The organism is Rhodopirellula sp. UH5, assembly GCF_056839225.1.
The window spans coordinates 6,887,204-6,944,874 of sequence record NZ_CM166390.1 but is presented as its reverse complement, the minus strand read 5'-3'; the positions used below and the strand labels follow the sequence as shown (position 1 = coordinate 6,944,874).

37 protein-coding genes and 1 tRNA gene (2 of these 38 running past the window's edge) are annotated in these 57,671 nt (G+C 57.0%); 22 read left to right on the top strand and 16 right to left on the bottom strand.

What is annotated here, in order from left to right:
* Positions 1-423: the 5' end (the start) of a zinc finger-like domain-containing protein gene (locus UH5x_RS24910; RefSeq protein ID WP_482634031.1), read on the bottom strand. Its footprint begins 1,440 nt before the window's first position; the window shows 423 of its 1,863 coding nt (coding positions 1-423); its start codon is at positions 421-423; its stop codon lies beyond the left edge, outside the window.
* A 162-nt stretch (positions 424-585) separates the two neighbouring features.
* Between UH5x_RS24910 and UH5x_RS24905 the strand changes: the two genes are divergently transcribed.
* Genes UH5x_RS24905 through UH5x_RS24895 form a run of 3 tightly spaced genes read left to right on the top strand, consistent with a single transcriptional unit; the run spans position 586 to position 4,615 of the window.
* Positions 586-714, top strand: coding sequence for a hypothetical protein (locus tag UH5x_RS24905; RefSeq protein WP_482634030.1), 129 nt, complete (start codon positions 586-588; stop codon positions 712-714).
* 9 nt (positions 715-723) lie between these two features.
* Complete coding sequence (locus UH5x_RS24900) at positions 724-3,246, top strand: DUF1592 domain-containing protein (protein ID WP_482634029.1); 2,523 nt, start codon at positions 724-726, stop codon at positions 3,244-3,246.
* Between the two features lie 55 nt (positions 3,247-3,301).
* The gene (locus UH5x_RS24895) at positions 3,302-4,615 is read left to right on the top strand and encodes a DUF1552 domain-containing protein (RefSeq protein WP_047815199.1); all 1,314 of its coding nucleotides are present in this window, start codon (positions 3,302-3,304) and stop codon (positions 4,613-4,615) included.
* A 91-nt stretch (positions 4,616-4,706) separates the two neighbouring features.
* On the opposite strand, the gene UH5x_RS24890 is transcribed toward UH5x_RS24895, so the two are convergent.
* Positions 4,707-6,122, bottom strand: coding sequence for a glucose-6-phosphate isomerase (locus UH5x_RS24890; RefSeq protein ID WP_482634028.1), 1,416 nt, complete (start codon positions 6,120-6,122; stop codon positions 4,707-4,709).
* A gap of 296 nt (positions 6,123-6,418) precedes the next feature.
* Here UH5x_RS24890 and UH5x_RS24885 point away from each other — a divergent pair, with 296 nt between their 5' ends.
* Complete coding sequence (locus tag UH5x_RS24885) at positions 6,419-6,808, top strand: hypothetical protein (protein WP_236696347.1); 390 nt, start codon at positions 6,419-6,421, stop codon at positions 6,806-6,808.
* Between the two features lie 234 nt (positions 6,809-7,042).
* Here UH5x_RS24885 and UH5x_RS24880 read toward each other — a convergent pair whose 3' ends face one another.
* The gene (locus tag UH5x_RS24880) at positions 7,043-9,361 is read right to left on the bottom strand and encodes a hypothetical protein (protein WP_482634027.1); all 2,319 of its coding nucleotides are present in this window, start codon (positions 9,359-9,361) and stop codon (positions 7,043-7,045) included.
* A gap of 155 nt (positions 9,362-9,516) precedes the next feature.
* Positions 9,517-10,989, bottom strand: coding sequence for a sulfatase family protein (locus tag UH5x_RS24875; protein ID WP_482634026.1), 1,473 nt, complete (start codon positions 10,987-10,989; stop codon positions 9,517-9,519).
* A gap of 113 nt (positions 10,990-11,102) precedes the next feature.
* Between UH5x_RS24875 and UH5x_RS24870 the strand changes: the two genes are divergently transcribed.
* Positions 11,103-12,641 carry a sulfatase family protein gene (locus UH5x_RS24870; RefSeq protein WP_482634025.1) on the top strand — a complete coding sequence of 513 codons (1,539 nt, stop codon included), beginning with the start codon at positions 11,103-11,105 and terminating at the stop codon, positions 12,639-12,641.
* A 27-nt stretch (positions 12,642-12,668) separates the two neighbouring features.
* Here the strand turns inward: UH5x_RS24870 and trpD are convergent, their stop codons facing one another.
* Positions 12,669-13,697 carry an anthranilate phosphoribosyltransferase gene (gene trpD, locus UH5x_RS24865; protein ID WP_482634024.1) on the bottom strand — a complete coding sequence of 343 codons (1,029 nt, stop codon included), beginning with the start codon at positions 13,695-13,697 and terminating at the stop codon, positions 12,669-12,671.
* A 354-nt stretch (positions 13,698-14,051) separates the two neighbouring features.
* On the opposite strand from trpD, the gene UH5x_RS24860 reads away from it, so the two are divergent.
* The 7 genes from UH5x_RS24860 to UH5x_RS24830 all read left to right on the top strand — a co-directional run bounded on the left by UH5x_RS24860 (position 14,052) and on the right by UH5x_RS24830 (position 24,151).
* Positions 14,052-14,996 (top strand): nucleoside hydrolase, encoded by a 945-nt coding sequence (locus UH5x_RS24860; protein ID WP_047815194.1) that lies wholly within the window; start codon positions 14,052-14,054, stop codon positions 14,994-14,996.
* Between the two features lie 14 nt (positions 14,997-15,010).
* Positions 15,011-16,072 carry an EamA family transporter gene (locus UH5x_RS24855; protein ID WP_482634023.1) on the top strand — a complete coding sequence of 354 codons (1,062 nt, stop codon included), beginning with the start codon at positions 15,011-15,013 and terminating at the stop codon, positions 16,070-16,072.
* A 180-nt stretch (positions 16,073-16,252) separates the two neighbouring features.
* Positions 16,253-17,371, top strand: coding sequence for a serine/threonine-protein kinase (locus UH5x_RS24850; RefSeq protein ID WP_047815268.1), 1,119 nt, complete (start codon positions 16,253-16,255; stop codon positions 17,369-17,371).
* A 49-nt stretch (positions 17,372-17,420) separates the two neighbouring features.
* Positions 17,421-18,221: an inositol monophosphatase family protein gene (locus UH5x_RS24845; RefSeq protein WP_047815192.1), complete on the top strand. Its 801-nt coding sequence runs from the start codon at positions 17,421-17,423 to the stop codon at positions 18,219-18,221.
* Positions 18,218-18,811: a flavin reductase family protein gene (locus UH5x_RS24840; RefSeq protein WP_047815191.1), complete on the top strand. Its 594-nt coding sequence runs from the start codon at positions 18,218-18,220 to the stop codon at positions 18,809-18,811. The genes UH5x_RS24845 and UH5x_RS24840 overlap by 4 nt, the downstream gene beginning before the upstream one ends.
* Positions 18,812-18,983: 172 nt before the next feature.
* Positions 18,984-22,598, top strand: coding sequence for a PSD1 and planctomycete cytochrome C domain-containing protein (locus UH5x_RS24835; protein ID WP_482634022.1), 3,615 nt, complete (start codon positions 18,984-18,986; stop codon positions 22,596-22,598).
* Entirely contained in the window at positions 22,595-24,151 is a 1,557-nt protein-coding gene (locus UH5x_RS24830; RefSeq protein ID WP_047815189.1) for a DUF1501 domain-containing protein, read from the top strand. The genes UH5x_RS24835 and UH5x_RS24830 overlap by 4 nt, the downstream gene beginning before the upstream one ends.
* A gap of 199 nt (positions 24,152-24,350) precedes the next feature.
* Here UH5x_RS24830 and UH5x_RS24825 read toward each other — a convergent pair whose 3' ends face one another.
* Positions 24,351-24,518: a hypothetical protein gene (locus tag UH5x_RS24825; RefSeq protein ID WP_173442681.1), complete on the bottom strand. Its 168-nt coding sequence runs from the start codon at positions 24,516-24,518 to the stop codon at positions 24,351-24,353.
* Positions 24,519-24,851: 333 nt separating this feature from the next.
* On the opposite strand from UH5x_RS24825, the gene UH5x_RS24820 reads away from it, so the two are divergent.
* A tRNA-Asp gene (locus UH5x_RS24820) sits at positions 24,852-24,925 on the top strand.
* A gap of 137 nt (positions 24,926-25,062) precedes the next feature.
* On the opposite strand, the gene UH5x_RS24815 is transcribed toward UH5x_RS24820, so the two are convergent.
* Complete coding sequence (locus UH5x_RS24815; protein ID WP_482636071.1) at positions 25,063-26,325, bottom strand: hypothetical protein; 1,263 nt, start codon at positions 26,323-26,325, stop codon at positions 25,063-25,065.
* A gap of 351 nt (positions 26,326-26,676) precedes the next feature.
* Positions 26,677-26,811, bottom strand: coding sequence for a hypothetical protein (locus UH5x_RS24810; protein WP_482634021.1), 135 nt, complete (start codon positions 26,809-26,811; stop codon positions 26,677-26,679).
* A gap of 215 nt (positions 26,812-27,026) precedes the next feature.
* On the opposite strand from UH5x_RS24810, the gene UH5x_RS24805 reads away from it, so the two are divergent.
* Positions 27,027-28,154 (top strand): baeRF3 domain-containing protein, encoded by a 1,128-nt coding sequence (locus tag UH5x_RS24805; protein ID WP_482634020.1) that lies wholly within the window; start codon positions 27,027-27,029, stop codon positions 28,152-28,154.
* A 606-nt stretch (positions 28,155-28,760) separates the two neighbouring features.
* Here UH5x_RS24805 and UH5x_RS24800 read toward each other — a convergent pair.
* Positions 28,761-29,000 (bottom strand): hypothetical protein, encoded by a 240-nt coding sequence (locus UH5x_RS24800; protein WP_482634019.1) that lies wholly within the window; start codon positions 28,998-29,000, stop codon positions 28,761-28,763.
* Positions 29,001-29,035: 35 nt separating this feature from the next.
* Between UH5x_RS24800 and UH5x_RS24795 the strand changes: the two genes are divergently transcribed.
* The 3 genes from UH5x_RS24795 to UH5x_RS24785 all read left to right on the top strand — a co-directional run bounded on the left by UH5x_RS24795 (position 29,036) and on the right by UH5x_RS24785 (position 35,041).
* Positions 29,036-32,620, top strand: a complete 3,585-nt coding sequence (locus UH5x_RS24795; protein WP_482634018.1) for a protein kinase domain-containing protein — start codon at positions 29,036-29,038, stop codon at positions 32,618-32,620.
* Positions 32,617-33,702 (top strand): EAL domain-containing protein, encoded by a 1,086-nt coding sequence (locus tag UH5x_RS24790; RefSeq protein ID WP_482634017.1) that lies wholly within the window; start codon positions 32,617-32,619, stop codon positions 33,700-33,702. The genes UH5x_RS24795 and UH5x_RS24790 overlap by 4 nt, the downstream gene beginning before the upstream one ends.
* A 181-nt stretch (positions 33,703-33,883) precedes the next feature.
* Positions 33,884-35,041 carry an AraC family transcriptional regulator gene (locus tag UH5x_RS24785; protein WP_173442680.1) on the top strand — a complete coding sequence of 386 codons (1,158 nt, stop codon included), beginning with the start codon at positions 33,884-33,886 and terminating at the stop codon, positions 35,039-35,041.
* A gap of 437 nt (positions 35,042-35,478) precedes the next feature.
* Here the strand turns inward: UH5x_RS24785 and UH5x_RS24780 are convergent, their stop codons facing one another.
* Positions 35,479-39,948, bottom strand: a complete 4,470-nt coding sequence (locus tag UH5x_RS24780; protein WP_482634016.1) for a PVC-type heme-binding CxxCH protein — start codon at positions 39,946-39,948, stop codon at positions 35,479-35,481.
* Between the two features lie 223 nt (positions 39,949-40,171).
* Positions 40,172-41,230 (bottom strand): extracellular solute-binding protein, encoded by a 1,059-nt coding sequence (locus tag UH5x_RS24775; RefSeq protein WP_047815264.1) that lies wholly within the window; start codon positions 41,228-41,230, stop codon positions 40,172-40,174.
* On the opposite strand from UH5x_RS24775, the gene UH5x_RS24770 reads away from it, so the two are divergent.
* Entirely contained in the window at positions 41,224-42,705 is a 1,482-nt protein-coding gene (locus tag UH5x_RS24770) for a hypothetical protein (protein ID WP_482634015.1), read from the top strand. The two genes, UH5x_RS24775 and UH5x_RS24770, sit on opposite strands and share 7 nt — an antisense overlap.
* A gap of 24 nt (positions 42,706-42,729) precedes the next feature.
* Here UH5x_RS24770 and UH5x_RS24765 read toward each other — a convergent pair whose 3' ends face one another.
* The 3 genes from UH5x_RS24765 to eboE form a co-directional block, all read right to left on the bottom strand.
* Positions 42,730-42,864, bottom strand: a complete 135-nt coding sequence (locus tag UH5x_RS24765) for a hypothetical protein (protein WP_482634014.1) — start codon at positions 42,862-42,864, stop codon at positions 42,730-42,732.
* A gap of 486 nt (positions 42,865-43,350) precedes the next feature.
* Positions 43,351-44,091 (bottom strand): pyridoxine 5'-phosphate synthase, encoded by a 741-nt coding sequence (locus UH5x_RS24760; protein ID WP_047815182.1) that lies wholly within the window; start codon positions 44,089-44,091, stop codon positions 43,351-43,353.
* A 252-nt stretch (positions 44,092-44,343) separates the two neighbouring features.
* Positions 44,344-45,747 carry a metabolite traffic protein EboE gene (gene eboE, locus UH5x_RS24755; RefSeq protein ID WP_482634013.1) on the bottom strand — a complete coding sequence of 468 codons (1,404 nt, stop codon included), beginning with the start codon at positions 45,745-45,747 and terminating at the stop codon, positions 44,344-44,346.
* 198 nt (positions 45,748-45,945) lie between these two features.
* On the opposite strand from eboE, the gene UH5x_RS24750 reads away from it, so the two are divergent.
* From UH5x_RS24750 to UH5x_RS24735, 4 genes are all read left to right on the top strand, one after another.
* Positions 45,946-47,220: a competence/damage-inducible protein A gene (locus UH5x_RS24750; RefSeq protein ID WP_482636070.1), complete on the top strand. Its 1,275-nt coding sequence runs from the start codon at positions 45,946-45,948 to the stop codon at positions 47,218-47,220.
* 4 nt (positions 47,221-47,224) lie between these two features.
* Positions 47,225-47,743: a hypothetical protein gene (locus UH5x_RS24745; protein WP_482634012.1), complete on the top strand. Its 519-nt coding sequence runs from the start codon at positions 47,225-47,227 to the stop codon at positions 47,741-47,743.
* Between the two features lie 364 nt (positions 47,744-48,107).
* Positions 48,108-52,022 carry a 3-keto-alpha-glucoside-1,2-lyase-like domain-containing protein gene (locus UH5x_RS24740; RefSeq protein WP_482634011.1) on the top strand — a complete coding sequence of 1,305 codons (3,915 nt, stop codon included), beginning with the start codon at positions 48,108-48,110 and terminating at the stop codon, positions 52,020-52,022.
* Positions 52,023-52,024: 2 nt separating this feature from the next.
* Entirely contained in the window at positions 52,025-53,419 is a 1,395-nt protein-coding gene (locus tag UH5x_RS24735; protein ID WP_482634010.1) for a sulfatase family protein, read from the top strand.
* Between the two features lie 1,090 nt (positions 53,420-54,509).
* On the opposite strand, the gene UH5x_RS24730 is transcribed toward UH5x_RS24735, so the two are convergent.
* Entirely contained in the window at positions 54,510-55,982 is a 1,473-nt protein-coding gene (locus UH5x_RS24730; RefSeq protein ID WP_482634009.1) for a DUF1501 domain-containing protein, read from the bottom strand.
* A gap of 6 nt (positions 55,983-55,988) precedes the next feature.
* A protein-coding gene (locus UH5x_RS24725) for a PSD1 and planctomycete cytochrome C domain-containing protein (protein WP_482636069.1) crosses the window boundary here: on the bottom strand, positions 55,989-57,671 show its 3' portion. 984 nt of this gene lie beyond the right edge of the window; the window shows 1,683 of its 2,667 coding nt (coding positions 985-2,667); the start codon falls outside the window, past its right edge — the gene reads right to left on this strand; it ends in the stop codon at positions 55,989-55,991.

Below are 57,671 nucleotides of genomic sequence, written 5' to 3'. Positions count from 1 at the left end.
GTTGTTCTCACCCTCGGAAAGACCAACGCCCGCCCAAATTCCTGCGTAGGGGCTTTCGGGGATCGCCTTGTGAATTTCCAGCAACAGTCGACTGACGGCCCCCGGACGTTCATACATGCCGGGCAGATGTTGGCGAATCATCTGAAACTGCTTCGCATCACGTTCGTTGTACCAAATCTGCATCGCCTGCAATCGCGACTCAGCGGTGAGGCTGTCCAGAGGAACCTCCACCGGCGATCGATTGCCTTCCATCTGCAGATAGAGCTTCGAATCATCGATTCGGAGCAACTCGGCATTCACGCTCGATCCCGCCGTGCTGTGCCACGTCACGGTTCCTTGAGATTGCCCCACCGAAGACCAGCCCAGCGTCATCAACGCTGAAAGAACGGCCAAACAAGCGATTTGGAACGGTTGCAAACACATATCAACTGCCTCGTCAGGAGGGCACCGGAAAGCAAGCCACGCCCATTGCCGCGGGCACCCACTTGGAATTCAAATCGTTTTGCCTGGAAACATCGGTCCGGGAACCCCGCCAGGAATCTCTATCAGGGGGACAAGCTACCCTCCCAAGCGAATTTTGCCAAATTGTGTTACCAAATTTTTCGCAAACGGACTCCCAACTCCGCTCGCCGCAGCGGCCAAGTCGCCTGTCCCAACCGCTCCGCGGCGGGACGAATGACCGTGGCTCGCACGCCCAAGAAGTCGATGGACTAAAATCCTGACATGAGCAAGCCACCTGCGACCCGTTCGGCCCCAACTGACTGCCCCTCTCGATGGTCGTCCTCGGCGTCGTGGGTGCGGCCGATTGCTGTGTTGGCGGCGATGGTGGTTGCGATCTCGACCGGGCGATCGGCGAAATCCGATGCTGCTGACCCCACTCCGGTTTCCGCCCCCAGAATCCAGACGTTCTTGCAAGCTCATTGCCGGGACTGCCACGCCGACGGAGCATCCGAAGGTGGTCTCGACCTGGACACACTCGGTCAAACAATCACGGGAGCGGCTGATTTGGCCGCCTGGGTCCGCATTCACGATCGCGTCCAATCGGGCGAAATGCCGCCGCCAGATGCCACCACACTCAACGCGTCCGACCGCTCCGATTTCACAACCGCGTTGGCTGCGCCGCTGACGCAATATCACGCCGCCGAAAAAGGCACGGTCCTACGACGACTCAATCGCCGCGAATACGAGAACACGCTCAACGATTTGTTCGGCACCGCCCTCGAACTCGAATCACTGCTGCCCGCCGACGGACGCAGCCATGAATTCGACAACGTGGGAGAAACACTGGGGATCTCGATGGTCCACCTGGAACGCTACCTCGATGCCGCTGACCTGGTGCTGGACACCGCGATTGCGAAGACAGCCGAATCGCCTGAAACGCACACCATCGACACCCACTACGCCGAAACACGCGAAGCCGAAACACATCTGGGCAAGGTGTGGAAACAACTCGACGATGGTTCGGTCGTGTTCTACCAAGACTTCGGCTACCCCGATGGCATGCTTCGCACCACCAGCATCCCAGAATCCGGACGCTACCGAATTTCGATCACCGGGTACGCTCACCAAACGGACGAGAAGATTCCGTTTTATGTTGGTGCAAAAAGCTTCGCACGCGGGAGCGAACGGCCGACGCTGGGTTACTTCGACATGCCGCCGCTCGGTCCAAACGGCGAGATGACCACCATCGAATTGACCGCGCATCTGGAATATCGCTACATGCTGAACATCATTCCGTATGGCTTGGTGGTTCGCGATTACCACATTCGCAATGAAGGCGTGGACGGGTACACCGGGCCTGGTCTAGCGATCGCGAAGGTGCGTGTCGAAGGTCCCCTGCACGAGGAATTTCCTTCGCGTGGGCATCGTTTGATCTTCGACGGCTGGCAACGCAACGAGATCATGCCCAACCCGCCATCGAAGCGAGAAAAGTCGTGGTACAAACCCGAGTTCGAACTGACCAGCGACAACATCGCCGAGTCCTTGCGAGGCACGTTGCAACGAGTTGCCTCAACCGCCATGAGGCGTCCGGTCACCGACCAGGAGTTGCTGCCGTACATCGATCTGTTCCATGTGGAGCAGGAACGCGACGCGTCCACCGAAGAAGCCTTGCGAACTGCCGTCGCGGCAATCCTTTGCTCGCCAGACTTCCTGTACTTGCGTGAACCCGCCGGCGAACTGGACGACCATGCACTTGCGACTCGGTTGTCATATCTTTTCCATCGCACCACACCGGACGCAGACTTGCTGCGAGCCGCGGAACAACACGAACTGACCCGCTCGACGGAATCATTGCTGCAGCACGCGAAACGATTGGTCGACGATCCCCGGTTCGAACGATTCGTGGTGGACTTCACCGACGCTTGGCTGAACCTGCGAGACATTGACCAAACCAGCCCCGATCAACAACTGTTCCCCGAGTACGACACGTACCTGCGTGATAGCACGCTGGAAGAAACGCGTCGATTCTTTGCGACCTTGATTCGCGAAAATTTGCCGGTGACGAATTTGGTGAAGTCCGATTTCGCCATGCTGAACCAGCGTCTGGCCGATCACTACGGAATCGCAGGAGTCGACCATGCCGAGATCCGCCGTGTGCCACTGCCAGAGGATTCCGTCCGCGGCGGATTGCTCAGCCAAGCCAGCGTGCTGAAGGTGACCGCCAACGGCACCAACACCTCGCCAGTCGTTCGCGGCGTGTGGGTGACCGAACGCTTGCTCGGCGTGCACCCCGCCCCGCCTCCGCCAGGCATTTCCGGTGTCGAACCCGATATTCGTGGGGCCGCAACACTTCGTCAGCTTCTCGATCAACACCGCAACGAAGACTCTTGTCGCGCCTGCCACGCGTTGATTGACCCGCCCGGGTTCGCACTCGAGAGTTTCAATCCCATTGGCGGCTGGCGCGAACGTTACCGCAGCCTCGGCGAAGGCGAACGAGTCGACCTGCACATCAACAACCGACGGGTACAATATCGGTTGGGGCTGCCGGTTGATTCCAGCGGAGCGTTTCCTTCGGGTGAGTCCTTCGACGGTTTTGAAGCGTTTCGAGAATGCCTGCTAAAAGATCCCGATCAGCTCGCGAGATCATTGATCACCAAGTGGTTGACGTTTGCGACCGGTCGCGAGATGGGGTTCTCGGATCGCGCCGAGATTGAATCCCTGACACGTCAATCTGCTCAGCGGGGACATCGCCTTCGCACCATGTTGGCCTTGGTCGTCGCCAGCGAAATCTTTCGAACCAAGTGACCATCGCATTCTCGCCAATCCCAACGCCGCCCACGTCATTCCCCAAGAAAACACCATGTTGATTCCGTCTCGGCCGATGTCTCGACGACGCTTGCTGCGATCCGCGGGTGGTGCTGCGTTGGCATTGCCGTTTCTGGAAGCGATGGGACCCTCGCTCGGCCAACGAGTCTTGGGCAATGATCCAGCCTCGGGTGTGGAATCGACGCCCAAACGGTTCGTCGCCATCTGCGCCTCCTTGGGTTTTCACGGCGGGCACTTGTTTCCTGATTCCACCGGCCGGGACTATGCAACCACGCCGTACTTGGAAAAGGTCCAGCAGCACCGGGAAGACTTCAGCCTGTTCTCCGGACTCTCTCACCCCGAACAAAATGGCAACAACGGGCACGCTTCAGAACTGACTTGGTTGACAGCGGCACGGCGTCCTGGATTGGCAGGTTTCCGCAACACGATCTCGCTCGATCAACTGATTGCGAATCAAATTGGGCTGAAGACACGCTTTCCGTTTTTGGCACTGACGACAGGTGGCCAATCGCTGTCGTGGACATCCAGCGGCGTCGAGATTCCCGCTCAGCATTCGCCTGCCAAACTTTTTGCAGCGATGTTCGTCGATGGCAAACCGCACGAAGTCGAGTCGGACCTCGATCGCCTTCGTCGTGGACGCAGCGTGCTCGACACGGTCGGCGCACGGGCCGATTCGCTCAAACGCGAACTCGGAATTCGCGACCAACAGAAACTGGACGAATACTTGCTCTCCGTCCGTGACCTAGAATCACGCCTGCAGCAGTCCGAGGGCTGGGTCCGGCGTCCCAAACCGGCTGTCGACGAACAACCACTGTCCGACATCAACGACAAAGCCCTCGCGATTGAGCGGCAGAAATTGATGTACCGGACGATTGCACTGGCCCTGCAGACCGATTCCACTCGAACCATCACCTTCCAATTGGCCGGTCTGAATTCGGTCCCTCAAATCCCGGGGGTCCAAAGTGACTGGCACGGGTTGTCGCATCATGGAAAAGATCCCGAGAAGATCGCCGAATTGAAGCGAATCGAAGCGGCGGAATGGGAGGCCTTTGGTGAGTTCCTCGACCAACTGAAATCCATCCAAGAAAACGGTCAACCGCTGCTCGATCACACCGCCGTGATGTTTGGATCCAACCTGGGCAACGCCAGCGCCCACGACTGGCGAAACCTTCCCATCTTGCTCGCCGGCGGCGGTTACCGACACGGTGAGTACGTGGCCCATGACGCGGCCGACAACACGCCGCTGTGCAACCTGTACGTCGACCTCGCTCAACGCATGGGCGTCGAGATCGACACCTTTGGATCCAGCACCGCGGCCGGCATCACCGGCCTGGAATCCACCCTGTAGGGGACGAGACAACGTAGTGGACGAAGCAATGAGCCCCTTGCGTGGGGAAGGACTCGTTGCCTCGTCCACTACGGTTCACCTCCTCGGGAACTCAGCGACCAAGGTTCTTGTTCATGTTGGTCTTGTACTGTTCCACACCGGGTTGCCCGTAGGGATTGATGCCCAGCAAGCGACCTTCGATCACAGTTGCGATCATCAGCATTTGGAACAACTGCCCCAGCACGTGCGTGTCGATCTGAGGCAAGATGATGTCGGTCGTGGGACGCCCATCAGCGTGCAATGCATCGTTGGTTCCCTTGATCGCCGCCGCCATGATTTCTGGCAACGTTTTTTCAGCGATGTCGTTCAGCGTGTCTTGATTGCGTTGCGAGTGACCGACAGCCAACGAATCCGTCCGCTGCGATTCCACGATCACATTGTTGAAGACTTTGTCGTTGCGACCTTGTTGGTGCTGCTGGTGACGGCTGTGCAAATCGCGCGTGTTCAGTGTTGTCAGCGGCGTGACCCCCTTGCCATCTTTGCCATTGGATTCGGCCAGCAACTGGTCGTACCACATTCCCACCGACTCCAGCGCCTTGCTCCAAACGCTCATCACGCGAATCGATTTGTCGCGGTGTTGTGACAGCAGGTGGTTCACGGCCACGTATTGCATCACCACGTTGTCAGCATAGTCCGCGGTCTTGAAGTGCTCGTTCATTGCCACAGCACCTTCGAGCAACTTCATGCAGTCCAAACCGAGGAACGCAGCAGGGACCAATCCAACGGGCGACAGGACGCTGAAGCGGCCGCCAACTCCATCGGGCACGGTGAAGATTTCATCGCAACCAATGGCGGTTGCCAAATCGTGCAGTTTGCCGCTTTCGCCGGTCACCGGAACGACCAAACGCGACAACCATTCCTCGGACTCAGCCCCCAGTTCCGATTCCAAATTGGCCAGAAACTGACGGAACGCGACGGCGGTTTCCATCGTTCCACCACTCTTGCTGATCACAATGATCGCATGCCGTTTTTCGGCGTCGCTGTCCCCGTAACCGCCTGCTTGCACGCGTTGCAGCAGCGAGTCCGAAGCGTCGTTGTCGACGTTGTTGCCCTCGAAATACATCCGAGGTTTGCTGCCTCGAGCGGCGCGGCTCATTTCGTTGTGATACGGATCGCAACAGGCTTCCATCATCGCGCGAGCGCCCATGTAGGACCCGCCAATGCCCAAAACCACGGCTGCGTCAATTTGATCATGCAGCCCGTTGGCGACCTTGAAAATCCGTCCCAGCTCCGAGGCTTCGCGTTCTTTCGAGTAGGCCTCCAACATTTCTTCCGGCAACCAAAAGAAGCGTGCATCCAGTGGCTGCTTGTCAGCGGGGATGTCGCCCGATTCGTATTGCTTTTGATCGGTTTCGACCATCTCAGTGCGAAGGGTTTCCATCTGGCCCTTCAAAGAATCGATTTGCGACTGTGTGATCCCGTAGTCGTCGTTGATCGATCCGGAAGCGTCGAAACGGAGCAAGCTCATGATGGGGTCCGTGAAGAAAAGGGGAGAGGAATCTCAATGGTTGAACAGGATGAAATGACACCGCAGTGCCCACGAGCGACGATGATACTGGATCGCCCGTCGCTGGGCAGGGTGCGAGAGATTCGCAGCCCGTCGCACGTGATCATGGCTGACGCGAAAAGAAAACGCTTGCGAGCACCCTGCGCCGAGAAGTAACATGGACAGCAGGCGGAGAAACAATCGCGAATGCGATGTGAGTCTGCCGCCACTTATCTTTTGGCAATTGCCTTTCATTTATTCTGGCGAGTCACTTCGAGATGATTCACTACACATGTGATCGATGTCGACAAGAAATTGACCCCACACAAAGCTCTCGATACACCATTGCGATCGAGGTACAAAAGTTGGAAGAGGAATGGAACGACGACGAAGCCGTGGATCACTTGGACGCTCTGCACCAAGCGATCGAGGCAGATGAAGCAGAAGATGAACTGGTCGAAATGATCGACCACGATCCTGCGTTGCCTCGCAACGAAAGCGACCCGGGGTGCTTTGCGGACGCGACCATCGAACTGCACGACGCTCCCATTTCAACCGGCGAAGTTGTCACGCAAACGTTCGACTTGTGCGAATCGTGCTACCGTCGCTACCGCAGCAACCCGCTGGGCCGCGAACGCAATCTCAAAATGCACTTCAGCAACAACTGAAACAGGTGGCGGTTTTGCTCCACTCCCAAATGGGTGCTTCGAAAAACCGCGTGAACAACAAGTGACGTAGCGGAAGGGCGCGAGCCCTCCGGTTCCTCACCGGCCGACTTGCGCAGCACCGCTAAGCAGGCAGGTGTCATCGGGTATGTGAGCCGCTTGGCGTTCGCCACGGTTCCCACGCACAACCGGGGCGAACGCCCCAACGGCTCACGGGATGAACCCAATCGTTCCTGCCTACCTGCTAAATGGGTCGTCGCTCCCGCCCGTGGCAGGCGTGGTCGACTCGGATGGCAACACGTTTGACATGCCATCAGGGATTAACTCGGTGTCGACAACCAACCCCGTTAATTCAGACAGCGAGGATGGCAGGTCGCGGTCCATGCCAAGCTCATCGACCAACTCTCGCCGCTGCTTCGCAAGCTCTTGCATGCGTTGCTCACACTGAGCCATCCGGTTTTCAAGTTTGAGCAACTCCGTTTGATAACGCTGGATCACTTCCCGTGGGAACGCACTGCTGCCGCGTTGGCGAGTCAACTGATTCGACACCCGTTCCAATTCCGCCACCAAGTGTTTTCGCAGATTCAGCAACCCTTCCAACGTGCGGTCGGTGTCGTTGAGTTCACGTCGATTTCCCAAAATGCTTTGCAGCATTTCGAGTTGCCCTTTCTCCCACTTGGCTTCGGCGACCCACCGTTCCAGGGTGCCCAAGGAGATCTCACCCCAGCGATTGGGGTCGTCCGCTGTATGCTGTTCCGTGGTCACGATTTCGCGAGATGCACCATCCGGCAGATTGACTCTCAGTCGGTGCCACGCGTCCGTTTTCTCAATCTCGATGTCCTGGTCTTCCAACGCCTGCCACTCGTACGGTGCCGGTGGCAAAGGGATCTCCAAGATCACGGTTCGATCATCTCCTGAACGGTTCAAAATGTCGTACTGCGTCTCGCGTTGATGCCGGCTCTGGATCGTGATCAGATGCAACTTCGGGTCAATCTGAATCGATTGCTGCTCGGAGGTGGTTTCGACTGGATGCGTCGTGACGCGAACGCCACCATCCATCGCATAACCCACCAATCGTTTGACAGACGGTGCCAAGTCGGGAAGCACAAACTCGCCGAGGATCGATCGCATTTGCTCGCCAGCCAAAACACTGCCGGGGCCCGACGGTAGCAGTGCGGGAGTGTTGTTTACGATCTCGAGGCACAACAGCGTTGCCGTTGGATGATAGGACTGGCGATAAACGGACACGTCGTTGACCGACACCGGATCGATCAGCGTGTCCAACAAAGCCGTCTTGCCGTTCTCCAAACCAACCGATTCAAACTGCAACTCCAAGGTGCTGCCGGCGGGGGCGTCCGTGGTTTCGTTCAACACCTGATTCAGCGAATCCCCGTAACCGGAGTCGCTTGCGAACAAATCCACCGATGCGTTGCCGCTGGCACGACCCGGCATTGCTCCAAACGCGCCACCTCCCATGCCACCTCCCATGCCACCTCCCATGTCCATTCCCATGTCCATTCCCATGTCCATTCCCATCATGTCCATGCCACCATCCATACCGATCGTCTCTTCGGGGATCCCTGGTCCTGCGAAATCGAGGTCGTCATAGGCTCGTCCCAACGATTCGCTGAACCGTGGCGCCATTGCAACTTGTCTTGATGGGCGTTGCAGTGATTCCAATCTGGCTCGCAGGACCGAGCGTAAATCCATCGTGAACAGGACAGGGCTGCCGTCGATCAAGCTCAACTCGACGCCTTCCCAATCAATCCCCGAAGTGTTTTCAACGATGCTGCGATGAATCAGCTGATCGCCTTCGATCCGGTAGCTGACTTTCCACATCGGGACCGAACGCATCAGACCAACCGTGACCTCTCGTTCCGGGCCATCCCCGAACCGAAACTCGACCGCATGGGTGGCCAATTCCGCCGGGCGGGACTCCTGCTCCAACGCCTCCCGCAATCGTGACTGAAAGCCCTGGTCCAAGGCATCAATCGAAGCGAAGTCATCCACCCACATCGAACTCAGGCCCGTTCCGGTCAACACCGTCATGACTTCACGCTCGAGTCGTTGCTCATCGACGATCTCAGTGCGTTGCTCCACTGCGACCAGCGTGCCTTCGACCTTCTTGCCCGAATGCTCCGTCGCGACGATGCGTTGGCCTTTCATCGACACCAACAGATCACCCAGCGTCCGTGTATTCGGCAGTGTCTTGGTGGGTTGCACCGGGTCCGGCGGCGACACCATTCGAATCTCACTCGCCGCCGAGGGGTCCAGAATGCGCGACACCCGAACCGCTTCGTTCAGTTCAAATTCGCCCACCTCCACACGGAAGACACCGGGACCACGGATCGTGCCGCGATACTCGAACCAGCCTTTCCCGGCGGCATGCAGCGTGACCGACCGAAGCGACAATTCGAGCTTTGGAATCTCTTGCTCGGCCGGTCTTTCGACCGATCGTTTGGGAGGTCGCTCATTCAACTCTTGAGCCGACAGCGGAAACGCAACAAGACACATCCACGAACCCAACAGGGCTCGCTTCCCAAAGAAGCCATACATGACTGATTTCCAGAAGAGTCGTAGAGAAGCCCGGACCGCGTCGGCGAGCGCCAACACACCCCACCTCGATTCTAAACCGAGGCAAGCAGCGAAACGCCAACAGCACAACGAATCAGAATCGATTTTCTTGGGACTTCTTCGTTCGGAAATCAGCGTCAGCCGTTCGACTTGGACGCCGCTTCGCGTTTCAGTTCTTGGAACCGAGCCCGCATGGCCGCCAGCCGATCGGCATGAGCGGGATCGCTGACCAAATCATTTTCCTCATGCGGGTCTTCCGCAATGTGGAACAACTGCTCGCGATCGAATTCAGGCCAGTAGAAATACTTCCAGTCTTTTTGCACCAAGGCTTCCGAGGTCGGAATGAAATTCTTGTCGCGAATCGTGGGGTGCTCGTAAAAGAACTCGTCACGCCAATCGCCTTGCTCGGCGTCGCTGGCACCATACAAAACCGACATATCGCGGCCCTGCATGGAATCGGGCACGTCCGCACCAACGGCATTCAGAATCGTCGGAGCCAAATCAACACTCAACGTGAAATCATCATTGGTCGAACCATGTTTGTCCGCTGACATCCGCGGGTCGCGAATGATCAACGGCACGCGAATGCTTTCTTGGTGGGGGTACCATTTGTCCGCCAACCCATGCTCCGCGTGGTAGTAACCGTTGTCGGTGGTGAAGATGACCAACGTGTTGTCGAGCACGCCCTGCTCTTCCAGCTCTTTCAAAATCCGGCCACAGGTCGAGTCGACTTCCGTCGCCAGTCGGTAGTAGTTCTTCATCATGATCTGATACTTCTCCGGCGTGTCGAAACGCCAGTGATAGCGATTGCGTCCCTCGTTGCCTTCATTGGCGACGAATTTCGGCAAGCGATGAAAGGACTCGTCCGTCGCATTGGCCGGCACAGGAATCTCAACGTCCTGATAGAGCTGCATGCTTTCAGGTTGCGGCAAGAACTGCTGCGGATGTCCATCCTCGGCGTGCGTCGCAAAGAAGGCCACGGTCAAACAAAAGGGCTGATCCTTGGGGCGATTGCCGAGGAACTCCAGGGCATCGTTTTCATTTCGCTGCGTGACATGAACCTTTGATCCATCGGGCATCTTGAACCAGTGCCTGCCGTAATAAGAACGGCCAAAATCGAATTTCTCACCAGGGAATTTTCCGTTGTGCCATTTGCCAACGTGCCCGACGTAGTACCCGCTGTCTCGCAAGACACCAGGATAGGTTTGTTGCCAAGGTGTTTCGAAAGGCTTGAAGCCATCGCAACCATGCGACGACATCCATTGCCCGGTGAACAAACAAGCTCGACTGACTCCACAGATCGACGTCGTCACACAGTTCTGAGTGAATCGCATTCCCTCACCCGCCAACGCATCCAGCGTCGGCGTCTGCACCACCGGATTGCCAGCGACCCCCAGCGTGTCGTGACGCCAATCATCGGCGTACAGAACGACCACGTTCATCGGGGAATCCGAGGCATTTCCGGACGCAACCGTGGCTTTCGCGGAAGCATCCGGGGCATTTTCAGCAGCGAAGGCCTGGCTTCCAACGAATAAAGCGGCAAAAACGCTCAGGCAAAACGCTGGCGAAACGAGGCGGAACCAAACCTTTCGGAACCAACTTGCAATCATGATGTTTCAAACAGGAGGGAGTTTTCTTGGTGGGTGAAGACCACAGCTGTGGTCGGCCCAGATAGAGTAGCAGCTTTTCACAACAAAACTGCACTTTTGCGGCGATAACTTCCATGCGTCTCCAGTCCACTTTGCGATTCCCATTGGCCCGCCTGTTTCTCGTTTTCCTGGGCTCGGTCCTGGGTGTTTCCTCGTCGCTGGCGGAGACAAAACCGCATCCGAACGTCCTGATTCTGTATGCCGACGACCTCGGTTACGGCGACCTGAATGTGCAGAACGCCGACTCAAAAATACCCACGCCTCATCTGGATCAATTGGCTCGCCAGGGCATGCGTTTCACCGACGGTCATTCGTCCTCGGGAATCTGCACGCCCAGCCGATACGCGTTGCTGACCGGCCGCCATCACTGGCGTGACTTCCATGGCATCGTCAATGCGTTTGGCCAATCCGTTTTTGAACCCGAACAACTGACGCTGGCCGAGATGTTTCAACAACACGGTTACCAAACCGCTGCGATTGGAAAGTGGCACCTGGGATGGGACTGGGACGCGATCAAAAAACCCGACGCCAAACCGTTTGGCAACGGCCGAAAAAAGGGCTGGGGCCCCGAAGCGTTTGATTGGTCCCAATCAATTCCGGACGGCCCCCTGGCTCACGGATTCGATTCTTACTTCGGCGACACCGTGATCAACTTCCCTCCGTACTGCTGGATCGAAGACGACAAGGTCGTGAAAGCTCCCGACACGATCATGGACACCTCGAAGTGGAAACCGATCAAAGAAGGCAACTGGGAATGCCGTCCCGGTCCCATGACATCGGACTGGGATCCGTATCAAAACATCCCGACCACCACCGAACGTGGTGTGCAGTTCATCCGCTCACAGAGTGAAACCGACCAACCGTTCTTTCTGTACTTTGCGTTCCCAGCGCCCCACGCTCCGATCATCCCCAACGACGAGTTCGATGGACGATCCGGCGCGGGCCCCTACGGCGACTACGTCTGCGAAACCGATGATGCCTGCGGCAAACTGCTTCGTGCGTTGAAAGAATCGGGCCAAAGCGAGAACACGATCGTGATTTTCTCCGCCGACAACGGGCCCGAGAAATACGCTTACGTTCGCGACGAAAAATTCGACCACTGGTCGTCGCACCCTTTCCGTGGATTGAAACGCGATCTCTACGAAGGCGGCCACCACGTCCCATTTGTCGTTCATTGGCCAGGCCTCACCGCCGCGGGAGCAACTTGCGACGCATTGGTATCACAGGTCGACGTGTTCGCGACCATGGCGGAAATGCTCGGTCATTCAATCCCGGATGGACAAGCCAAAGACTCACGCAGTTTGATACCGCTCTTGAAAGACTCCCGGCAAACTCATCGTCAATCGCTGGTACAAAACACTCGCGTTGATGAATACGCGTTGCGAGACGGCAAGTGGTTGTTGATCGATGCCAAAAGCGGCTACGTCAGTGGGCGAAACAAGGGCTGGGAATCTCGCCGCCAGATCCCCGCGGACGACAAGCAACCGCATGAACTGTACGACTTGTCGGTCGACATCGGCCAACGAGACAACGTCGCCGGTGAACATCCCGAAGTGGTCGAGCGAATGAAATCACTGCTTCAAACGATTCGCGAAGACGGCTATCCGGAATAGCATTGGCCCAGCGAGCCAACCGCCGTTTCACTCAGCGAGTTGGCGCAGCTTGTCTTGGGCCGCACCGGAATCGATCGCGTCCGCTGCCAATTGCACGCCTTCCGCGAGAGACGAGGCTCGCCCAACGAGACACAGAGCCGCGGCACAACCTGCCAGCACCGTGTCGCGTTGCGGCCCGGGACTGCCAGTGAAGAGGCTGCGAATGATCTCGGCTGATTCCGACGGGTCGGCAGCGGCCAGAGCGTTTTGATGCACGGGGGTCAAACCAAAATCAGCCGGCGTCCAAGTGTGGTTCTGCTGAGTGCCGGAGGCCACTTCGATGCACGAGGTTGCACCGTCGAGCGACACTTCGTCTTGCCCATCTTCGGCGTGCAAGACATAGCTCCGCTGCGTGTCCAGTTCCGCGAGCGCCGCTGCAATCTTGGCTTGAGTCTCAGGAGCCGCGGTTCCGAGCAATTGATGCGTCGCACCAGCGGGATTGCAAAGCGGTCCGAGCAAGTTGAACAGTGTCGGCACAGCAAGCTGGCGACGAACCGACACCACGTGCCGCATCGCCGGGTGCAACTTGGCCGCGAAACAAAAACAGATGCCGACATCGTTGAGGCGGCGCGATACCTGATCGGGTTCGGATTCAATTTTGACACCCAAGCATTCCAGCACATCCGCCGACCCCGTCTTGCTGGTCGCGCGGCGATTGCCATGTTTGGCCACCGCGACGCCACATGCGGAAGCCAAGATCGCAACCGCAGTGGAAATATTGAAGGTCCCCGATCCGCTGCCGCCGGTGCCACACGTGTCCAGCAACACGTCGTGGTCATGATCAATTCGAGTCATGTGCTTCCGCATCGCTCGGGCCGCCCCGACCAGTTCGCTGACCGCCTCGCCCTTGTCACGCAGCGCCAGCAAAAGTTGGCCGACCGCATCTTCGTTTGCCGCACCTTGCAGCATCGCATCGATCAAGGCACCGGTTTGCTCCGCCGACAAATCATTGCCACCGCGAGCGTGGTCAATGGCATCCGAAAAGGTGAGCGAAGGATCAGTCGAAAAATCAGTCATCAGCCTGGCAAAACAAGAGCATCAAAGCGTGCTTTCGCAACGCGACTTGGGAGGGAATGCCCAAGTGTAGTCTGCCGCCACGATTCGAAGCGAGCCAGCCTGATTCCAGAGAAACCGGCGTCACTCCCTGAGCCTTTGCACACGACGCTGGATTTCTTCACGATTGATTGGGCGCGTCTCCGCCGGAAACACGTGAGAACTCCGGTACCAATCTGGTGAGTGAGACTCGGCAGTGGAAAAGATTTTTCCCACGTTGCCTCATCGTACCCATTCCCACTCCGCTCCGACGCGATTTGCAGAGAGAATCCGGCCAGGGTCTCGCCCGGCCACCTGGAAGATCCTAGACTGATTGTTATGGCTAGAAAGATCATCATCGACTGCGACCCTGGAATCGACGACGCCATTGCTTTGACGATGGCTCTGTTTGATCCTCGACTCGACGTTGTCGCGATCACACCGACCGCGGGAACTGTCGACGCCGCTCAGGCGAACATCAATGCAATGGGAATCGTCACCCTGTTGGACCCTGCCCGGTACCCGCAACTGGGAACAGCGATCGCGCCCAGTGATCCACCGATGCAGGACGACAGTCATCTGAACGGGCCAGATGGTTTAGGGGGTTTCAACTTTCCTTCCGCAACTCGTCAAAACGATCATTCCAGTGACAAGTTGATGGCCGACTTGATTCGCCGGCATCCAGACGAAATCACGATCGTCTGCTTGGGACCGCTGACCAACCTGGCACGTCTTTGCAGAATGGACCCGGCCGTCCTGCCCTTGATCGACAAGGTCATCATCAGCGGGGGAGCGGTCTCGCATTGCGGCAACGCGACCGCGGTGTCCGAGATGAACTTCTTCTTTGATCCCTCCAGCGCCAAACAAGTCCTGGCTTCGGCGACGACCAAGAGTTTGGTTCCATTGGATGTGACCGACGCGGTCACCTTTGGGGTGGACTTGCTCGAAAAGCTGCCGCCCATCAGCACGCGTGCGGGAGCCTTGCTCCACAAAATCTTGCCCTACAAATTCCGTGTCTCGCACCAAAAACTGGGTCGCGAAGTCATTCCATTGCAAGACGCCACCACGTTGATCTCCGTCATCGAACCCGAGATGTTCCAGTGGGATGAGATGGCTGGCGACGTGGAAGTCAACGGCGACCTGACGCGTGGCATGACCGTGTTCGATCGCCGCTTGCGTCCAGAATGGAGTGTCAACATGGAAGTGGCTCGGCGAGCCAGCACGTCCGATGTTCGAGATGCGATCGTGCGAGGCATTCGCTACGCCGGCCAACAAACCCGCTAGGCAAACATCCACCCATGGAATGGATGCTGATGTCCTTGGTGTCCGCTGCTTTGCTCGGGGTCTATGACCTGGCAAAAAAGCTGGCGGCTCGCGACAACGCTGTGCCGATGGTTCTGTTCGCCAGCGCCTGTGTCGCCACGTCCATTTGGGGCCCGTTGTTGATCGTCCAACAATTTGCGGGCGACGCCTTTCCAATTGAGTTTCTCAATGTTCAGCCTCTGACCTGGACCGACCATGGCAAACTCCTGGCCAAAAGCGTGCTGGTCGGAGCCTCGTGGACTCTGGCATTGTTCGCGCTCAAACATTTGCCGCTGTCCATTGCCGCGCCGATCCGGTCGACCAGTCCGGTGTGGACGATTGCCATCGCAATTGGTGTTCTGGGCGAAAGGCCGACCCACCTGCAGTGGACCGGCATCGCAATCGTGGTCGCTTCGTTTTGGCTGTTCTCCACGCTGGGCAAATCCGAAGGCATCGGCTTTGCGACCAATCGCTGGGTCGGCTGCATGTTGTTGGCCACGCTGCTGGGCTCCTTCAGCTCGATTTACGACAAATACCTGCTTCAAGGAGGCCGTTACAGTCCCGCGACGGTTCAGGCCTGGTTCACGATTTACATGCTTCCTGTGATGACACCCCTGGCTCTGCATTGGTGGATCTTCCAGCGTGGGAAGGCAACACCCTCAGAAGAAATTTCTCCGACCGCCCCGGTGGGCTCAAATGCCGGCAATCTCTCGGCGGAATTGAATTCCCTAAAAAATTCTGAAAAGGAGGAGACAAAACACTCCCCCGGGGCCCCTTTCTCAAAGGGAACCATCCACACTCGGGCTGCGTCTCAATTCGAGTTCCGAACGGCGGTTTGGTGCATCAGCCCTCTGCTATTGGCGGCGGACATGGTCTATTTCACCGCGATGGCGAACCCCGAAGCCTTGGTTTCTGTCATTTCGACGCTGCGGAGATGCAGCGTCGTTGTCGCGTTAGTATTGGGCGCATCACGATTGGGTGAGGTGAATCTTCGTCGAAAAGCATTTTGTGTGGCGGGCATCCTAGTGGGTGCAGCCATGATTCTGTTGGGAAAGTAGACCCTACGATCACCATGATCGGTACATTCACCCCCCCTGTTATTTTTTAGCGTTCGACGAAACTGCAATCCTGAGTCAAGATAGACTTTGACGCTTAATGTAAAGCGTCCCAGCAACCCACCTGTCAGTTGCTGGTTTACGTTTGGTGACATGGAAGCCGCCGCGACGGTTAAGAATGGTATGCCTGCAACCACACGCTACGAACCTGTTCCGACGATCACTTATCTCGGAGAGCAATCCAGCCAATGCGATCCTAAATTGGTATCGCGTTACGATGAACTGACGCGTCGTCGTAAGATGAACTGGACCGGCCACTACAACCTTCGCCGGATGTTGGGCCGTGGCGGACAAGGCGAGGTCTACTTGACCGAGCACCGAGGCACCGACGGATTCACCGTTCCCGTTGCCATGAAGATCTTCTCGCCCGAGCGATTCCCGGACGCTCGGTCGTACGACGAAGCGATGCAACGAATCGCCTCGATCGCCGCTCGGATCGCTCTGATCCAGCACGACAATCTGCTCGACGTTCAAAACTTTTTTGAACGCGATCGCATCCGCGTGATGCTGATGGAATGGGTCGACGGATACGATCTCCGGCAACTGGTCATGCCGAAGTGCCTGGAATTGCTGCGTGATCACATCACGCCCAAGCGGTGGAAATACATCAACGATGTGATCATCACCGAAGGCCCCGAGCAATCTCGTTTCAAACCCGGCGTCGCCGTCGCCATCGTTCGCGAATGCTTGGCTGCTTTGGCGGCGCTGCACCGCGACGGCATCGTTCACGGGGATGTCAAACCCGCCAACATCATGCTGAAACGCAGTGGGCACGCGAAACTGATCGACATGGGATCGTCAATCGATTATCGCAACCCACCCAAGGATCGCGAATGCACGCCGTTGTATGCTGCTCCGGAAGTGCTCGACAACCTCGATGCAACGCCCCGCAGCGACTTGGCCAGCGTCGGCTACGTGTTGGTGGAACTGTTGTCCGGGTTCAACCCTTTCAACAACACCAAAAACCTGGGCGAATTGCTGCAAGCCAAACGCGAACTGCCAATGAATCTGGAACGGATTCTGCCCGAGGAAGTTCTGCGGAACGCGTTGTTGATGAATTTTTTACGCGGACTGATTGCCCCCGATCCAACCCTGCGATTCATTAGCGCTGAAGCAGCAGAACACGTGGAACAGGGTGCAGCGGCATTCCATCGCCAGCTCATCATTGGCAATATGTCGACAGAATACGACAATGACATTCGTTTGTGGTTGGAAGAGCTTCGCCGGTTGGAAAACGACTGACGGCTTCCGACCTTTCGGACCGCCTCCAACCAACCCCAAGACAGACTTCATGGACAATGCCCATTTGAGGCTGGCCGTTGACGCGGCGCGCGCCGGAGCCGCTGAATTGATGTCACGACGCATTGATCGCGTCGTGAGCGAGAAAGCTCCCAAAGACCTTGTCACCGACGCTGATCTCGCATCGCAAAAAGCGATCCGCGAAATGCTGACCCAGGCCTACCCGGAATACGCATTTGTTGGCGAAGAAGAGGGTGAAAACGATCCGCCCGCCAACGTCCGTGCTGGGGATCCAGACGCTCCCCCGTGCTGGGTCGTGGACCCGCTGGATGGAACGATCAACTTCGTTCATCGACTGCAGAGCTTTGCGGTTTCCATCGGACTGTACGCCGCTGGCAAAATGCGACTGGGTGTGATCTACGATCCCACGCGAGATGAAATGTTCACCGCAATCGATGGACAAGGCGCCCATTGCAACGGGCAAAAAATGTCCGCCAGCGGATGCACGGCGATGGACGAAAGCCTGGTTGCCTGCAGCTTTCGAGCGGGCGTGACGGCGGATTCCCCCGAGGTCACTCGGTTCGTGAAGGTGCTCGAAAAGTGTCGTTCGTTGCGACGCTTGGGTTCGTGCGCCCTCAACATGTGCTACGTCGCTGATGGACGACTCGATGGGTACTGGGCCACCAACGTCGCGGCCTGGGATTCCGCTGCCGGAACCGTCATCGCTCGTGAATCAGGTGCCGTCTTGGAAGGCTATGGCGGCGCGGAATTTGATGATTGGAACCCCAAGTTCTGCGTGTCGGCCACACCGGAACTGCAGTCGCTTCTGACCCAACAATTGAGCGACACATGATCATCGACCCCAATGATGTTTCCATCAGCTCGGTCTATGAATCCATGGTCGCGCTGATCACACCTCGGCCGATTGCCTGGGTTTCGACTCTTTCACCCGACGGTGTCGCGAACCTTGCTCCGTACAGTTTCTTTGGCGGTGTGGGTGCCAACCCGCCGACGGTGATGTTCTGTCCGGTCAATCGATTGGACGGAACCGCCAAGGACACGCTCGCCAATGTTCGCGCGAACGGCCAGTTCGTGGTGAACGTGGTCACGGAGGAATTTGCGGAATCCATGAAAGAAACGGCGGCGGACGTGCGGCCCGATGAAGACGAATTCGTCTTGACCGGTCTGCAAAAGGCACCTTCAGTCAAAGTCGATGTGCCTCGCGTGGCCGATGTTGTCGCCGCGATGGAATGTGAAATGTTGACCTCCATGCAATTGGGGCCCGGGCGGGGAGGTGCCAACTTGGTTGTCGGTCGCATCGTTTCTTTCTACGTCGCAGATTCCGTGACTGGCACGAATGGATTGCCAGATCCTGAAAGAATTTTCACGATCGGTCGAATGGGTGGTCCGAGATACACACGGACTCGGGACCGCTTCGAATGAAGCCCTTGGAGGTCCACGAGGGCGTTTCCTTGCGTGCTGCCCGACTCGTCGAGGTGAATCATCACGAAAACCATTCCATCATGCTCCAAGTCTATTGGTTTGGAGCATGGTGGCGTTGGTAGTAAGATAGATCATCCCGCCCACCCAACCTTCCTCCTGCCTGGGTTCCTCGATGATCTGGAACGTCTTCGCGTCCTGTCGCACCTTTGGATGGATCGCTGCCACGCTGTTCCTCGCAAGCTCCGTGTTGGCCGACGAACCAACCCAACCCGCCAAGATCGATTTCGGCCGCGACATTCGTCCAATTCTCTCGGACAATTGCTTCGCCTGCCATGGACCGGACGAGCACGACCGAAAAGCCGGGGTGCGATTGGATTCGGCCGAAGGAATCGCGGATATCATCGATCAAGATGACTGGCAGGAAAGCTTGCTGATCGAGCGGGTCTCAACCGACGATTCCGACATGATCATGCCGCCAACGGATTTCCACAAACCGTTGTCGCCCGAGCAAATCAAACTGCTCAAGCAATGGGTCTCCGAAGGAGCCGTTTACGCCTCGCACTGGGCGTTCACGCCACCTCGCCGTCACGAACTGCCCTCGAACATCGACCAAGACGACGAAGCAGCTGGCAGAGATCGAATTGACCAATGGATCGATGTCGAACTGCAATCCATGGGACTGTCCTCGGCAGGAACCGCCGATCGCAGGACCCTTGCCCGCCGCGCTTCGCTCGACCTGACCGGATTGCCTCCGACCCTGGAACGAGTCGAGGCTTTTGTCGCTGATCCATCCCCGGAAGCCTACGAAAATTACATCGAGGAACTGCTCGCTTCGCCTGACTACGGCGAACACATGGCTCGGTTTTGGTTGGACCTGGTCCGTTATGGCGACACCCACGGCTTGCACCTGGACAACTACCGCGAAATGTGGCCGTATCGCGACTGGGTGATCGATGCCTTCAATCAAAACCTGTCGTTTGATCAATTCATCACACGGCAACTCGCGGGCGATTTGTTGCCCGAAACCGACGAAGCGGAATCACTGAGCAACAAGATCGCCAGCGGTTTCAATCGGCTGAATGTGACGACCAACGAAGGTGGTTCCATCTACGACGAAGTCTTCGCTCGCAACGTCATCGATCGCACCGATTCGTTCGGCACGATTTTCCTTGGATTGACCACTGGATGCTCCGTCTGTCACGACCACAAATTCGACCCGATCTCCCAAAAAGATTACTTCGCGCTGTCGGCATTCTTCAATTCGCTGGACGGGCGAGCGATGGACGGCAACAAGAAAGATCATGCCCCTGTGATCCGTGTTCCCTCCGAAGAACAATCGGCTGAACTGTCGCAAATCGCATCCGACATCGCCGACCTGGATCGAGAAATGGCAGGTCCACTCCTGGAAGTGGATGCCGCTCAACTTCAATGGCAACAATCGCTGGCATCGACCGAAGAATCGGTTCACGCGAATCTGATGCCCGCGGAAGTCACCACGAAGAACAAAGGCAAATTCAAACAGAACGAGGATGGCACCGTCGAATGGGACGGCACGCCGCCGGCCAAAGAAGTGATGCAAATTGTCTCGCCTCTGCCAGCGGGCACATGGCAAATGCTGCAATTGCACGCGATCACTGATGAAGAACATCCACGCGTTGGCACGGCGTCCAACCAGAACGCAGTGCTCAGCGAGATCAAAATTGAAACTCGCCCCGACGATCAATCAGACTGGGTCGAAATCCCAATCCGTTCGGCAACCGCCACGCGAGCGCAAGACAGCGACAGTTTCACAGTGGACAAAGCGATCGACGGAAAGATCGATGCCACCACCGGTTGGGCTGTCGGCGGTCACGAAGCGACGGGCGACCGGACGGCTTGGTTCGTGATCCCCGCTACCGAAGTCCCCGTCTCAGAAAACGAGAGCGGCCAAATCCGAGTTTCGCTGCACTACGAGTCCGTGCACGTTTCTCACATGCTTCGCAAGGTTGCTCTCTCACTGCATTCTTCCGCGAACCAAGTGCCAGCGGACCAGCGAATCGTCTTGGGTGAATCGCATTTGATCGGCCCGCTTCCCATCGAGAACGTTGGCAAGGGCCTGAACGAAACTTTCGCAGGCGAGGACCAAAACAAATTGGATCCCACCCAAGCAATCACGCTCGAAGACAGCGAACATCAATGGCAACCTCGTGCGGACATCGTTTCGATTCTTGCCAACGAATTGCCCACCCTGGATGACTCACCGAGCGTGTCGGTGGTTCATCAACTCATCCGTTCGCCATCGGATCAATCGGTTGAGTTGATGCTGGGCACGGACGAGGGCAGCGTCCTGTTCCTCAACGGCAAAGAAATCGCCAAACAAAAACTCGGCAAACGCAAAGACAACGAGTTCCAACCTCTGAGCAACCGTCACACCCTGGCGTTGAAAAAGGGTGACAATCACTTGTTCATCCGACACGTCAACCGCAGCGGGCCTGCGACATTGACGTTTGCAATCGACTCGCCCAGCGTGCAGTTTGCCGAACCGTTGACGGAACGATTGGCCTCTCTACCCGCCCCAACTGACAACGAAGAGTCGCCGAGTTTGGATTGGCGAGCCGCGCGAGCGTTCTACCGCGAAGTGGTTTGTGATCACCCCCGCTGGATCGCGCTCAATGACATGCGTGACGGCATGCGGGCGATGCAAGACAAGATCAAAGGCCAAATCCCCACGACGTTGGTTTGGAAAGAAACGGCCACCCCGCGTGACGCGTTCATCTTGGAACGTGGGCTGTATGATTCTCCCGGTGAAAAGGTGGAGCGAGCTGTGCCTGGCTTCCTGCCTGAATTCCCCGAAGGTGCTCCCAACGACCGTTTGGGACTATCCCAGTGGTTGCTTCGCGAGGACCATCCGCTGACCGCGCGCGTTGCCGTCAATCGATTTTGGCAACAACTGTTTGGGCATGGTTTGGTCAAAAGCAGTGAAGACTTCGGTAGCCAAGGGCACCTGCCTTCGCACCCTGAATTGCTAGATGAATTGGCAATCGATTTTCGCGAGAGCGGATGGGACGTGAAGGAGATGATGAAGCGATTGGTGATGACCGAGACTTATCGCCGTGACGCGACAGCGACCAGCCAAATGCTGGCGGTGGACCCCAGCAATCGCTACTTCGCACGTGGCCCGAGATTTCGACTGGATGCGGAAACGCTCCGCGATCAAATGCTTTCTGTTTCCGGGTTGCTGGTCACCACGCGAGGTGGACCGAGCGTCAAACCACCTCAGCCCGCTGGGCTTTGGGAAGCGGTGGGTTACACAGACAGTGACACGGCCAACTTTGTGCCCGACGAAGGCGAAAAAACGGTTCGCCGGAGCGTCTACACGTTTTGGAAACGGACCAGCGCCCCGGCCGTGATGTCGACCTTCGACGCCCCCAGTCGCGAATCCTGCACCGCGCGTCGCGAACGAACCAACACGCCCATGCAAGCCTTGCTGTTGCTCAATGAAACGCAAGCGGTGGCGGCAGCTCGAGCCATGGCGGACGAGATCACCGCCTCGCCGACTCCCGATCCATCGGACTGGGAAGCGATCTCACGCAAGCGACTTCAGTCGGCTTTCCAACGCGTGACCCTCCGGCCGATCGAAACCAACGAACTGCGGTCGCTCGAACGCTTGTTGGCGGATTTAACCGAACACTATTCGGTCCAACTCGAGGAAGCCCGGCTGTTGGTCGGAGCCCCCGATCCTGAATTGGCCGCATGGACCGTCGTGATGAACACCCTTTTGAACCTGGACGAGGTGGTTTGCAAATGAGTCGCTCTGAATTTCCCTGCGAAGACTGGAACTCGCTGACGCAATCACCATTGATGTCGTCCGTCCTGCAGCAACGCATGCAACACCTGACCCGCCGGTCGTTGTTTTCAAGCGCCGCGGCGGGACTCGGTGCCGCCGCCCTGGCCTCGATGCCAGGGATGGCTCGCGCCGTCGACAGCCAACCAGTTTCGCTGGACGCGCCTCCCGCCGGCCCCTCAGGCACCGGCGTCCCCGGGCAACCTGGATTGCCACACCACGAACCGGCCGCCAAACGAGCCATCTACTTGTTCATGTCGGGTGCCCCCAGCCAAATGGACATGTGGGATCACAAACCACAGATGGCCGATTGGTTTGACAAAGACTTGCCCGAATCCATTCGGCAGGGACAACGCTTGACGACGATGACGAGCGGCCAGTCCCGCTTTCCGATCGCACCGAGCATTTATCAATTCAGCCCGCACGGTGCCAACGGCACGATGGCCAGCGAACTGATCCCGCACATGGCCAAGAAGGTCGACGAGATCGCCCTGGTCAAATCGATGTACACCGAGGCGATCAATCACGATCCCGCGATCACTTACATCTGCACCGGCAATCAGTTGCCCGGCAAAGCGTCCTTGGGATCGTGGCTGAGCTACGGGCTGGGGACCGAAAACGAAGACCTGCCTGCGTTCCTGGTGATGACCGCGTCATGGACCGGGCGCAAACAAGCCCAAGCGCTTTACAACCGCCTCTGGGGAAGCGGGTACCTGCCCAGCAAGTACCAAGGCGTCGCACTGCGAAGTGCAGGTGATCCCGTGCTCTATCTTTCCAACCCCGCCGGCATCGATCCCGGTGTCAGACGTCGGATGCTCGACACACTGGAAGAACTCAATCGCAACACGCTCGACCGCTGGCATGATCCTGAAACCGAAGCCCGGATCGCACAGTACGAAATGGCGTTCAAGATGCAAACCAGCGTTCCTGAACTCACCGACTTGAGCGATGAACCGCAACACGTGCTCGATCTCTACGGTCCCGACGTCACCAACCCCGGCACCTTTGCGAACTGTTGCTTGATGGCACGCCGGATGGCCGAGCGGGGTGTTCGCTTCACTCAAATTTTCCATCGCGGCTGGGACCAACACGGGGCCTTGCCGAAGGATCTGCCCAACCAATGCCGCGACACCGACCAACCTTCCGCGGGCCTGCTCACCGACCTGAAACAACGCGGACTGCTCGATGACACATTGGTGGTCTGGGGCGGCGAATTTGGCCGCACCATTTATTGCCAAGGTGCGTTGACCAAAACCAACTATGGCCGAGACCACCACCCGAAGTGTTTCTCGATCTGGATGGCCGGCGCCGGAATCAAGCAAGGCGTGGTGCACGGTGAGACGGACGAGTTCAGCTACAACATTGTTCGCGACGGAGTTCACATCCGCGATCTGAACGCCACGATTCTGAATCAGATGGGAATCGATCACGAACGATTCACCTACCCGTTCCAAGGGCTGGACCAGCGTTTGACGGGCGTGGAAGAAGCTCGCGTCGTTCGCGAATTACTCGCGTAGGGAGCATTCGGGAAGTCAGCCCCTGGCACCTTTGCCAGGAAGGCCCCTCGGGTGCGGTGCACCAATGGCACGCAACACTTGTTTCCCGAGCAATGCTCTGAGTCTACGAAAAAACGAAGCTCGTCGAACAGGTCGGCGGCTTCGCTGATTCAAATGGGTGGTCGCTTTTCGAAGTCGATCGTTGGATGAGACAATCCGTTTAAATTCGGAATTTGTCACCGCGTAAGCAGAGGAATCCACTCAAAACGGATGCGGTGGAAAGCAGCATCCACTGGAATTTTGTCAGGTGAAGGAAGTAAAGTTTGAACTCCCACCAACAGTCCCAGAAGTAATCGACGATTGAAAAGGCGAGCAGGAAAGCGTCCATGGCGGAACTCTCGATTGCATGTGTTTCACGGGAGACGTGTTACCAAACCTAGTTCGAGGAGCTTGAGTCGTCGGACAGTTCCCTGGACTGCGAAGCAGAAACCCTCAGATGCGAGATTCCCGCAAGGCTCGATCGCTAAAACCGGCACAAAACGACACCGAAGAGAGGGTACCGAACAAAATTTTCGGCGACCCCTCAGACCGGCCTTGCAAGCAAACCGAGCATAGATATACTCCACCCCATCACAGCGGAGATGAGAGTCTCTTCCTTTCACTGTGAGCCTTGGAAGAAGATTGAAAGTCGTTTTTTGAACGCTTTGATCTCCCTCTGCGAGGCGCGGTAGCTCAATTGGTTAGAGCCCCGGACTGTCGATCCGGAGGTTGCGGGTTCGATTCCCGTCCGCGTCGCTTCAAAAAAAGCCCAGCTGTTTCAGCTGGGCTTTTTTTATGCGCGGCTGGAATTGCCTCCGCCCCCACCCGTAGCCGGATTCGCCAAGAATTCGGTTGAGGAGGAGGACAATCCAGGTGGATCACTCCGAACTCGATCAGAACTTGCTGATGACTTTGAGAACGGATTTGAGTTGCTCGTTCTCGGTGGTGTCCCATGCGACACTCGCGTTGGACTTCAGCTTCATGACCGCATCCCTGGTTCTCTGCTGCAGATTTCCCAAGGTGGTGTGACGCGTCAGCACCAACTCATTTGAATCCAACTGGAACTGCACCCATTGGGCGTCACGTTCCTGAACGGTTTCTTCTGTGGTGAACCTTTGGTAGTTCGAACGACGCTGCATTGCGGGTGTCTTCCGCTGCAGTTCTGGAGTTGCCAACTCAGCGATCATTTCGTCTTCCCCGTCGATCACCTTCGGATCGGCACGTCGACTGATGTCATCGTCGCGATCCCCCAGGTCCGCACCGGTTTCGGCGTCTGGGTTAGCAGCCAATGGATTGTCGACCCGGTAGTCTCGGTCTGGGTCGTAATCGTCCGCGTCATAGATGGAGTCATCGGAATAGGGCAGCGTTGCCGAAAGCGTTTGGATTTCACGTTCACTGATTCGGGCACCCAAGTCGCGTCCGGTGCCGAGTCGGCCCGCAGCCGAAGCAATGGCACCCTCCACTCCGTCTTCCACGGCATCGGCCATGTTGGCCTCTTCCGCAGGCGTCTCATCGACGTAGTCATCCACCCGGTAATTATCGACATCGATCGGGGGACGGGCGGCAGTCCATTCATCATCGCTGCCGGGATCATCCACGCCGGCGGGAGTCTCGGTATCGAATCGTTCCAATCCATTGGATTGAACGGTTTGTTGGTCTTCTGATCGATCGACACTTTCGGTCGCTGACGCCTTGGGTGGACGTGTCCGTCGCAACTCTTCGGCGAGCTGTTCCCCGACTTCCTTTGGATCCGGCAACGGCTCCTCCGAGTGACGCTCGGGGGATTGCTGTTGCGATCCCGCTTGATGTCGTTCGGAATTGACTTGCGACGATTCCGTCACAGGATTGCCCGATTGCTCAGCCTGTTGCCCACGCAATTTCCAGCCAAACGATTCCAAGGACTGAATCACCTCGGTCGACTGCCGCACCAATTGCTCAAACTCAGCAACCTGTTGCGGGTCCTTCGTGCGTTGAACGGATTCGGAGGCAAGCTTGCGAACCAAGCTCGCGTCACTCCAAATCACGCCGGCCAATCCCCAGTCGCTGATACGATTGGTCTCGCTCTTTTCGAGCCCCGAGAGGTTCCGTTGCGTATCGACTCGCTCGACGGCACGCGAATCTTGCGCGGAAACGTTATCGAGCCCAGCGGTTGCCATGCCTGCCACCAGGAACGCCGCCAGAGTGGATCGCCGCCAACTTCGCGATGATTGCGTTGGCGAAGATGAAACGACAAGGCCACGAGCATTTTTCAGCAGGCTGCCATCAACATGAGGTTGCAATTTGCGTGAACGAGACATGGAAAAGTCCTTTGTTTGGCTAGATCGAGCGGGGAGACGAGACTCGAGTTTGGCTTCACCCTTCGTTCGCCCACTGCGGCAGCTGAGACAACAAAGTGCCTGGTGGGCTCCATTGCATCGTAAGCCAAACGGTCAGTGGTTTGGGGAGGAAGCTCAAAACGAGCGAGTGACGGGTATGCAGGAATCGTGCCAGGAAACCGCAGTTGTCACTCAACGCCCCAAACAAGCGACTTCGTCGACACGGACGGTGCCCAACGGCCAGTCCAACCACTCGCTCCATTCCGCCAAACGACCGCGAATCATCCATGTTGCCTGTTCACAGCACATGCACACTGGTTCCGGCATGCCAGATTGATCGGCTGGGACCAAATCCGCGGGAAGAAAGAGACTCGGGAACTGCAATCCAACTTGCCATCAGCGCAAAATACAAGGCGAAGGGAACGTGATGGCTGGTCGCTCGCTGGGCAGTCGCTCTCGAGCTCGTCAGCCGGCATTGAATTTGCGGCTTGCTTCGCTAGACGATTGAACCACTTCACTGCCAGAAAGAAAGGACGTCGACTGTGATCGCTTTTCCAACCAAACCGCAACTGATTGAACTCTTGGAGCACGAACAGGGGGAATGCGTTTCCATTTTGATGGGCACCTACCAGTCAGGTCGCGACACCAACCAGAACTCCATTCGGTTCAGAAACTTGGTCCGACAGGCATCCGATGAAGCGCGCAAGCAGAACAGCCCGCTGCTTCCCAAACTGGAAGAACTGGCAAATCTTTCTCGCAACTCAACGTTCTGGCAACATCAAGCCGCTGGGTTGGCGATCTACGTCAGCGAGAATTTCGAAGAGCGAGTCTTGTTGAGCCATGACCCCGGGGAGTCCGTCTCGATCGGCCCGGAGTTCAACGTGCGCCCGATCGCCAGCGTCGCATGCGGCGAAACAAACCTGATGACACTGGCTCTCTCTTGGGAGCGTGCTCGTTTGTTCCGATCCAATGGTCACACGACGATGGAGATCGAAGACGAAATCTTCCCGCTGACGATGGACGAGTTGGTGACCGCTCGCGACCCTGAAAAGCAACTTCAGTATTCGTCGCACGAATCCTTCGGAGGTGGCGGTTCTGAAACCGTGATGTACCACGGGCATGGCAACGGGGAAGACAAAATCAAGGCGGATCGACGTGCGTACCTCTCTCGTGTCGGTGAGCACGTCTCGAAACGTCTCTACAACACCGACCAACAACTCGTTGTGATCGCAACGGAAGAGGTGGCTGGCCACTTTGATGCAGCAACCGAATCGCTTGAACTGGCCCAGTGCATTCATGTCAGTCCAGATGGATTGACGGACTCCCAACTGGACGCACGCATCACCGCTTTTGCAAAAGAGCACAATCAACACAACGACGACGTGATTGTGAACCGATTGGGCTCGGCGATGGCGGACAACCAAGGTTCCGATGACTTGAAGGAGGTGGTGCTGGCTGCCACGGAGGGCCGAGTGGACACCTTGCTGCTCGGACAAGACCAACCAATCCTTGGACGATGCGATGCAACCAGCCACCAGGTCACTCTCGATGAGGAAGGGAACGATCTGCTCAACACTGCCGTTCGTCATACCCTGAAGTCAGGCGGAACGGTCCGTCGGCTGCAGGACAATTCTTCCACTCACCCGCTGGCCGCCGTTTTCCGCTATTGAGCGGAGTCCGAGATGCGACCGGACTGGTCTCGGCATCGGAGCGGTATGAACCGCTCCGTGTGTTCCCGAGATGCCGTTCGGAGATGCCCAATCGATACTTGGACGATTTCGCAGCCCTCACTGGTGCACGTCTGATCGCGGGAACCTCGATGTCGTCCGGATCAAAGTCACTTGGTTGAAGACCTTGGCAACCCAATGAGATTGCACGAGTCGCATGGCAACATCCTCCGCTCAATCCACCAAATCGGATTCACAGGACGTTCGCGCGTGTTTGATGACGAAGCGACTTTCAATGGGAATCCGGTCACTTCGAGAACGACCAATCAAGGATCAATCAAGGATCAATCTTCCGACGACGTCTCTTTGAAACCGGGGTCCAGGGCACCATCTGGCTGGGACTGGTGGACGAATACGGCGAAGCCAGCGCCGCCTTTCGAGCTGCACCTGCTCATGACGATGCGGTTGTTTTCGTCGCTGACTTCTTGGCACCACTGAACGATTCCTTGGCAATGCACGGCGAAACCAACCTGACAACTCCTGCCGACACAGGAACCGTGGACGCCTTTCTGGGACTGGTTTGGTACCCGTTCGGAAACCGAAAACATCTCAACGAGCCCAATTCGCTCCGCTGCTACCGGTTGCGGCACCGACCAGCTTCTCGGTTGACTTGGTACGGTAAGGCGATCCGATTTTACCGGCATAACCCTCCGTTCTTGCCTCAGGCAACCGGTCCTTGCCGTGTTCGACAATCGTTTGATCCGATTTTGACACCACGCCGCCCATGCCGAGCCACATTTGTTGGTGATACTCGGAAACCCCGGACTCTCGCGTGCGCGGTCCACTCATCCATCGGGCGTCACATTCCTTTTGCGATGTGACTCATGCTTAGCGATGCCACTCTCGACGTCCAGATCGCTTCCACCCCGCTTCGGATGATTTCCGCTGGGGCAGATGGGGAGATCCTCGTCGATGATGGTGGATTCGAATGGCGCATTCTCAACCAAGCCAGCCCCGAACGCGTCCAACAGATCACGCTGCAGTCCAGCCTGTTCCCACTGGTCAATCACCCGTGCATTCGGTCGGTGATTCCGTCGCACGCTGACAACGGCGTCTTGGAACTCAAGCTCACCATCCCTGATGGACTGGACCCGATCAAGGATCGGCTTTCCAACCGAGCGAGTGAACTAGGACTTCTGGCGAGACTTCGCATCTCGACCCAACTGGTGGACGCTTGCGCCGAGGCCCATCGCGTCGGTTTGTATCAAGGTGGATTTCATGCTTCCACGATTCTGGTGTCCGTTGCCAACGAAAAATCCGACGCATCCATCCACATCGATTTCACTGCGACCGATTGCACGGATGAAGATCGAAACACAGATCACTCCATCGAAGGTGATCTGAACGGCCTGCGAGATTTGTTGGCGTGGTTGCTGGATGATATCTCCGACACCGAACTCCCGGGTGAAGTTTCCAAGTATCTCCGCGGTCGACAACGAGCCATCCTCAAGCAGTGGCTACACAAGTCGGACGACCAACCTGCGCCTTCGCTCGGCCAATGGAAGTCCGTCTTTGCCCCCGTCGCAATCGAGGTAGAGAACGATGCGTCGGTCGACACCACCGGGGTGATCCAAGCCCCATTCATGCCCATCGGAACAGGCAGCACCAGTCGGTGGACCAAGGATGCTGCTGGCGGCATTCGAGTCACGGAGGTTCCCCAGCAATTGGGACGCTTTCAAATTCAAGAGTTGATTGGCGAAGGTGGCATGGGTTCGGTGTACCGAGCCATTGATCTTTCCAACAATGAAACAATCGCGATCAAAGTCCTGCGAAACGCCGGAAAGGACGTTGCGCATGCGATCCGGCGGTTTCGCAAAGAAGCCCGTTTGCTCGGCAACGTCCAAAATGACCACATCACTCAGTTCATCGATGTGGGTGAGGACGCCGGCCTGCACTACTTTGCGATGGAGTTCGTCGATGGAATCGACTTGAAGACATGGCTCGAGGAGCGGCCGGGATTGACTGAATCAGAAGCCCTTCAAATCGCAGCGGATTTGTCGCGAGCCTTGGTGGACGCTCACTCGCAAGAAGTCATCCATCGTGACATCAAACCAGAGAACATCCTGCTGAAGCGAAGGCCAGAAGTGACATCGCAACCAAGCGATGTCCCCCTGGTACAACGCCCCTTCAGTGACTTCACTCTCAAATTGACGGACTTTGGGATTGCGAGACACGTCCATCAATCCCAATCCATGGAAGTGACCCAGGCGGGTTCGGTCGTTGGCACGCCCAAGTACATGTCACCCGAACAGTGCAAGTCGTCTGACGAATTGGATCCCACCACCGACGTTTACTCGATCGGCATCACCTTGTTCGAGCTGCTGACCGGGAGCGTTCCCTATCAAGCCGATGAATTCATGAAGCTTGCCGCAATGCACTGCTTCGATCCGATCCCATCCGTTCAGAAACGCAACGCGACGATCAGCGAATCAGCCAACCGAATTGTTCAACGAGCATTGGCAAAGGACCCGACTCAGCGTTACGGCGATGCATCCCAACTGCTGACGGACCTCCAGCGATTGCTGCGAGGCGATCCCGCCGACGTGCAAGCTCACCCTCGTCTACCCGCTGACCACACTGAAAAGAAGCTTTGGGAGAAGACCGCGTCCTGGCAACTTGAAAGTGACGCCCCCTCTTTGTGGCCGCTCGTATCAAACACCGAGCGTCTCAATGAAGCCATCGGATTGCCGGCAGTCGACTACCGAACCGAGAAGGACCCCAAACTCGGACTGCGAAAGTTCGGTTCCTTCTCGCTCAGTGGCGTCAAGGTTTCGTGGGAGGAGCACCCGTTCGAATGGATCGAAGGACAACGAATGGGCATTCTTCGCGAATTCGACTCGGGGCCTTTCAGGTGGTTCATGAGTGTCGTCACCCTCGAACCACATCCCAATGGCGGAACCCGCCTTTCTCACCAAATCAAAATTGAGCCACGCAATTTCCTGGGACGTGTTCTGACGACCGTCGAGGCGGACTGGAAGGGATTCCGAAATCTCGACAAGGTTTATCGGCGAATGGATCGTTCGCTGCGAGGCAAATTGACAACCAAGCAAGGCAGTGACGCGTTCACCGACACACCGAAGATGACGCGTTCACAGTTGCTCCGCCTGAACCAGAGACTGAACCAGCTGAAGGAAGCGGGCGTGCGTCCTGAAGTTGCCAATTGCTTGGGACAAGTCGTCCGGGAATGGTCCCCGCAAGAGCTCGGCTCACTACGTCCACTGGTGATCGCCGATCGACTCAAGATCCCAAGCAGCGAGATGATCGACGCTTGTCTTTTGGCAGCCGACGCGGGGATCCTGAACCTCCACTGGGACGTCCTCTGCCCAACCTGCCGAGTCTCGGCCAACAACACGCAACAGCTCGCCGAGATTGAATCCCACACGCACTGCGAAACCTGTGACATGGACTTCCAATCGAACTTGGCCGGTGCAATCGAGATGGTGTTTCAAACCCATCCTGAAATCCGCCAAGTCAACACGGGACAGTACTGCATCGGTGGTCCGGAACACTCACCTCACGTGGTCGTTCAACTTCGCATCGAAGCCGGTGAATGCTTGCAGTTGCCGATAGACTTGCCCCCAGGAGACTACCTCCTTCGAGGACCGCGCATTCCGAACACGCAGAGCCTTCGTGTCCAATCGACCTCGGCTCCTTCCACTTGGGACGGAGAACTCTCCCGTCTAGGAACCAGCCACTACATCCCCAAACTCCGTGCTGGCCGCCAGGTGCTGACACTGCACAACGATTTGGAAACGCTTCAAGTCATCCGGATCGAACGCATGATCCCTCGCGGCGATGTGGTGACCGCCGCGGCCGCGGCAGCGAATCCAATGTTCCGAAAACTTTTTCCTCACCAACAATTTGCGGGCAACAACCCAATCCTCACCGAAACGATGACGTTCTTGGCGACATCCATCAACAACATCGACGAACTGTACGCTTCGCTGGGAGACTCCGAGGCCTATTCGGCAGTGCATGGGCACCATGCGATTTTGGAACGATGCGTTGCAGGGTCAGGGGGCACACTCGTCAAAACAATCGGTGAAAAATCGTTGGCTTCATTTGCGACTCGCGAGAACGCAATCATCGCAGCGGAGCGCATTCGGGCTGAGTGGATGGAATCGAAACTCGCAGAGGTGTGGCTGGGAATCGGCGTGCACAGCGGCCCCACCTTGATGACGACTCAAAACAATCAACTGGACTATTTCGGCAGCACAGTACGCGCCGTCACGATGCTTCCCGAACTTGCCGGCAATGCGACCTTGCTGACCGAGCCCATTTATGCGGATCGCAGTTTGGCAGATCGCCTGCCCACACTGAACGACGAAATCGAGTCGGTGGATCTACCTGGGAGCCCAGAAACTCGAATCAAACGCCTTGCCTTCCCTCTTGCAGGTAGCTTGTCATGATCACTCCCTCACAACCTCAAAGTCAGTGGGTGCTGACGGAGTACGGCAGCGGGAACCAGCAGCGTCGCACGATCAAGGTTCCCAACCGAATCGCAACCGTCGGACGCACCGACGATGCGGACGTGTGCATTGCCGTGTCATCCGTATCCAAACAACATGCAAAAATCTGGGTCGACGAGGATGGGTTGCACGTCGAGGATCTGGGCAGCACCAATGGGACCCATCACAACGGCCGTCCGGTGCGAGAGGCATCGTTGGTGGAAGGTGATTTGTTGCAGTTCGCCAATGCCGTTTTCCGTGTGGGATGCCAGCAAGAAGAGTTACCAGATGGAACGCTGGAAGAAGGCCTGATCCCATGGGCACAAACGCTGCTGACGTTCGAGCGTTTGCTATCGCAACGAGCGGTGGTGCCGCATTATCAACCCATCATCACGATGGATCGGTTGTCCACCCCAGGTTACGAGGTTCTCGCGCGAAGCGACTTGCCTGAACTCAAGAGCCCCGCCGCGATGTTCGAAATCGCGGAGCGTTTGGGTCAGAATGCAGCACTCAGCGAAATAATGCGTGAGGAGGCGTCGCGGTTGTTGATGACCGCGAATAAAACCGATTCCAAAATCTTCCTCAACACGCACCCGGATGAACTCGCAACCGAACGTCTGCTCACGTCCCTTGCCGAACTTCGTGACCGGTACCCTTCCCTCGCATTTGTGATTGAAATCCACGAAGGTGCGGTCACCGAAGTCGAACAGATGCGTTCACTTCGCGAGCAATTGGCGCATCTCGGCATGCAGCTTTCCTATGACGACTTTGGCGCGGGACAGGGACGCCTGTTGGAGTTGGTGGAAGTGCCGCCAGACATACTCAAGTTCGACATGCAGCTGATCCGAGACATTGACCAAGCGTCAGCGAGCCGGCAAGACCTGTTGAGATCACTCATCCGAATTGCCCAAGACACGGGATCCATCACGCTGGCCGAAGGGGTTGAAACGGAAGCCGAGCACGAAACCTGCGTCCAACTTGGATTTGAACTTGGACAAGGTTTTCTGTACGGGCGTCCGGCGACCGTTGACCATGTCCACTGATCAATCTCGAGATCGACGACCAACCCCGTCAAATAGATCAATCAACATGTCTTTTATGACACTGGACGATTGAGTCGATCGTCTATGATTGGCGGTGGATTGGGTGGTCTCTGGCTGCCCTTTTTCCATGTCGGATCGCGAGGAATCGCCTCGCTCGCAAGACCTGATTTGTTGGACGAAGATGCCAAAGCAGAAAGCGGTCGCTCTCCTCATCGAAACGTCCAACGCTTACGCGCGAGGCCTGCTCGGTGGAATCGCCTCGTATATCCACGAGCATGACCTTTGGTCGATCTACTTGGTCGAACAAGAACGAGGGGCAGCGCCCCCATCTTGGCTGGATGACTGGGAGGGGGATGGAGTGATTGCCCGGATCGAAAATGAAGAAATCGCCTCCTCGATTCGCCAACTGAAGATCCCGGTCGTGGATGTCAGTGCCGCCCGCCGGATCCCCAACATCCCGTGGGTCGAAACCAATGACGTTGCCATTGGCGAATTGGCCTACCAACATTTTCGCGAACGCGGCTTTGAGCACTTCGCTTTTTGTGGCGAATCGAGATTCAATTGGTCAGTGCTCCGCCGCCAAGCCTTCGAAGCTCGCGTCAAAGAAGACGGGTTCGAATGCCTCTCGTTTGATTTTGATGTGGACGATCAACGTCCTCGATCCCTGAAACGAGAACGCGAACGGTTGGCGGAGTGGGTCTTGTCGCTCCAACATCCCATTGGAGTCTTGGCGTGTTACGACATCATGGCTCAAAAGATTTTGGATATCTGTCGTTTGCACGGCATCAAAGTCCCCAGTGAACTCGCGTTGCTGGGCGTGGACAATGACGAGTTGCTCTGCGACTTGTGCACGCCACCGTTGTCCAGCGTCGTCCCTGCGGCCCATCAAACAGGCCGTGAAGCGGCAGGACTGTTGGATGCGATGATGCGGGGCGAGGAGGTCGGTGCAGAACCGCATTTGATTGAACCCCTGGGCGTGGCGACTCGGCAATCAACCGACGTGCTGGCCATCAAAGACCCTGAGATTGCCGCCGCAGTACGCTTCATTCGTGACCACTGCTGCGACGGCATCAACGTGCAAGACGTCGTTAAAAAAGTCCCCCTCTCGCGACGCGTGTTTGAAAGCCGTTTCCTGGCTTTGATGGGACGCACCCCTCACCAAGAGATCACGCGGCGGCGTATCGAACGGGTGCGTTATTTGTTGATCGAAACCGACCTGACTCTCGTGCAAATCTCTCGCCGAACAGGTTTCCAAAACCACGAATACATGAGCGTCGCGTTCCGACGCGTCATGGGACATCCACCGGCCACCTACCGACGCAAGTTCCGAAAGATCTAATCGGCATTTTTCTGGCGGCACCAAGTCCGCAATCTCAGCATTTTCGATCGTTCTGCGTTCAGCAGACTGTTGATTTAGTCAGCCGGAACGCGATAGCGTCCGGTTCGTCTCCGGTAACCGCGGGCTAGCGTCCGTCGGCTGATCGTTCGAACTGCGAAACGTTTTAAATCAACACGCTGCTAGGGTCTCTGATATTTGAAGAACGATAGGGCGAGCAAATTTGCGCACGCGAATTGTCAAACCCACAAGCGGCTCGCTCGATCAAAAACGCGGAGAGGCGGAGGAGCGGAGATCGCGGAAGATATCAGTCGGCCGCATGACTCCGCGACCTCCGCTCCTCAGTTCACTCCACGTTTCAACGCTCTGGTTTCGCAAGCCCATCCAAGCGACCATCTCGCAACAGCGTGGTGACCGCGAGACAAGTTGCGAATTCCAGATCAGGGTGATTCGATGGTGATCGCCACGAAGATCGGAGAACTACTGTCGTCGCCTTTGATCAGCTCGATGCTTTGCAACGCATCTTGCCGTTTCGGCGTCAGCTTCAGGTAACGAACCTGTTGGCCACGAACATCGAATGCGAATTCAGACTTTGGCACATCCACTCGGCGGATGTAGTCTGCGAAATGCACCCCATTGAGAAGCTTGTGATCTTCCACTTCTCCATCGGCATAGTTCAGACGAATGGTTGCGGTGTGCGATCCCTCTGCCCCAAACGGGAATCCCCAACCGCTGACCGCCCCCAGAACATGGATCGCGGAAGCGTTCGCGTTGCAGACGATTGGCACCTGCTTTGGCATCGACGGTGGCTTGCTGCCTTGTGGCCCATGCAACAAAATCACATTGGGAACGCGCCCTTCTTGCGGATCGACCAAGGTGAACGGCACCCCGTTGTGTTCCTTCGGCCCCCAATCTGAAAAGAGGATTCGGTCAGGGCCGTTGTCACCGTTGCTGAACATGCCTTTTGTGCTGACCGCCGTTGCGATTCCCGAAAATGACAAAGGCGTGTACTTGCCACGAGCCGTCAAAAACTCGAGCAAGTTCGTCATCTCTTCCTGTTTGATTTGGCTCTCAAATCCTTCTGGCATCAGCGATTGGCTGGAAGCATTCAATTGTTCAATCTCTTCTCGCAGAACCGTGTGACGTTTGGCTTGGGCATCAATCAATTCAATCGAAGTTCGCGACTCGCCACCAAGCATGCCTGTGATCACCTGCCCTTCGGTCGTCAGCACGGCGAACGTTCGGAAGTTGCCTTCCACACTTTGGTTGGGATCCAAGATGTGCGTCAGCAGTTCCTGCTTCGGATGAACCGCCATGCCGGTCAAGTCGGGCCCCACATCGGCTCCTTCGCCGCTGTGGCGATGGCAATTGGCACAATGCTTCTTGAAGACCTGTGCTCCCAGCGTCGCATTGCCTTTCGCCTGTGCAACCGGCAACCACTCGTGCAGCAAGGCCACACGGTTCGCCGTTGGCACGCCACCGGAAGACTTCAACAACTTCTGAGCTCGCTCCTTGATCGACTTGTCAGGGTGATTGCTCAACGCCTGACGCTGGTCGAGTGAGAGGTCTGACATTCGCAATTCACCGGATTCGACGCTGTCAATCAATTCCAACGTCGTGTTGGGACGCGACAACAACACGCGAATGATGGATCCGCGAACCGAAGGGGTTGAGGCCGCGGTTTGCTCGATCAAAGCACCACCAAGCTCTTCACTCCGGCTGGACTTGAGAGCTTCCAAGATTCCCGAGGTCGTGGTGGGTGATGTTTGCGGACCAATGCTTTCCAGCAGATCGAACACCACGTCGTCTTCGCTCGGCTGCATCGCGACCAATTGGCGAGCGGAGCTGATTCGGTCTCTGTCGCTGAGGGAATCGTCTTGGACCAACTCGATCAACTGCTCGGCCAGCTCCGCGACCTTTTCAGTCAGTGCATCGGTGCCCCACTTTTCAGACAGCTGAACGAGCTGGCTCTGCTGGTCCACGGAGACTTGTTCGAACAGGCTGACCAACCGAGATTCTGCGGCTTCGGGAAGCTCGACACTGTGATCACTTGGCCATCCCTTCGCGAGTCCTGCCAACACACCTGAGGCATTTCCATCGGCGGTCTTGGCGACCGCTTGAATCAATCGTTGCAGCGCATCGGCATCAGGTTGTGAACGGGCAAAGTGCTCACTGATCACGTTCAGACGCCCCCGAATCGAACGCGACAAATCCCCCTCAGGTGCGGATGCCAACACGGCTGGCAAAGCGTCGCCACCATGCATAGCAGTGGCACTGGTCCACGCATCGAGCAACCACCGGTCGTCACCGAGACGCGTCATCGTTTGCACCAGTGCCCCGACAACCGCACCGGTGGTTGGCGAGCTGGGTTCGGCCAGCTTCAACAGCGCCGCCAATTGGACTTGAGCATTGGCATCGTTCAGCACACCTGATTCGATCAATTGCTGAATGTCCTCTTCGGAACTTCCGAGCACGCTCACCGCCGAGCGACGAACACCCGCACTGGGGTGTTGCAGAGCTTCGTGAACGGCAGTGTCGATGGTCGCGTCTCCATTGCCAACCAATCCCAAACCTTCCAGCGTCCAAAGTGCGTGAATCGCACCCGGAGTCAAACCAATCGCATCCTGTTCCTGATCCGCCATCAAATTCAACAAAGCGGACACGGTGGCATCATCGAGATGCCCCAATTGAACCAACAAACGCTGGGCTTGCGATCGAACCGGCATGGCCGAATGGCTCAAAGCGGCCACCAAGCCGGGCACATCGTCCGAGCTCAAACGGGGAACGGAAACGGTTTCGGGTGCCTCTCCATCGGTGACCAAGCGATAGACACGACCGTGTTTTTTGTCTCGCAGGTCGGTCTCGTAAGCGTTGCCCTGGCCCGTTTCAAAGCCGTGAGGTGTCGGGTTGTGTTGGACGATGTAGTTGTACCAATCCAACACCCAAACAAACCCGTCCGGTCCCGTCTCGGCCATGATCGGTGCCGCCCACTCATCGTCACTGGCGACCAAGTTGAACGGGCTGGTGCTTTTGAATCCGGCTCCGTCTGGCGTCAACACAAACGTGCCGACCAAGTGACCGGTCGGGCCGCACACAAACGCGGTTCGATTCCACCAGGCTTGTGGGTACTGACGAGCGGTGTAGACGCCGTGACCTGCCGCAGCGGTGTAACCACCATGCTGGTCAACCTGGCGGATGTTTGGCGTGATCGGATCAAACAGGTGCGTGTCCGAAATCATCTGCAACGTTTGGGGTGACCAACCGCGAACCTGTTCGTAATAGCGGTTGGGAATTGCCAGGAAGTTGCTGGGGTTGCGGTTGGCAGTGGACCCAAACACCAGACCTTCCTCGGTGAATCCCAGCCCCCAAGTGTTGTTGTTGGTGGCCCGCATGAACTCCAGCTTCTCGACTCGCAACGTGTGATCGGAGAAGTCGTTTCCAGCGGTCGATCCGGCGATTGCGTTGGCTTCCCCGTTGGGATCTGCGTCGATTTTGAACCTCCAGAATCCCTGGCGGAACCCTTGTTGGCGTTCCCCATTGATGACCGGACGAGACGCGTTGTAGCCCTGCATCCCCCAGATCCAGTTGTCCAATCCGTAGCGGAAGTTGCTGACGCCACCATGCGTGTCGCCCAGTGCCCAACCGGTGATCAGAGATTGACGGAAGTCAGCTTTGTCGTCGCCATCAACGTCCTTCAAGAAAACCGTTTCTTGGCCGTCCTGCACGATGACACCACCGCGATAGCACACCAACGTGGTGGGAATGCTGAGTTCCTCGGCGAACAGGGTGAACTTGTCGGCCACGCCGTCTTGATCGGTGTCTTCGCAAATCCGGATGCGGTCGCGGCCCTTGCCTTGGGGCTGCAATTCATTGGGGTAGTCCATCGTTTCGCAAACCCACAAACGCCCCCGCTCGTCCCAAGTCATCGCGATCGGTTTGCCCCCCATGTCCGCTTCCGAGGCCCACAGTTCCATGTGCATGCCTTGGGGATTGGTGTAGCGTTTGATCGACTCTTTCGGCGGGAGAGGATCCTGCATCAGTGTTTTCAGTTCGCCCTGTTCACCCCACTTTTCGCCGGCGGTGTAGTTCGGAATTTTGGCGCCGACATCGGTGAACGAGAACGGTTTTTCGCCTTTGGGGAGCGAGGTCATTTCGGGGACCGGGAAGGCTGCCGCATCGGCAAACTCACCGGCCTGTTGGGGATCCTTCTTGGCGACCCAGCGGATACCACGTTCGACCAGATTCAGAAATCCGGGGTTGGTCCAGGTGCGAGTGTCGTGCCCCCAAGCGGTGTAGAAGACTCGTCCGGTGCCCTGGTCGCGAACCCACGTCCATGGTTCTCGCCCGCTTGAATCGACTCGGTATTCCAACACCGTCCGATTTGATTCATTGTGAAGGTGGTGAACGTAGGTTTCGTCCCAACTTTCAAAACCGCTGTAACCACGCATCAACTCGTGACCGGGTTCGGCGGGAGTCGTTCGGAACACCCCCGTCCCGTGACGCTGAAACTGAGCTCCCATCAAGGCCACGATCTCTGGGTTGTTGCGAAAGCAGTACGTCGCACAATGAAGCGGAACAAATCCGCCGCCGTCTTCGACGTATTGCAACAATGCGTCGGCGTGTGCTTTTTCGATTTCATCGATGTTGGCGTACAGCACCAAGGCGTCGTATGCGTTCAGCTGGTCCAGATTCAGCACCGACATGTCGTCGGTGTAGGTCAAATCAATTCCATTGCGTTGCATGACCGGCTGCAACTCATCAAACCGCGGTTTGGGTTGATGGTGTCCGTTGTCACCCAAGAACAACACGTTGAGTCGATGGTCCTCGGCGGACGCGTTCTCAGCGTGCCACGCGAAAGTGAACGTCCAAGACGTCAAGAAGACGAGGGCAAGCAGCAAGGTGTTCTTCATAGGGTTGGGACGACAAAGAATGCCGTGATACGAAGTGTTCGGGGGAGGCGTGACGCGGTTGCGTCCATGGCGAGCGCGCGAAACAAGGCGACCAAAGCCATTGCCATCCAATCAACGACTGGATGCTAAACCTAGAACCGCAAGCAACAATGAGGAAACACGCTCGCGGCATGTGATATTTCACCACTGGCTGAAAGCGTCTGTGTTGGGCAAAGCCCTTTGCTCAATTTGCAAACAAATCCGCCAGCGTCTTGGCCCAGGTATCCCAATCCTCGGCGGCGGCTTCGAAATCCACCCGCATCCATCGCACCGGCTCTTCCGGCAAGACGGCGGGCGGGAAGTTGGAATCTTTGCTGATCGGCAATTGGCTGCTGCGTCCCATCGCCAAACGGTCTTCGATCTCGGGGGTCATCAAAAAATCAGCGAGCTTGCCTGCCGCGATCGGATGAGGGGCATCCTTGAGGATCGCCAGCGTGTTTGGAATCCGAAGGGTCCCTGGCTGCTCGGGCTGTTGGTCCGGGTAAATGATTTCGACGGGGTACCCCAAATCCTTTTCGATGATCGCGTCATCGGTGTCGGTCAGTCCCCAAGCCACCTTGCCGGACGAAACGGCTTGTGCGACTTGCTTGTTTCCAGACAGCACCACCGCATTGTCATGGATCTGTTGCAGCAATTCCAATGTCGCTTCCCGCCCCATGATCTCCCTCAGCACGGCAAAATGAGTGGCGGTGGTCCCAAACAAAGGGCGAGCCATCGCACAGTTCTGCGCCCACTTGGGGTCCGCCAATTCATCCACGCGAGTCGGGCGTTCATCAGCATCCACAATCATTTCCGTGTTGATCAACAACACCCGAGCGCGAGCCGCAAACCCGCACCAAGTTCCATCACTGGCGACCATGTCCTGCGGCCACGTCGACGGGACTTGCCAATCATGCGGTTCCAAGATGCCGAGCTTCTGCAGACGGACCGTGTGCATGATTTCGTTGTTCCAAAACAGATCACAACGGGGGGCATCGGCCTCCGCGATCAATTGATTGGCCAGCCCGACGGTTTTGGTGGATTCAATGTCGAACTTGCCCACCACACCGATCTCGTTGTCGGCCGATCGTTCGAAGGCCGCCAAAATTGGCGAAGCAAATTCCTCGTCGAGCGCCGAATACACGACCACGTCGGATTCGCTACGAGACACACAACCGGAACAAAGCATCAGCCCCGCCACCAGGAAACCCCGGCTCAGGGCAGAAAACGAGGCAGCAGGGGCATCGACAGTTTTCAATGACATGGCGGGCCGAGTACGCTGGAGGAATGATGGACAAACGATTGCAGACTCAATTATGGCGTGTGCTGTTCGCGATGGCGATCGGTGGGATCGTTTCGTTCCCCCTCCCAACTCTCTTTGCGGACGAAAGTTCCGATTCCAAGGCTGGATGGCTGACTCGTGAAAGCCAGCACTTGCGATTGACCAGCGACGTCGACGACCCGGCCTTGCTGGACGATTTGGTGCGATCCTTTGACGACGCGGTCCCTCAGTGGCTGGCGTTTTGGAACGTGCCTGAATCCCAAGCCGCTCAGTGGAAGATCCAAGCCTACTTGATGCAGAACGTGGACGCGTTTCGGCAATCAGGAGCCGTGCCCGATTACCTGCCACGATTTGAACACGGTTACGCGACGCCCAACACCATTTGGATCCGGTACCAAGACACGCCCTACTACAATCGGCACTTGGTGCTGCACGAAGGCATCCACTCACTCGCGATTGAATTGTTCGGGGCTGGTGGCCCGAGTTGGTACATGGAAGGCACCGCTGAACTGCTGGCCCTGCACCGTGATCGCGTGCCCGCGCCGTCGCGGAAACCTCGCTTAGGAGTTCCCGGCAACGCGGGTGTGCTGGCTCAATCGATGGATGCTTTCACCATCAACCAACTGCCTCGCAACCGTTTGGACACACCGGGCTGGGGCCGCTACAAAATGGTGGCTCGCCAGCGTGAAGCGGGAACACAGCCCACACTGAAAAGTGTTTTGAAACTTCCCACCCAACTGAACGGCAAAGTCGAAGCCTACACCTGGTGCTGGGCCGCCGCGTCGTTGTTCACACAAGCCCCCGAATCACGAGACGCCTTTTTGAAAGCGGCTCGCCGGGGCTCGGATCAGACCGAGGCATTCACCTCGGAGTTTTATCGAGACGTTGCCGCAGAATGGCCGGTCCTGTCAGCGCGTTGGCGATTGATGCTCCACGACTTGGACTATGGGTTCGACTGGTCGCGTCACCAAGTGCAGCTCTCCACCGCCGACCCGCGAGCCAACGGATCGGTGATCCAAATGAACGTGACGCCCGACCAGTCCTGGCAATCCGTTGGTGTGTGGTTCCCCCAGGGTGCCAAGCTACGATTCGCTGCGGAAGGTCGCTGCCACGTCACCCCGGATTGGATCAGCGAACCAGCCGGCATCACGCTGGAATACAACCGCGGTTCTCCGCTTGGACAACTGCAAGTCTGCGTACTCCCGATCGCGACACCCGCCGGCAAGACGATTCCGCCATTGGACATTCGCCCGGTCATCCCCCGAGCCGACGTGGCCGCTTTCACGGCATCCCCATCCTCGACGAAAGCCCCCCCCGTCACCGGATCGCAACTCGTCGAGATCACCGAACCTTCGTGGGTGCTGTTGAGAATCAATCTCCCCGCCGGTCACTCCCCGGTCGAGGCCACCAACACCCCGCAAGAAGCCTACCAAGTCCAAATCACACCGAGTCGGTGAGAGCTAGCTTCTAGCTTCTAGCTTCTAGCTTCTAGCTTCTAGCTCGTACTCGTACTCGTACTCGTACTCGTACTCGGCATCAGCATCGGCATCAGCATCGGCATCAGCATCAGCATCAGCATCAGCATCAGCATCAGCATCAGCATCAGCAATCAGCAATCAGCAATCAGCAATCAGCAATCAGCAATCAGCAATCAGCAATCGGCAATCGGCAATCGGCAATCGAAGATCCCAACCGCGGAGCGGCAACAGATCGTCACGGCACGTTCCCAACTGTCGTCGCTCCGCGACTGCGTGAATCGCGAGACGCACGGATGACCTTGGGTTGAAACCCAAGGCTGGCGGCTATCGTCGCTCCGCGACTGGACGTGCGTGTTCCCGCCCCCCCTCGGCCACCCATCAATCCCGCATGGTGGCTGATTCCGCATGGTGGCTGGCACCTACCGGAACGTCGATCTCACACATCTGAATTCTGGCGAATCCAGCCACGATGTGTCGGTAGGCCATGTCTCACATGGCACCCCAGCCGATGCTTTGGAACAAAGCGAGGCGTCCCCCCGCGTCTCACCACCCGATTCCCCATTTGCACTGTCCAATTTGCAAATTGCCATCTCCCCCTGCACTCACACCCCCGCGTCCCACAATTCACCCAGCCGCAATTGTCACGCTGTCCAGCAACCGTCGCATCTCCGCCACCGCTTCTCGCATCCCGACCATCACGGATCGACTGACGATGCTGTGTCCAATGTTCAGCTCCGCCATGCCTTCGATCGCGGCGACCGGTCGGACGTTCACGTAATTCAAACCGTGCCCCGCGTGCAAACGCATGCCGGCATCACGAATCATCTTGCCTGTGTCGGCCAAACGTCCGAGTTCGTGTTCGACGGCGGCTCCCTTGGCCAAAGCATACGGCCCGGTGTGCAATTCGACCGCGTCCACTTTTAAATTCGCAGCCGCTTCGATTTGATTCGGTTCGGGATCCAGGAACAGGCTCGTTGCGATGCCGGCATCCTTCAGCGTTTGAATGGCGTCAGCGATTCGGCCAGTGTCACCAGCGACGTCCAAGCCACCCTCGGTCGTCACCTCTTCGCGACTCTCGGGGACCAACAACGCCCAATCCGGTTGCACGCGACAACAAATCGCCAAGACATCCGCGGCACATGCCAGTTCAAAATTCGTACGCACTTGAACCGTCTTCACAAACAGTTCGACATCCCGGTCGGAGATGTGACGCCGGTCTTCTCGCAGGTGAAACGTGATCCCGTCGGCGCCGCCCTGTTCCGCCAAGGCAGCTGCGATGATGGGATCGGGTTCCTGCCCTCGACGAGCTTGACGAAGCGTGGCGACATGATCGACGTTGACACCAAGATCGATGAAGTGCGGCATGAGTGGAATAAAAAAATGAAATGAGGGGAAGGGAAGTCGTCATCGTTCGGAAATCGAACCATCAGCCAATGGGCGCTAGTGGTCTGTCACAGCTAAAAGTCAGGGTTGATCGTAGTGGACGAGGCCACGAGTCCTTGGATTTGACGCCAGTTCAGGACTCGTGGCCTCGTCCACTACCCTAAAAACAAGTCCTGACAGACCACTGGCCCACGGTTGCCGAATACGAAACGGACGCCGGCGCGTTCCGGCTGATCAACAGTCCGATAAGACACCATGCAGCCAAATGAGTTCGGAGGCGATGTCGCCGGCCAGGTCACTTCGACCGGCCGATTCGGGCAGCACCGACCAAGCGTACGTTTCGACTTCCAAGTGCCCGGTGAATTGCAGCGGTTGTCGGCGTTTGGCGGGGTCCGTCAACTCGACGAGGCTCTTCAAGGTGTCCAGAACATCGCCACGGGTGGTCTCAAGGTGCCCAAACTGCTCGGCGAAAATTGGCACATGGAAATGGATCATCCATCGCTTGTCCCCCGCGTAGCGACTGGGATTCGTTTCCATCTCCGCCAACACGGCGGGCAAGTCCTCTTCCAACACGAACTTCCCGGATGCCGTGACGCGACCGGTTTGGTGCAGGTAGCGGTCTTCGGCAAACGAGCGCAATTGAGTCAGGGTTGCTTCGCGATCGGTGTCCGCGATTCGGCTCCAGTCCACCACAATGGCACTGCTGACCTGAACCTTGCCGACCACAATCCCGGCCTTGGCGTAGGCCGCCAAGACATCGTGTTGAGACTCACCCATCACCGCAGAATGACAAACATCATGGCAAACGCCGATGTACCGTCGGTGTGTCGCATCAGGCAATTGCTTTTCGAACCACTCGATCACTTTCGCGGCGGTGTCCAAGATGCAACCGGGCTCAGGCTCGATCGCCAACACAATTCGTTTGCCCGTCCGGTCTTCCAAACGCCGCAGATCTTCCGCCATCCGCCGCAGGTTGGTTCCCGCATGGTGCAGTTGGTCATCGGTGACTTGGACCCGATTGCCTTCTTCGTCCGTGTTTTGCGGCCAACCGATCGGCAGCGTGCTGATCGTACCCAGGTTGGTGTCCGCGGGCAAAATCTCAGCCAAAATTTTCGCCAGGTCACGGGTGTAGCCGATCCGCGAGTCTTCCCACCAAGTCGGCGAATACACCGCGTGCTTGACGACGTCTTGATGGAAGTTGTCGTGTGGGAATCCGTTGAAGGTGTAGGCGAGCAAGCGAGCCTTCTTCATCGCGGCGGTCAGTGGTTCCAATCCGTTGCGTCGCAGGTCGGTCGTGGCTTCCGATGACAACCACAATCCAATGCCCAGCGGCGGAGCGGTGCTGACGATGGTCGCGAAATTCTTTCCCGTTTGGATCTTGGGCGAACCGCTCTCATCCGAATATTGGGAATCGAGGATTCGTCGGCGAACTTCCGCCGAAATGGATTCCAAGTTGCTCGTCACCCCGGGGACATCCGCACCCGCATGAATGTTGGTGCAGTACCCCACCGTCCAGCGAATGGGCGAGCTCGAATCATCAGCAGGGCTGGCTCCGTTTGCTCCGTTAGCCTCTGGGCCGGCGTTTGATTTTTCGATGACCGCAGTGACGTCGGGAAAACCGTTGGGCGATGATGTCATGCTTGGCGAAGGTCCAGTTTGCTCGGGGGGGCGTCAGGCGGTGCGTCTCGTTGCAGTCAGTTCACCATCGAAATCCCAATCCAATGACGAACTGTCCTGCAAAGGTTAAGCTGCGTGACAAGATTTGTCGCCCCAGGTCAGTGCGGCAACCCGGTCTTTTTGATCTTCCATTTGCTTCCATTTTGTCACGCCAAACGAATGCCACACATCACGGCCGAAATCATTTCCATTGGCGATGAAATGATCACCGGAGCCCGCCTGGACACCAACACCCAGTGGCTCAGCCAGCGTCTGGGGGAACTGGGCGTGGACGTTCAATTTCATTCCACGGTTGGCGACACGCTCTCGCACAACACCGATGTGTTTCGGATCGCAGCCCGCCGGGCCGACATCGTCGTTGCGACGGGTGGATTGGGCCCCACACGTGATGACTTGACCCGGGAAGCGATCGCGGAATCCCTCGGGCTGCCACTGCAATTGCACGAACCTTCGCTGGAGTTCATCCGGTCCATGTTTCAGCGTCGCGGGCGAGAAATGCCCGAACGCAACAGTTGCCAAGCGATGTTTCCGCTCGGTGCCACGCCTATCCACAACCCTCAGGGAACCGCTCCCGGGATCGACATCATCGCACCTCGCGAGGATGGCACGCAGTCTCGCATCTTCGCACTCCCCGGCGTGCCAGCGGAAATGAAAACGATGTTCGACGAGACGGTCGCGGCCGCCGTTCTGGCGTCCAATGGGCAACGTCAACACATCGCTCACCACATCATGAAGTTCTTTGGCATCGGCGAAAGCGACATGGAACAACGGTTGGGCGACATGATCGCTCGCGACCGTCAACCACGTGTTGGAATCACCGTCAGCGCAGCAACGATCTCCTTGCGAATCGTCGCGACGGGCGACTCCCCGGAGGAATGCGAATCGGCGATCGCCAAAACTCGCGCCGAGATCCTCGACCAAGCCGGCGAGTTCTACTTTGGTGACGGGGAAACGTTCGAGCAACATCACGCCGTCATCCGTCATCTCAACGAAGTCGGCCAGCGATTGCTGCTGGTCGAACTCGGCCGCGCCGCTCCACTGGGCGACTGGTTTGCCGCCGTCTCGGACGAACCTGGCTTCACCGCCGACGTCCCCGCATTCGTCGGTGGAATCTCACTCGCCGATGTCGAGGATCTGCGACAATGGACAGGGATGCCCCAGGACGCTTCCGCAGAAAGCTGTTTGACCGCTCTCCAAAAACGTTTGTCGGCCGACTGGGTGTTGCTCGTCGACGAGTATCCCAGCCTGCACCGAACCAGCGATCATCCATTGCCCGGAAGCGATGTGACCTTCACTGTTGCCGCCCCCGATGGAACCTTCCCGTCGCAGACGCAACACCTCGGGGCTCATCCCAGCATCTTGCACGCCCGCGTCGCCAAAGCGGGTTTGTTCTGGTTACGAAAGTGTTTTGCCGCCGCCACGTCAGGAGTCTGAAACCATGATCCGATCCCAAGCCTTGTTGCTCACTTGTTTGACAGCCACGTCTTTCGCAGCGTTGAACAGTTGCCTGCCTGTGGCCACCGCGCAAGCTCCCACCGAGATCACCACCGAACCCGCCTCCCCCAAAGCGGACCCCTCCGATCGCGAATTGCGTTTGGCCAAGTACCTCAGCGGAGCCACGTTCACAGGCCACTTCACCGTCGACGGCAAAGAAGACCGAGCCCTCAAGCCCGAGTCGTACACGATCAAGTCGTGCGAGAAACTTCCCGAGCCCGACATGTACTCGATGAAAGTCGCAATCCAATACGGTGACACCGACGGCGAGTTCCCCATGCAGCTCAAAATTCTGTGGGCCGACCGGACTCCCGTCATCACCATGGATTCCGTTTGGATCCCCGGACTGGGAACCTTCTCGTCTCGCGTCCTGATCCACGACGGACGTTACGCTGGGACTTGGCAACACGACGCCAAAGGTGGCCACCTGTTCGGGAAGATCACACCGGCTGAAAAGCACTGATGGATTGATCCCGCGTCGCAATGGTTGAGGGTGGACGAATGGTTCCGCCCGAAACGGACTCTTTCCGTCAACGATGCCCGCGTCTCGAAGCCCGGATTTGCTTCCGGATGTCTCGTTCCGGAGTACCGACGAGCAGAATTTGCGGGGAAAGAGGCTGGCCGATAGCGAATTTCCATGGTTCGATTTTGGTGGAGGCCAATTGAACGCGGCATCAGAGCATCTATGATCTCCTTGTCGATGGCGGTCTATAGGCTTGGCTGTCGCCCCAAATCCCACCCACAGCAACTCGCCTCCGCAGGCTCCCTGCCTGCATCGTCAACGCATTTGACAAGCTCGTCCTTCATCAGCCCGAGCGATTCGCCCGATGCGTGGTGCGATTGAAAACCGACGTTTGACAGCCGCGACCATTGGCTCGCACCAACCGTCGGTTTCGAACGACGCCCCGCCTCGTTTCCTCCCACCTATTTGCAAAGCCACTGTGACCTACATCGGATATTTGACACGCGCGTGTCTCGTTCTTTCGTTTGTCTGTTCTCTTTCCGTCCAGGCGGAAGATTCCTTTGAAAACTTGTTCAACGGAAAAGACCTTTCTGGATGGGCCGGGAACGACTCCTTTTGGTCGGTCCGCGATGGAGTCATTCATGGCGAAACCACGAAAGAGAATCCAACCAAGGGCAACACGTTCTTGGTGTGGCAAGGCGGAGAGGTCGGCGACTTTGTCTTCAAAACCAAAGTCCGTTTTCGCGGCAACAACAGCGGCGTGCAATATCGCAGCGAACTGATTGATCCCAAAGACTTTGTCGTCAAAGGCTATCAAGCAGACCTGCACGAATCGCCCGACTTCTTTGGAATGCTCTACGCGGAAAAATGGCGTGGCATCGTCGCCAAACGATTCCAAAAGGTCGAAGTCGGTGCGGATGGCAAACCCAAGGTGGTCGGCGAGGTCGGTGACCGCTCGCAAAAGCTGGTCGATTGGGAATGGAACGAATTGACCATCATCGCGGTGGGCGATCGGCAAATTCACCAGGTCAACGGCGTCACGACGATGGACCTGACCGACAATCACCCGGAAGCTCGCCGCAGCGGAATTCTAGCGTTGCAGTTGCACGCCGGACCTTCGATGACTTGTGAGTTCAAAGACGTTCAACTTCAAAAGCTGGATCCCGCGAACGCCAAGTCCGTGTTGAACTCCTACGTGCAAAGTGGAGCTGCCTCCAAAGGCCAGAACGCCAAAAAACCTTCTGCTGCGACCGCGTTTGATTGGGTTGCCAAGTCACCAACACCAAAATGGATTTGGCGTCAGGATCAGCCCTCGTCCAACGACCCGCTCTATCTGCGGCATCAGTTCGAATTCATGCCCGAGGGATCCAAAGAAGCCATTCGCTCGGCCCGCTTGTATGCCACCTGCGACAACGAAGCGACCGTTTGGATCAACGGGAAGTCCGTCGGTGATTGTCCCGATTGGAAGTATCCGATCAAAGAACTGGATGCTCGTCAGTTTGTCCGAGCAGGCAAGAACCAAATCGCAGTGAAAGCCGGCAACCGAGGTGGCGTGGCGGCTTTCGTTTTCAAACTCGAAGTCGAAACCGAGGATGGAACCGTTCATCAAGTCATCTCGAGCCCGAACTGGAAACTGGCCAACGCAGCCACCGGTGATTGGAAGACCGCCGCTTACGATGATTCCAAGTGGAACGTTGCCGCCAAGTCGCTGGGCGATTTTGGAAAATCACCATGGGGAAAACCGGGAGTTGGAACGGACCAGGCATCCGGGGACACTTCTTTCAGTGCCGACGAAGTCACGGTGCCCAATGGATTCAAGGTCGAACTCGTTTATCAAGTTCCCAAAGTCCGCCAAGGAAGCTGGGTCTCGTTGACGACCGACGATCAAGGTCGCTTGTACGCCAGCGATCAAGGCGAAGCGGGTTTGTATCGAATCACGCTCGATGAAAGCTCTTCCAACGCAACCGGCGAATCAAGCGTCCAGGTCGAGAAGATGCCGGTGAAGATCTCGGGCGCTCAAGGCATGGCTTGGCACGACGGTGCCTTGTATTTCAATCGCGGAAGCAGCCCGATGTATCGCGTCACGGACTCCACCGGCGACGGGTTGCTCGATCATGCCGAGGAATTGTTTGGCACGCATGGTGGCGGAGAGCACGGGAACCACGCGGTGATTCCAACCGAAGACGGCGACGCTCTCTATGTCGCCGCGGGCAACCACACGAATCTGCCGGACGAGTCCATTATCGCTGGATCACGCATTCCGACTTGGAACGAAGACCTGCTGCTGCCGCGCGAATGGGACGCCAACGGACACGCTCGCGGTCGACTCGCACCCGGCGGCTGGATCACCCGGTTCGATCCGAAGACGAACAAACATGAAGTCATCTCGATGGGGTATCGCAACCAATACGACATCGCACTGAACCGTGCCGGTGATCTGTTCACGTATGACGCCGACATGGAATGGGACCTCGGTTCGCCATGGTACCGCCCGACGCGAATCAATCACGCCGTCAGCGGATCGGACTACGGATGGCGAAGTGGTTCCGGGAAATGGCCGGAGTACTACGAGGACAGCTTGCCAGCGGTCTTGAACATCGGTCCCGGCAGCCCGACCGGTGTGGTCGGCGGCCAAGGAGCCAAGTTCCCCGCCAAGTATCAAGACGCGATCTATGCACTCGATTGGACCTTCGGAACGATCTACGCGATTCACTTGGAACCCAATGGGGCTGGCTGGAAAGCTCACCAAGAAGCGTTTTGTTACGGAGCACCTTTGCCCGTGACCGATGCCATCGTGGGCAAAGACGGTGCGTTGTACTTCACCGTTGGTGGACGTGGCACCCAGTCCGCTCTGTTCCGAATCACGTACGCAGGCGACGACTCGACCGAACCCGTTTCAGCTGCGATTCCCGGTGAAGAAGCTCGCCAGCAACGCCGAAGTTTGGAAGTCTTCCACGGGAAAGAGCACGCGGACGCAGTCGCCAAAGCATGGCCCCATCTTTCGAGCAACGATCGTTGGCTTCGATACGCGGCACGAATCGCCGTCGAGTCACAACCGACTGAGCAATGGGCCAACAAAGTCTTCGACGAATCCAACACGCAGGCCCGGATCACCGCCGCCGTCGCTCTGGCACGTCGAGGGGATGAATCCCATCGATCCGACTTGGTGAACGCGTTGTTGGAAATGAACCCCAGCGAATTGCCCGAACCGCAACTGCTCGGACTGCTGCGAGCCTACGCGTTGACCTTCATTCGACTCGGCGAACCAATCGCAGAAGAACGCGAACGGGTCATCGAAGAGCTCGATGCATTGCTTCCGAACAAAAGCAAAGACGTGAACACGGAACTGGTTCGCTTGCTGGTCTATCTGGAATCACCCACGGTGATCGACAAAGCAATCGCCATGATGACGAACGCGAAACCCACGCCTCCGGCTTGGGTGGAAAACGTTGATTTCCAACGCAACCAACGTTACGGTTCGCGAGTCGTGAAGATGCTTGAGAACCAACCGCCTTCTCATGAAATCAACTACGCTTTCATGCTGCGAAACCTGCGTGATGGTTGGACAATGGAAAACCTTCGGGCGTACATCCAGTTCATCAATCAAGCCGCAAAATACAGCGGCGGGAACAGCTACGGCAAGTTCCTCGCGAACCTGCGAGACGAAGTGTTGGGGCATCTCAGCAACGCACAGCGGGAAGAACTTTCCGACATCAGCGGCGAAGACTTCAACCCTGTCCCCGACTTTGAAATCACCGCTCCCAAGGGACCAGGCAAAAAATGGACCTTGGCAGAAGCGAACAAGCACACCGGCGGTGCCTTGCGTCAGGCCAATTATGAAAGCGGCCGCAACCTTTTCCACGCCGCACAGTGTGCCTCTTGTCACCGGTTCGATGGACTCGGTGGCGACATCGGTCCCGACCTGACAACGGTGAAGAATAAATTCAACGCCAACTACTTGCTCGAATCCATCATCGAACCCAGCAAAGTCATCAGCGATCAATACGGATCCAAGGTGGTGCTGCTGGAAGACGGCCGTGTGCTGACCGGACTGATGATTGAAAACGAAGATCAGATCGAGATCCATCCGGTCAGCAAGGTCGGCGAAACGGTGAAACCAGTCGTCGTGGAACCGGACGAAGTCATCTCAGCCAAAGACTCGCCGATCTCGCAGATGCCGACTGACATGTTGAATTCGTTGAACGCAGAAGAAGTTCGTGATTTGATCGCGTACTTGCTGTCCGGTGGTGACCCCAAAGCCAAGGTGTACGGGAAATAGTGATGAGCAAAATCACGAATTGTTTGACCGGACTGGCGATCACGGTTTTCTTCGGTGCTGCGATTGCAACCGCGAAGGAAGTAGAACGCCAACCCGACATCGTGGTTTTTCTGGCGGACGATTTGTCCGCCTCGGACCTGGCGTTGTACGGTGGCACCAACATCGAAACGCCCTTCCTCGATCAATTGGCTGAGGAAGGGATGACATTCGACCGTGCCTTCGTGGCCAGCCCGTCGTGTGCCCCCAGTCGGGCCGCGTTGTTGACAGGGTTGATGCCCGCACGAAATGGCGCGGAGGAAAACCACACGTACCCCCGCGAGGATGTGCTGAAACTGCCCGTCGTCTTGAATGAACTGGGCTATCAGACAGTCGCATTCGGAAAAGTGGCTCACTCTCGCAGTGCACCGGCCTATCAGTTCGACACCCACGATCGAGCCCAAGACATTCCCGCGGTTCGAAAGAACGTGCGAGCCTTCCTGGAGAACCGCAACGATCCGCGACCGCTGGCATTGTTCGTTGGAGTCTCCAACCCGCACGTTCCATGGCCAAGTGAATCCACCGTGGACCCGCAATCGATGACGTTGCCGGTGAAGTTGCTCGACACACCACAGACTCGAGTCCAGCGATCTCGCTATTTGCAGGAAGTCAAGGACTTGGACGCCTACCTCGGTGAACTACGGCAACTGGTTGAGGAGCACGTTTCCAAGGACCGTTTGTTCTTGTTCTCTAGCGACCACGGGGCTCAGTTCCCATTCGGCAAATGGACGCTCTACGACGAAGGCATCCGGATCCCCCTCATCGTTTCTCGCGACGGAATGATCGAACCTGGTTCACGGACGGACGCGATGGTCAGTTGGGTCGACATCTTGCCGACCTTGATCGAGGTCGGTGGCGGTGAAGTGCCCGAAGGAATTGATGGAAAGTCATTCGCCGGAGTGTTGCAGGATCCATCCAAGAGTCATCGGGATCGAATCTTCACGACGCACAGCGGCGACAGAATGATGAACGTCTACCTGAGTCGTAGCGTTCGAACCGAACAGTACAAGTTGATCTGGAACTCGCATCCCGAGTTTGCGTTCACGACGCACATCGATTTGTTGCTGCGGGCCACTTCAGGCGACTATTTCAAGGAATGGATCGAGGCCGCAAAGAGTGACCCACACGCCGCCGAAGTTGTCGCAAGCCATCACGGCCGTCCTGAGTTCGAACTGTTCGATCTGACCAACGACCCGAACGAGACCAAGAACGTGGCGAACGAACCAGAACTGACGAAGGTTCGATCACGTTTGCTATATAAACTGCAAGATTGGATGCGAACTCAAGGCGACCAACTGACGGTCTTTCACAAACCGCTCATGCTGGACGCTCCCGAAACATGGGTTCCTCGCAAACCATAAACAGGTCGGCAGAAAAGAGCGGGCACAACGATGTGAGCCGTTTGGGCGTTCGCCCCGGTTGGACGTGGGAGCAACACCGCTTTCCAAAACTGTCCAGATGCCGAAAGACTCCTGCCGACCTGCCTCAAACCTCCCGACCGGCTTGAGTCGCGATCGAAATTCACTGCCCCTGCGACAACGACTGGGTGCAAGATCCCAACAAGATGAACACGAGCATTCGTTCCAAGCGAAAAAGAACTCTACGATCTCCAAGTAGACCCGGATGATCAAAACGATCTCGCCGCCCAGGACGCTGACAAAGTCCAACGTCTGTCAAACATCATCGACGATTGGCTCGAGAGCACGCCCGTCATCGGAAAGTGATCTCATTGAACCGTTTTGGATGACGACCACGTTGACCTAGGAGGCCGAGCAGCATTCTGACACCGCTTTTCGGCAGATTTCCACATGGTGCACCTCTCCCGGAACGAAGTTTGGGGAGAGCGATATACTAGGTCGAGCGACGCCGTTCAGGCGTACGCGAGGGTGTCGACCTAGTCGGCAATGAGGTTTTAACGCATGTAGAATGGGCACTCTTGCCTTTTTGTACCCCACATCTTCTGGGAGCCGTTTGCGTTGTAATTACAGGCGTTTTGAAGCCAAACATCCCTTGCCCAAGAACCATTAAGCAGGTACGCAGGTGTCATCGGGTATGTGAGCCGTTGGCGTTAGCCACGGTTTTCACGCACAACCGGGGCTAACGCCCAAACGGCTCACATGATCGTGCTTGATCATTCCTGCCGACCTGCTTCGTGTTCGATCAGCGAAGATTAGTGTTCCCTTGGCCGCTCTGGCGGAACACTAATCCACTCTGATCGGACACTAATCTTTGGTGTTTCGAGATGTGGGGTATAAAAAGGCACTCTTGCCCGTCCGAGTTGCGGATGTCGGCCAAGAGTGGCCAACCGACAGCAAAACCGACAAGCTCATTGCCAACGGGCGAGGTTCGCAAGCTGTTGAGAGCATGGCACTTCAAAACGGCACGAATCTCCCCAGCCAGACCTCGTCGATTTCGCGAGGTCGGCTTTACCAGAGAAGCCTTGGCGCTGCCTCAGGCGATGATCTCGTTGACCACCCGGGCGGGCTCGACTCCGGTCAACTTTTGTTCCAGTCCTTGAAACGGGAACGTGAGTTGTTTGTGGTCGACGCCCAGCAGATGAAGCATCGTGGCATGCAGGTCACGAACATGGACGGGGTCGGCGACAACGTTGTAGCTGAATTCATCGGTTGCACCGTGCCGTATCCCGCCTTTGACTCCGCCGCCTGCCAGCAAAGCGGTGAAGCACCTCGGGTGGTGATCGCGACCGTAGGTGTCCATGTCCAACTTGCCCTGACCATAGACCGTTCGCCCGAATTCACCAGCGAAAACAACCAAGGTGTCGTCCAGCAAACCGCGCTGCTCAAGATCCTTCAGCAGGGCGGTGGTTGGCTGGTCAACGTCTTGGCATTGTCCCGGCAGGTTGGCCGGCAACTTGGAATGGTGATCCCAACCGCGATGAAACAACTGGATGAAGCGAACATCGCGTTCCGCCATCCGACGGGCCAGCAAACAGTTGCGGGCGTAAGACCCCGGGTTGTTCACTTCTTCGCCGTACATCGCCAGTGTCTCAGGAGACTCGTCGGAGATGTCCGTCAGTTCGGGGACCGATGTTTGCATCCGAAACGCCATCTCTTGTTGAGCGATGGTCGTCTCAATTTCGGGATCCCCGATCTCCCCAAAGTGCTTGCGATTGAGGTCGCCCAGCGAATCGAGCATGCGTCGCCGAATCGCTGGATCGATGCCGCTGGGGTTGGATAGAAACAGGACCGGATCGCCCGACGTTTGGAAGCTGGTGCCCTGGTGCTTGGACGGCAAAAAACCACTGCCCCAGAGACGAGAGTACAACGCTTGCACGTTGACCTTGCCGCTCCAGTAAGCCGATGGCATCACGATGTAGTCTGGCAAGTCCTTGTTGAGCGTTCCCAATCCGTAGCTCAACCAGGCCCCCATGCTTGGTTTGCCTGGCAGTTCCGTTCCGGTGCAGAACGCGGTTTTGCCCGGGTCGTGATTGATCGATTCGGTGTGCATCGAATCGATGAAGCACAGCTTGTCGACTTGCGTCGAAAGGTGCGGCAACAGATTGCTCATCCACATGCCGCTTTCGCCTTGCTGCGAAAAACCAAAGCGACTGGGGACGATCAGTTGCTCTTTGCCACGCGTCATGGCGGTCACGCGTTGGCCTTGGCTAACCGATGGCGGCAACGGTTGATTGAACTGCTTGACCAGTTCCGGCTTGTAGTCGAACAAGTCGATTTGGCTGGGAGCTCCCGCCATGAAAAGAAAGATGACGCGTTTCGCTTTGGGTGCAAAATGGCACCCCGCCGGGATATCGTATGGTGCACCGGACGCGGCGTTTGGGACCGCTGCGTTTGCGAACTTTGGTCCCAGAACCAACGATGCAAGCGCCGTTGTCCCCAATCCCATGCCGGCACTGGCCAAGAACCGACGACGATTTTCGCTTGTCGAGCTGTTGTGGTGATGCATGGCGATTCAATCTTTGGTCTTGGTGATATCGAGGTTGTAAAGCGTGTTGCACAGCACCGTCCAAGCGGCGAGTTCGACTTTGTCCTGAGGTTCGTCGATGGACACTCCCTCGCACAAATCTTCGACCAAATCGGGTGAGCTGGCATACTCGTCACGCAGATCATCCAGCAGTGTTTGCAGAACGTTCACTTCCGTTGAATCAGGGAGTTTGGAGGTGACCGTTTCGTAGGCAAACGCAATACGATTTTCGGCGGGTTCCACCAAAACGGACTGCGCCAATTGCCGGGCGGCCCGAAGGTATTCGCTCTCGTTGAGCAGCAGCAAAGCTTGTGTTGGCGTGTTCGTTCTTTCGCGACGCGCGATGCACGCGTCACGATTGGGTGCGTTGAGGATGGTCATTTGCGGTGGTGGCATCGCACGTTTCCAAAACGTGTAAATGCTACGGCGATAAATCGATTCACCTTGATCAGCGCGGAAACGTTCCCCCGTCATCGAAACCGCTTTCCACAACCCGTCCGGCTGCGGTGGTTTAACGCTCGCCCCATGCATTCGAGTGGACAACAATCCGCTCGAAAACAGAATCTGGTCGCGGATCATTTCGGCATCGAGCCGATAGCGGGGGCCGCGACTGAGCAATCGATTGTCTGCGTCCGCTTGGAACTGCTCCGGCGTGGCTCGCGAAGATTGACGATACGTTTTGCTCATCACGATTCGCTTGAGCAAGGCTTTGACATCCCATCCCGAGTCGACAAACGACACCGCCAATTCATCCAGCAATTCAGGGTGGCTGGGGACCTCGCCCTGGTTGCCAAAGTCCTCGGACGTTTTGACCAACCCGACGCCGAAAAAGAGTTGCCAAAACCGGTTCACTGCCACGCGTGCGGTCAGCGGGTTTTCGGGAGCCACCATCCAATTGGCCAGATCCATGCGGGATGGCGAATCCGCTTCCGTCTCCAGTGGTGGAAGGAAGCCGGGAACCCCGCGTTGGACTTCTTCCCCAGGGGCATCGTACTGACCTCGCACCAGAACGAATGTCTTTCGAACCTCATCGCGTTCCTTCATCACCATCACTTTGTCGACACCATGTTCGACCGAGTTTCTTTCGCGTTGAAGCTTGGCCTGCTGCTTCTGCAACTTCTCCAGCGGCGACTTCAACTGATCGAGTTCGTTTTGGAGCGAGTCTTTGAGAGCGTCCCACGCTCGAATTGTCTTCGCGCGAGCCTCTTCCTCAGGCGTCACAGCTTCCACCACATCGCTTTTCGCCAACTCGTCGTCGGACGCTTCCTCCTCGGGTTGAATCTCTTTGATTTGTTGCAACTGCTTGGTGACTTGGTTCACTCGCTTGCTACGAGGAGCAATTTGCTGTTCGAGTGCGGCCAAATCCGCATCCATTTGATCCAACTTGGATTGCTGAGCATCGGTGGGGAATCGCACGAAAGGCGCTTGAAAACCATCCACGACTTGTCGCGGGTTGGTTTCGGGCTCGGCATCGATGTTGTTGAAAAACGCGTATAGTGAGAAGAAATCCTTCTGCGTGATCGGATCAAACTTGTGATCGTGGCATTGTGCGCACTGAACCGTCAGACCCATGAACGCGGTGCCGACAGCGGTAACGCGATCCAACACGTTCTTGACGTGGCTTTCCTCGGGCAAAGCGGTTCCACGATCAATGATCAGGTGCAGCCGATT

What these genes read in the sequence shown, in the direction of transcription:
- UH5x_RS24900 (WP_482634029.1), top strand. Translation starts at nt 724, where the DNA reads ATGAGCAAGCCACCTGCGACCCGTTCGGCCCCAACTGACTGCCCCTCT.
- UH5x_RS24895 (WP_047815199.1), top strand. Translation starts at nt 3,302, where the DNA reads ATGTTGATTCCGTCTCGGCCGATGTCTCGACGACGCTTGCTGCGATCC.
- UH5x_RS24890 (WP_482634028.1), bottom strand. Translation starts at nt 6,122, where the DNA reads ATGAGCTTGCTCCGTTTCGACGCTTCCGGATCGATCAACGACGACTAC.
- UH5x_RS24885 (WP_236696347.1), top strand. Translation starts at nt 6,419, where the DNA reads ATGATTCACTACACATGTGATCGATGTCGACAAGAAATTGACCCCACA.
- UH5x_RS24880 (WP_482634027.1), bottom strand. Translation starts at nt 9,361, where the DNA reads ATGTATGGCTTCTTTGGGAAGCGAGCCCTGTTGGGTTCGTGGATGTGT.
- UH5x_RS24875 (WP_482634026.1), bottom strand. Translation starts at nt 10,989, where the DNA reads ATGATTGCAAGTTGGTTCCGAAAGGTTTGGTTCCGCCTCGTTTCGCCA.
- UH5x_RS24870 (WP_482634025.1), top strand. Translation starts at nt 11,103, where the DNA reads ATGCGTCTCCAGTCCACTTTGCGATTCCCATTGGCCCGCCTGTTTCTC.
- trpD (WP_482634024.1), bottom strand. Translation starts at nt 13,697, where the DNA reads ATGACTGATTTTTCGACTGATCCTTCGCTCACCTTTTCGGATGCCATT.
- UH5x_RS24860 (WP_047815194.1), top strand. Translation starts at nt 14,052, where the DNA reads ATGGCTAGAAAGATCATCATCGACTGCGACCCTGGAATCGACGACGCC.
- UH5x_RS24855 (WP_482634023.1), top strand. Translation starts at nt 15,011, where the DNA reads ATGGAATGGATGCTGATGTCCTTGGTGTCCGCTGCTTTGCTCGGGGTC.
- UH5x_RS24850 (WP_047815268.1), top strand. Translation starts at nt 16,253, where the DNA reads ATGCCTGCAACCACACGCTACGAACCTGTTCCGACGATCACTTATCTC.
- UH5x_RS24845 (WP_047815192.1), top strand. Translation starts at nt 17,421, where the DNA reads ATGGACAATGCCCATTTGAGGCTGGCCGTTGACGCGGCGCGCGCCGGA.
- UH5x_RS24840 (WP_047815191.1), top strand. Translation starts at nt 18,218, where the DNA reads ATGATCATCGACCCCAATGATGTTTCCATCAGCTCGGTCTATGAATCC.
- UH5x_RS24835 (WP_482634022.1), top strand. Translation starts at nt 18,984, where the DNA reads ATGATCTGGAACGTCTTCGCGTCCTGTCGCACCTTTGGATGGATCGCT.
- UH5x_RS24830 (WP_047815189.1), top strand. Translation starts at nt 22,595, where the DNA reads ATGAGTCGCTCTGAATTTCCCTGCGAAGACTGGAACTCGCTGACGCAA.
- UH5x_RS24825 (WP_173442681.1), bottom strand. Translation starts at nt 24,518, where the DNA reads ATGGACGCTTTCCTGCTCGCCTTTTCAATCGTCGATTACTTCTGGGAC.
- UH5x_RS24815 (WP_482636071.1), bottom strand. Translation starts at nt 26,325, where the DNA reads ATGGCAACCGCTGGGCTCGATAACGTTTCCGCGCAAGATTCGCGTGCC.
- UH5x_RS24810 (WP_482634021.1), bottom strand. Translation starts at nt 26,811, where the DNA reads ATGCCGGAACCAGTGTGCATGTGCTGTGAACAGGCAACATGGATGATT.
- UH5x_RS24800 (WP_482634019.1), bottom strand. Translation starts at nt 29,000, where the DNA reads ATGAGTGGACCGCGCACGCGAGAGTCCGGGGTTTCCGAGTATCACCAA.
- UH5x_RS24795 (WP_482634018.1), top strand. Translation starts at nt 29,036, where the DNA reads ATGCTTAGCGATGCCACTCTCGACGTCCAGATCGCTTCCACCCCGCTT.
- UH5x_RS24790 (WP_482634017.1), top strand. Translation starts at nt 32,617, where the DNA reads ATGATCACTCCCTCACAACCTCAAAGTCAGTGGGTGCTGACGGAGTAC.
- UH5x_RS24785 (WP_173442680.1), top strand. Translation starts at nt 33,884, where the DNA reads ATGCCAAAGCAGAAAGCGGTCGCTCTCCTCATCGAAACGTCCAACGCT.
- UH5x_RS24780 (WP_482634016.1), bottom strand. Translation starts at nt 39,948, where the DNA reads ATGAAGAACACCTTGCTGCTTGCCCTCGTCTTCTTGACGTCTTGGACG.
- UH5x_RS24770 (WP_482634015.1), top strand. Translation starts at nt 41,224, where the DNA reads ATGACATGGCGGGCCGAGTACGCTGGAGGAATGATGGACAAACGATTG.
- UH5x_RS24775 (WP_047815264.1), bottom strand. Translation starts at nt 41,230, where the DNA reads ATGTCATTGAAAACTGTCGATGCCCCTGCTGCCTCGTTTTCTGCCCTG.
- UH5x_RS24760 (WP_047815182.1), bottom strand. Translation starts at nt 44,091, where the DNA reads ATGCCGCACTTCATCGATCTTGGTGTCAACGTCGATCATGTCGCCACG.
- eboE (WP_482634013.1), bottom strand. Translation starts at nt 45,747, where the DNA reads ATGACATCATCGCCCAACGGTTTTCCCGACGTCACTGCGGTCATCGAA.
- UH5x_RS24750 (WP_482636070.1), top strand. Translation starts at nt 45,946, where the DNA reads ATGCCACACATCACGGCCGAAATCATTTCCATTGGCGATGAAATGATC.
- UH5x_RS24745 (WP_482634012.1), top strand. Translation starts at nt 47,225, where the DNA reads ATGATCCGATCCCAAGCCTTGTTGCTCACTTGTTTGACAGCCACGTCT.
- UH5x_RS24740 (WP_482634011.1), top strand. Translation starts at nt 48,108, where the DNA reads ATGCGTGGTGCGATTGAAAACCGACGTTTGACAGCCGCGACCATTGGC.
- UH5x_RS24735 (WP_482634010.1), top strand. Translation starts at nt 52,025, where the DNA reads ATGAGCAAAATCACGAATTGTTTGACCGGACTGGCGATCACGGTTTTC.
- UH5x_RS24730 (WP_482634009.1), bottom strand. Translation starts at nt 55,982, where the DNA reads ATGCATCACCACAACAGCTCGACAAGCGAAAATCGTCGTCGGTTCTTG.